This is a genomic window from Agarivorans aestuarii, assembly GCF_019670125.1.
Lineage (GTDB): Bacteria > Pseudomonadota > Gammaproteobacteria > Enterobacterales > Celerinatantimonadaceae > Agarivorans > Agarivorans aestuarii.
On sequence record NZ_AP023033.1, the window covers coordinates 1,896,914 to 1,954,584 of the forward strand.

Here is a 57,671-nt window from a genome sequence, read left to right on the forward strand (position 1 = left end):
CAGTTTCTTGAGAGTAGAAAAACTCATGCTCATCAACTTCTTTAGCTTGAGTGTGGTGGCGAATAAACACCACCTCGATTTTTTCGTAACTGCGGGTCAAAAATAGATAGAGCAGTAAGTAGAAACGCTTGGCAATGTCTTTGGTTGCTTGGTCCATAGAGCCAGAGACATCCATTAAACAAAACATTACTGCTTGGCTACTCGGCACCGGGTGTTTGGCAAAGTTATTAAACTTAAGATCGAAGGTATCGATAAAGGGAATGTTTGAAAGCTTGCGTTTAAGTTCTACGATCTCTGCTTTTATTGCTTCAATCTCACTGTGCGGAACGTGAGCGTCAGACTGTTTTTGTTCTAATTGCAGCTCTAAAGCTCTTAACCGTTTGCGCTTATCGCCACCCATGGCCATGCGTCTAGCCAGAGAATTTTGCAAAGAACGAACAATGTTGATATTGGCGGGTACGCCGTCGTTGGTAAAGCCGGCTCGTGCGGTGCGATATTCAACAATGCTATCAACATCGGTTTCTTGCAGGTTAGGAAGCTCTAAGTCATCAAACAAGATGTCGAGATATTCGTCTTTGGAAATATTAAACTGAAACTCTTCGGTGCCTTCTCCTTGGTCGCTGGCCTCGCCATCTCCAGGGCCGCCGGCTCCTTCACCTTGTGGTGGGCGTTCAATCTTATCGCCGGTACCAAATTGATCGTTGCCGGGTAGGGTGCGCTGACGTTGCCCTCCATCTCCTTGATGAAAAAAGGGCTCGGTAATGTCTTTATGAGGAATGCTTATGCTTTCGCTGTTCTCCAAATCTTGGATACTGCGTTGATTAACGGCATCGTTTACTGCACGTTTAATTTGGCTTTTATAACGGCGAATAAAGCGCTGGCGGTTAACCGCGCTTTTATTCTTACCATTTAAACGTCGATCGATAAAATGAGCCATAGGCGCCCTCCATCAAATCTAAGACGATTTACGAACGCGTAAATACCATTCAGATAACAAACGCACTTGTTTGCGGGTGTATCCTTTCTCCATCATCCGAGCAACAAAGTCATCGTGTTTTTGTTGGTCGTCGGCAGAGGTTTTAGTATTGAAGGAAATAACTGGCAGTAAGTCTTCGGTATTTGAGAACATTTTCTTCTCAATCACTGTGCGAAGTTTTTCGTAGCTGGTCCAGTTAGGGTTTTTACCGTCATTGCCAGCACGAGCACGTAAGACAAAGTTAACGATTTCATTACGAAAGTCTTTAGGATTACTAATGCCAGCTGGCTTCTCTATTTTCTCAAGCTCGGCGTTTAGCGCTGCTCGGTCAAATAGCTGGCCAGTATCTGGGTCACGATATTCTTGGTCTTGAATCCAGAAATCGGCGTAAATCACGTAACGATCAAAGATATTTTGGCCGTATTCAGAGTAAGACTCCAAGTAGGCGGTTTGAATTTCTTTGCCAATAAAGTCGACGTATTTAGGAATTAAGTAGCCTTTTAAGTGTTCTAAGTAGCGGTCCGCCACTTCTTGGCTATATTGTTCACGCTCTATTTGTTGTTCAAGAACATAGAACAGATGAACCGCGTTAGCTGCGACTTCGGTGGTATCAAAGTTAAATACTCGAGACAAGATCTTAAAGGCGAAGCGGGTGGACAAACCTTCCATGCCTTCGTTAACCCCGGCAAAGTCTCTATATTCTTGATAAGACTTGGCTTTTGGATCGGTGTCTTTTAGAGTTTCGCCATCGTAAACTCGCATTTTTGAATAGATGCTTGAGTTCTCTGGGTCTTTAAGCCTCGATAAAACTGAAAACTGCGACAATAACTCTAAGGTGCTTGGCGCACATTTAGCAGTGTTTAATTCACTATTATCTAGCAGTTTTTGATAAATTTTTATCTCTTCGCTTACTCGTAAGCAATAAGGCACTTTTACAATATAAACGCGGTCTAAAAAGGCCTCGTTGTTTTTGTTATTTTTAAAGCTTTGCCACTCGGATTCATTTGAGTGAGCCAAAATAATGCCTTCGAAGGGAATTGCCGAGAGCCCTTCGGTACCGTTGAAGTTGCCTTCTTGGGTTGCGGTGAGTAGAGGATGTAGTACTTTAATTGGCGCTTTGAACATCTCTACAAATTCCATCAAACCCTGATTAGCTCTACACAAGGCTCCTGAGTAGCTGTAGGCATCGGGGTCGTTTTGAGCAAAATGCTCTAACTGGCGAATATCAACTTTACCCACCAATGAAGAAATATCTTGGTTGTTTTCATCACCTGGTTCAGTTTTAGCGATGGCAATTTGATTGATGATGGAGGGATAGCATTTAACCACCTTGAACTTACTAATATCTCCGCAGTATTCATTTAAACGTTTGGCTGCCCAAGGCGACATAATGTTTTTTAAATGGCGCTTACTAATGCCGTATTCTTTCTCAAGAATGTTGCCATCTTCGTTGGCGTCAAATAAGCAGAATGGATGGTCGTTTACTGGAGAGCCTTTCAAGCGATAAATAGGTACTTGTTGCATGAGGGCTTTGAGTTTTTCCGCTAAAGAGGACTTACCGCCGCCAACTGGTCCCAACAAGTAAAGTATTTGCTTTCGCTCTTCAAGGCCTTGCGAGGAGTGTTTTAGATAGGAGACGATTTGTTCAATGCTATCTTCCATCCCATAAAATTCTTTAAATGCAGGGTAGCGAGCAATAACGCGGTTAGAGAAAAGCCGGCTTAGGCGTGAGTCTTTAGAAGTATCGACCATTTCTGGTTCGCCAATGGCGAGTAAAAGCCGTTCTGCAGCACTGGCGTAAGTACTTGGTTGTTCTTTACAAAGTGTTAAAAACTGATCGAGAGATAACTCTTCTTCTTGAGCCTGCTCGTAACGCTGTTGATAGTGGTCAAAAATACTCATGGCCTAGGCCTCCTAAATACAAGCTATCTCTATAAAAGATAGAATTTGGAAACAAAAGATTTCATGAAGCGCTAAAATAAGTTTATACCATGGCAAAAATAAATTTATAAAAAATAAGCATTTTTTTAAAAATCCTTAGTCATTAATTGTTGCCATCCTGTCCCTTATAGAAAACCCGCGCAAGGCTCTTTGAGTATAACAAACAGGCATAATTTGCTTCGCTTTATGTAAGTAAAGTACGTTTGCATAAACAAAAGAGATCGAAAAATGCATCGTTTCTTCAGCGTGTTAGGCCGCTCACATAAAGTTAATGAATTGTAAAATTTATGGTTGACCTAAAAATTCAACATGCTAATTTAGTTCAGTAGCTTGAACCTTCTAGCTTTGGTCGGCGAGCACTACATCGAGGGGAGTAGTGTTGAAGGTTTCCAAAAAGCACGTTTCCATTGGCTCTTGCTTTGCAAGAGCTCTTTTTTTGCCTTTTTCTCCGTAGTTAGCCATCTTTATGCGCGTTTAGACTAAAGGATGATAACAATCATCCATTAGTATTATTCATTAAATTCAATTACTTAATAAGAAAGTTTTTGCTTTTAAGCACGCTAGTGCTATTGAGTGTCTCATCTATACCAAAGTATAAGTTTCAAGCGACTAAATGCGCCCTAAGTTAGTTCGTAACAAATTGTTAACTTTTGGTCTGCTTTGTTGGTGTCACTTTCGATTTCAGCATCTTAGCTCCAGTAGGGTAAATATTGCTTGGTATGGACATTCAAACTTGGACCTCCTTATTCGTCGCGCTTAGTTTTACGTTGTATATGGTGATAGCCATTTGGGCTAAAGCCAACAATACCCAAGATTTCTACGTTGCTAATGCCAGCATTCATCCGCTTACTAATGGTATGGCCACCGCAGCGACCTGGATGTCGGCAGCTTCTTTTATCTCTTTGGCGGGGGTTATCTCATTTCTCGGCTACGATGGCGCCGTTTACTTAATGGGCTGGACGGGCGGATACGTGCTGCTCGCGGTGTGTTTAGTGCCCTACTTACATCGTTTCGGACAATATTCGGTTGCCGACTTTTTTGGTCAGCGCTATTACTCAAAGCGGGCTAGAGTGCTAGCGGTAATATGTACGGTGTTCATTTCATTTATTTATGTTGCTGGGCAAATGCGCGGCGTAGGTGTGGTGTTTGCGCGTTTTTTAGAGGTGAACGTTAATCTGGGTATTTTGCTCGGCATGGCAATTGTGTTCTTTTATGCGGTGTGGGGGGGAATGAAAGGAATTACCTATACTCAGGTAGCTCAATATTGCGTACTGGTTTTTGCCTTTTTAGTCCCGGCTGTTTTTACATCGATAGCCTTAACTGGGCAGGTTTTTCCACAGTTTGGTTTAGGTAGTAATGTTACAGGAACTTCAAATCTTTACTTATTGGATAAGCTTGATGGCTTATCTGAAGAGCTAGGTTTTGCAAGGTTTACCAACGGTACTCGAAATCTCAGTGACCAGGTGTTTATCACTGCTGCGTTAATGATGGGAACCGCTGGATTACCGCATATAATCGTGCGGTTTTTTACCGTAGCTAAAGTTGGTGAAGCTAGGGTATCTGCCGGTTATGCGCTAGCCTTTATTGCTTTGTTATACACCGCTGCGCCAGCGGTGGGAGCTTTTGCAAAAGTAAATCTTATTGAGTCTATCAACGGTTTGGATTTAAAAGGAATTGCGCAAGAACAGCAGCCCAGTTGGTTAGCTCATTGGCAACAAGCTGGGCTAGTGGAATGGAGCGATGAAAATGGTGATGGTCGCTTATTTTACTCGGGTGATCAGCGCAATGAAGTCACCATTAACCAAGATATAGTGGTGTTGGCCTCACCTGAGTTAGCGCAGTTGCCTAATTGGGTGGTGGCCTTGGTTGCTGCGGGAGGCTTAGCAGCGGCACTGTCTACCGCTGCCGGCTTGTTGCTGGTGATAGCCAGCTCGATATCTCATGATTTGGTCAAGCAAACTTGGCAAAAAAAACTTAGCGACAAACAGGAGCTGAAGCTGGCACGCTGCTGCGCAATTGTAGCAATTTGTGCGGCTGGCTATTTAGGCATTAACCCTCCAGCCTTAGTTGCGGAAGTGGTTGCGATTGCTTTTGGTTTGGCGGCTAGCTCGCTGTTCCCGGCTATTGTTCTGGGTATATTTGTTAAGTCTATTGGGCGTACAGCGGTAATAAGCGGCATGCTAAGCGGAATGAGCATCACTTTAGCTTACGTCGCTTTCTTTAAATTTGTATCTCCAGCTCTCAACCATACGGAGCACTGGCTTTGGGGGATTTCGCCAGAGGGAATTGGTGCTCTGGGAATGCTAGCAAATTTTGCGATTGTGTTTATCGTTCAGCGCTTTACGCAGCCAGCACCAGCTTCTGTGCAAGACTTAGTACTTGCATTGCGTAAGCCTTAAGCTAAACCTTAGCTGTGCATTGTTTTCCCTGTCCACTATCTACTACAGCCTTGTTGTTACTTTTCTCGCTAATTACATCGCACTTTGCTAGCGGCTTACCTAGGCTATACAAGAGTGTGAAAGGGTGATTGCTTTTTTTTAACTTACGGTTAACAATCGTTTGCTGTTAAAACTAAGTTTCTGAATTTGTTATTTAAATTACATGGACGTAATACGATGAAATTGATTTTTGTGCATGGCTGGAGTGTGACCAATACCTCCACTTACGGCGAGCTTCCGCAATCGTTAGTGGCTAAAGCTAGTAGCGCGGGTTTGCAGATTGATTTAGAGCATATCTATTTAGGCAAATACATTAGTTTTCACGATGAAGTCTCGATGGATGATATATCGCGCGCCATGCAGCAAGCTTTGCAAGATTTACCCGGCAACGAAAGCAGTATTCAAGAGTTCTCTTGTATTACCCATTCAACTGGTGGGCCGGTGGTGCGTTCATGGGTTGATAAATACTATGGCGCTGCGGGTTTAGGGTCTTTGCCTCTAAAGCATTTAGTGATGCTTGCACCAGCAAATCATGGCTCAAGCTTAGCGGTATTAGGTAAGCAGCGAGTGGGCCGAATTAAGTCTTGGTTTGCCGGTGTTGAGCCAGGGCAAAGAGTATTAGATTGGTTGAGTTTAGGCAGCCAAGGGCAGTGGCAACTAAACGAAAACGGCATGGCATATGATTATGTTGGCAACAGCTTTTATCCCTTTGTACTAAGTGGTCAAGGTATTGATACTAAGTTTTATGACTTTTTAAATGGCTATTTAGTGGAGTCTGGCTCTGACGGTGTGGTGCGGATAGCGGGCGCTAATATGAATTATCGTTATTTCGCGCTTGACCAGTCTGAAGAGCTGCTAAACGGTTTTCAAGGTAAGGCTTATCGATTAAAACCTAGTGAATTAGAGCCCGTAAGACGACCAGCCGAAGTGCCTATCGGGATATTAAGTGAGTTTAGTCACTCAGGTCCTAAGATGGGCATTATGGCTAATAAAGCCAGCTCTGCTAATCATCATATCGTTGTTGACCAAGTGCTTGCATGTTTGCAAGTAAACAGTGCCAGTGATTACCAGCAACGCAGCGCTGAGCTAACGCAGTTAAGCCAAGCCGAACAAGCCAAAGTGCCGCTCGGTAAAAAGCGAAGCATTGGTAAATATTGCATGTTGGTTGTGCGGGTTAGAGACCAAACTGGCGAGCACATTCACAATGAAAACTACGATGTTTTGCTACTAGCAGGTAAAGGTTATAAACCGCATCAGTTACCGGAAGGCTTTTTTGTAGATAAACAAATGAATAAAGCAACACATAGCTTGGTGTATTACATTGATGCCGACAAAATGTCGCAAATTAAAGATAATTGTTTTGGGCTTCAAATCATGGCTAGGCCAAACAAAGGATTCTCTTTTTACACTAATACTCAGTTTCGCTCAGAAGGTTTAGCCATCGATCAAGTGTGCGCCGCTAACCAAACCACCTATATCGATATCACTATCCATCGCGATGTAGATAAAAACGTATTTAGATTTGCGTCTGCGAAGGCGCCCCGAGAAAGCTTTAAGAACATTAAACCCTCTGGTGATACCATTTCTTAATAGTATATAGGAGAAACTGAGTTGTTTAAGCTTATGGCAATAGCGTTAGGGCTGTTTTACAGCATCTTAGCTAATGCAGGTTGTGCTAGAGATGAGTTTGAGTGTCGAGTTTACCAAGGCGATGAGGTAAAGCTCATGCCTTGTGAGATAAAAATTTGTGCCAGCGCTAACGATTCAACCATCTATTGGGAACTGCAAGATGGCACCAAGATTTATGACCATGCGGAACAAGGCTTTAATGAAGTCACCATTAATAAGGAAGCTGCGCAGCAGCTTCCTGACATCTTAAAAGACCCAGTAACTTGTTACAGTGCATTGGGTAAGGCGATGGTTATATGTGCTGACGACGTATCGTTATAGGCACTACAGCATATAGCGAAGTCGTAAGCCAAAAATGGTATCTCCAGCAGTGTTTATGCCTTTGGTGGCTGCTTTGGTAAAGTAGTATTGAATATCAGGCGCAATGCTTAAACGATTAGTCAGTTTTATATCGTAGTAAATCTCGATGGACTTTTCGTTTCCGTGTTGTTTACGGATCCTATCAACGGGTTCTACCTCGGCATATCCAATGCCTAATACATCTTGGTTATCTAATAAATCATTTACCACTAGGCCAGCTACAGCAACTGCTTTAGTTTTTGCCGCGTAACGTTGATAAGAGCGATTATAGCGAGCAAAGATGCCGAGATTTCCAAAGTCCTGGCTTACACTCACCGATAAAGTTTGACCCGCCTTATTTGCCTCTAGGTCATTTACTGAGGTATGTGCATTACTTGTATCGTCGATGTCTGCAAGGCTAATTTTGTATTCACCTTCACCAAAATTAAAACTTGGTGTTAGGCCTAGCTCGAGGTGGCGTACAAATTTTCCATCACTAAAGCTACGTATGTCGATATCTTTGCCATTAGGTTTCGCATCGTTAAACCCCGCCTGCACATAAGCCCATTGGTTTTGTACTGACAGTGTTGCTCCTAGTGCACGTTGACCACTAGTCCAACTTAAACCTTGGTGTGAAAATGGCGAGGCCATAAAGGTGCTACGATCATCACTTAGATATTTGTTGGTTGCCCATAGTCGGGTGGTGTAAAGGTGTCCTAGGCGATAGGTGAGTCCATTATTAAGTAAGCTATGTTCCCACCATAAGCCGTTAATTGCGGTGATGTTTTGGTCTGGTCCTGTCATTCCACCATTTGGTTGACTTGGTCCTAATCCGACATCGTCGGCAAATTTTCGGGTATAACTATTGTTAAGCATGTTTACCATCACGCCGGCAAACACTAGCTTGCCGTAACCATGTTGGTTTTCCCAAAATCGCTTGGTGATAATGAGGTCGGTTTCGTTATCTAGGTAGTTATTACCGTGACCGTCGGTTTGGGCTATGGGCGCAATCTGGATTTGATAATCTAAGCCATGATTTACCGACAAGTAACGTTTCATACTTTGATAATTACTTAGCTCATCGACGCCACTCAGCATGGGTTTGTGGTTATAGGGGGAAACCTGTTTGGATAAGTCAGTAAATAGTTGCGCCTGCAAGCTGTTACTTAGCCCAGTTGCCAACAATGATAAACAAACCAAAATGTGTGCGCTTTGCATGATGATGTCTCAGTAAATATTGAGTGACATATTCTCTTATGCAAGCATCGATTTGTTGAGTAAATTACGGTTTACTCATTTTAAAACAATTGCTTAAGTGCTTATTGCTGCTTGTGTGTTACCTAAAGTTACCCCTCTGTGATTTTACTCTCTAGTTAACGCTCCGGTGTGTAACTGCTTAGCTGTTTGGCGTTGATTTACTGTTGCTGTAGTTTTTAATACAGGAGCAAAGTTATGTGGGTGTGTTTATGCGAACAGATTAACGATGAAGCATTGGCAAACAGTTATGCGCAAGGCTTAAAAACGGTTAAACAGCTGAAACAAGCCAAGCAGTTGGGTAGCACCTGTGGTAAGTGCATTCGATTAGCAAAACAAAAGCTTGCTCAATTAGATAGCTCTATCATTCAAGTAAGCTTGCTAACTTAGGAATACGGAGTAGCGAAGCGACTAAACTTTAGTCATTATGAGTGTTGTACATGTATTAAATGATAAAAATTCATTTAATACATAGAGCTAGAGCGGCTACACTGATATTTGTAAATTTTGCTTACTAACTCGGAGCTCTACTATGTTTAAGGCACTCGTTCTCGATCAAGTTGAGAAACAAACCACTTCTAGCATTCGCCAACTTAATGATACCGACTTGCCCGAGAGTGACGTAATTGTAAAAGTTGATTATTCCTCACTTAACTATAAAGACGGCCTAGCCATTACCGGTAAAGGTAAAATTGTTCGCAATTTCCCCATGGTACCCGGAATTGATTTAACCGGTACCGTTGAGCAATCTCACGACCCTCGTTACGCTGCTGGTGACAAAGTGGTGTTAACCGGTTGGGGAGTTGGTGAAGGGCACTGGGGCGGAATGGCAGAAAAAGCCAGTTTAAAAGCGGATTGGTTAGTTCCTCTGCCCGAGGGCTTAAGTGGTAAGCAAGCTATGATGGTAGGTACTGCTGGTTTTACCGCTATGTTATGTGTACAAGCCTTGATTGATGCTGGTATTACGCCAGAATCGGGTGAAATCCTGGTTACAGGTGCCAGTGGTGGCGTTGGCTCGGTAGCCGTTACCTTACTTGCCAAGTTGGGATATAAAGTGGCTGCTGTTAGCGGTCGAATAGAACAAAATGGTGCTTTATTAGAAGAACTAGGCGCTAGTAGAGTTATCGACCGTAGCGTGTTTGAAGAGCCAGCGCGCGCCTTAGAAAAACAAGTTTGGGCCGGTGCAGTTGATACTGTGGGTAGCAAGGTATTGGCTAAAGTACTGGCTCAAATGGATTATAATGGCGCCGTTGCCGCCTGTGGCTTAGCTGGCGGCTTTGATTTACCAACCACGGTTATGCCGTTTATTTTGCGTAATGTTAGCTTGTTAGGCATAGATTCAGTGAGTTGCCCAAGTGCTAAACGGATTAATGCGTGGCAGCATTTAGCTGAGTTGCTACCAGATAGTTACTACCAGCAAGCGTGCACCGAAGTGGAATTAGAGCAAGTTGCAGAATACGCTGAAGCTATAACGAATGGCCAAGTCACTGGGCGGGTGGTTATCAAGCTTTAAAAACTTAAAAACTTAAAAACTTAAAAACTTAAAAACTTACGTCTAAGCCGATCTATAGGGTCGGCTTTTTTATTGATCTGCTTTTGATTGCTTAGCACTTATTCTACTAATCCCATGTCTTGCACACGTTTACTTATTAAGCGGCTACATTCTTGTTTAATTACATTGCGCAGCCAAACTTGCGGAGCAGAGTGCTCGCAGCGTGGGTGCCATAACAGTGAGTAGTCAAAAGGCTTAAATTCAAAAGGCAGCGGTTTAACTACTAGTTGATTCTTTTCTGCGACTAAATAGGCTAGGTCAGCGGGAACCGTAATAATCACCGGCACTTGTTCACTAATTGCTAGGGCCGCTTCTAGGTGATAAGCACGAAGTAATAGCTGAGGTTTATCTTGACCAGATAATGCTTCATCCAGCAAGCTTTTCACTCCATCACTAATGGCTATCATCGCATGGGGATAAGCCAAATACTCTTTCAGAGTGAGTTCTTTATCTGCCAATGGGTGATGCTTAGCAAGTAAACAAAATACACTCACTAAACCCAAGCTTTCTTTAGCTAGAGGTGCCACTGACTGGGTCGGCCGACAAATCGCCATATCGCAGCCATCTGCTGATAACTGTTGGGCGAGTTGTTCATGCTGCAGAGGAGCAAACTCAAGGGAGATGTTAGGCGCTTCTTGATAGATCCTTGCTAGGGCAAAGGGCAAAATGGTTTGCATTGCATAGTCGGTAGTTGCGATGGTGAAATGCTGGGTGCATTCTGCTGGGTTAAACCCATTGGGGCTGAGTACCTGACGCAGGTTTTCTAAGGGGCCTTGTAAGGCTTGATTCAATTCTAAGGCTCGCTCAGTAGGCACCAAACCTTGGCCTTGGCGAATAAACAAAGGGTCATTGAGTAAGTCACGTAGGCGGGTTAATACTCTACTCATCGCCGATTGACTAAGACTCAAGCGGATAGCTGCTTTACTTACGCTACCTTCCTCGATGAGCACTTTTAAAGCTATGAGTAAGTTTAGGTCACGACGATAGATTTCTTCTAAGTCCATAATACTAAATACTGTCTAAACAATTGCTTAAGTATGCGTTATTTGCACAGGAGTCGGTATAAATCTTTGCCTTGAAGAAAGCCTTATAAGAATTAATAACGAAGATGATTCGGTGCTGGAAGGGGAGTTTAGCGCTTGGTTAAGTATTCTAACCGACAAACTGCGTCGGTTAGAACGTTAGTCTTATTCATGTTTTTTATCTTAATGGTGACTTTTTAGTATGGCTGCTACGTCCATTATTACTAAGTAAGAGGCGACTAATGCCAGGAATATTCCTACAAAAATCATAATGTTGTCCTTATTCTCGCGTTTAATTATTAAAACCAACAGCTCCGACAACAAGGCAATGAAGGTTTTAATGATGTATATCTTTCTTATTATTTTTTGCAGCGTATTTAGCTTAGAACAGCTAATCCCCCGTCTTGCTATTAAAGCTACAAGCTCAAATAGTCATACAATTAAAGCCTATTTTTTGAACATCTGTCTGTGAGATTGATCTTGTTTTGCTTAAGCAATGGCGTATTTCAACCAAATTAGTGAAGCTAAACGCCCAAAGAAACAAAATTTGTTAGCGTTAAACCAGTAATAGCAATATAGCTACTGCCGACAAAACTAAGCAGGCATAAGGCATATTTGTATTACCAATCCTTGGGTGATTTGTAACTAAACCGGTATTTTCTCTCTGCTAGCGATACAAAATCAGACGCAGTTAGCGTACTTTTAAGTCAGCTGGTTTGAGATTTAACCCAGCTATCACTGCTGCGATTAAGGGATTTAGTTATCGACGTTGCGCTGTTCAAGGTCGCAATCTATTAAGTAATTAAACAGTTATTTTATCTTGTAGCCTGCCTGTAACATCGTTCCTCGCAATATCAATAATTTCATCGCTTACTCTGCTTTTATCTAGATTTTACAAGTTGTGAAGACAAAAAGATTAATCGCAAATAGTGCGAAGTCGGTCACTTTACAATCACAATCTTTTGCCACATTATAGTTTTGTATTACTAATACAATATGATCATTTTTACCGTAGTTAGGAGGTTTAAATGGGAACTTATCGCCGGCTAATCATTTAAGAGAGCGAATAGTCTGGAAAGGAAAAGTCATCTGGATGTATTTCGTTAAATAGGTTTCGGACTGTTTAACTACGGGTGACCTTAGCAATATTAGTATTTTAACTATTACAATAATATTATTTATACCTACAAGGAGGTTTAAATGAAACCGTCTAAGCTGCTGCTAATCCCTATGAGCACAACTTTTATGTTTGGTTGTTTTGAGGCGCCAGAAGTATACGTTCCGCCACCAGAGCCTACTTATGCTATCGAAAACACCGATTGGAATATCTCTAGCGAAACCTCGAATATCACAACGTCGTCGACTGAATACGCACAAATCTATAAGTTTGTAGATGATGTGTTAACTATCTATAGCTACGATGAAACTAACGACCTTTATACCTACACGACTCAATCTTACACTGTTTCAGAAACCACTATTGCCTATGGTGATGTAGACGGTACATATGTAGTTGATGATGCAGGTGCTCTTGCAATTACTTACACTTTAAATGGAGTGGACTATAACGACTCCGGAGCAGAAGTAACCGACGAAACTATTTTGGCGGCTATTGCTGATGCAGAAAAAGAACAAACGCCAGGTGTAGAAGTTCCAACTGCTGACTATGAGTGGGACTTTGCCGCTATCGACGCTGATGCTGCACAGGGCGATAAAGTATTGCAAATGAGTAAAGCCGACAACAACCCAAGAGCGGTTGTTGATGGCGCTGTGGATACGAATGGTGCTGTATCTATTTCTCAGTCTACTGAATCTGGTTCTTACGGTTATCACTACACTACCATGGATAGCACCACAGACCCTCTTGCCGCTATTGATGGTGTAATTTCAATGGAAATTACTTTTAAAGCTGATAGTGCCAGCTTTAATGCTGATCTTGGCCAAGATCTACAGTTGTTAGAAAACACTGATAGCAATACCGGTTGGAAAGTAGTTGTAAATAAAAGCACTTTGATACCTGAACTACGTATCTACAATGGCGATGGTTCTACCAGCATAAAAGCCACTTCGGTTGTAGAGGACGATACCTACATGCACCTTGTTGCTACTTACGATGGAACAACGGCCAGCATTTACATTAACGGGGAGCTCGAAGGTACTGCTGAAGTAACTGACTATATTGCAAATACTAAAGAAGGCGACAAAGTATACGTTGGTGGCGGTTCTAACAGCTCTCAGAAAAACTTAGCTGGCGCTATTGATAGTGCAGCATTTTGGCTAGAGACCCTTTCAGCTGAGGAAGTTGCAGAGCGTGCAAAAGACTTTGGCTTTGGGGATACCGATCCTGAGACGCCTACAGGCCCAACCGCTGATTTTGAGTGGGACTTTAGCAGCGTTGATGCAGCACCTTCAGAAGGTGCAAAAGTTTTACAAATGAGTAAAGCTGATGACAATGCAAGAGCTGTGGTTGATGGCGCAGTAGAAGCTGATGCAGCGGTGTCTATAACTCAAACCTCTGCTGATGGCTTGTTTGGTTATCACTACACGATAATGGATTCAACTACCGATCCTTTAGCCGCTATCGATGGCGTTATCTCAATGGAGTTGGTATACAAGTCAACTAGCGCCAGCTTCAATGCAGACCTTGGCCAAGATTTACAGCTACTTGAAAATACCGATAGTAATAAAGGTTGGAAGGTTGTTGTAAACAAGAGCACCTTGATCCCAGAGTTACGTATCTATAATGGTGACGGCTCAACATCAGTTAAAGCAACTTCAGTACTAGAAGATGATACCTATACTCACCTTATAGCCACATATGATGGTACTACAGCAAGCATATATGTAGATGGTGTACTTGAAGGTACTGCTGAAATCACAGATTACATTGCAAACACCAAAGAAGGTGACAAAGTGTACATCGGTGGTGGTTCTAACAGTTCGCAGAAAAACCTTGATGGCGCAATTGATAATGCAGCGTTCTGGTTATCAACGCTAACAGCTGAAGAAGTTGCGGCGCGAGCAGAAGCATATGGCTTTACTGCTAACTAGTTGTTGCTAATCAATAAACCCTCACTACTTAGTATGAGAGGGTTTATTAAAAGTTCTACTTCGGTGTTATACAACCACTCACTATTGCTCAATTAGATATAAATGGAAACATCGCCGACCAGCAAGCTAGTTGAGATGCAATAGTCGAGAATTTGTAAATCGCTAACAATAGCAGTTCTAAAATGCACCTTACTATGGTGCATTTTTCTTTTCCGTAAACGCTCTTCTAAAAGTAAATGTGTCGCCTTCGAAGGTTTACATGCTATCAAGACGTTCTAACACTTCGTAAAGCAATATAGCTACACCCTAAGTTAGCAATGTCGCCCACCTGCTTACTTGCCATATTATATTTTTCATTTGAATGGATTGTTGAATTAATGGACTGTAAAAAGTGATCCGTTAGACGTTTTGTTTCAACAGCAATGCTGATGATCACATTTTGAACGGTTTAGCCTACACAATGTATTAAAATGATATTGTAATACAAATTATTGTGTTCAATGTAGAGTTATAAACATGAAATCATACAGTCTAGCAATGTTACTTAGTGGTGGTTGTTTACTGAGTGCGAACGTTCTCGCGACTTCAGTAGACTTTCGCCATGAGTACAAAAGTGATACCAAGCAGCATGCTAGCCGAGTAAAGATGGCCCATACCTTTGAAAATAATTTCTCTATGGCTTTAGAGCTTAAATTTAAAGGAGAAGAGGGCAAATTCATGGAAGACTTACAATCAAACGGATCTGAAATCGACCTTGGCTACCGCTATAAAATTAACGATCAATGGGCGCTAATTCCTGGTATGCCTATAGAGTTTGGTCAATCCGGTGCTACCTACAAACCGCAGCTCCGATTAACCTACACCCCAGAAAAGGTAAAGGGATTGTCATTAAGTGGCCGTTACCGACTTGACGTAAAACCGGGAGAAGATATTAAGAAGTATCGCCATCGCTATACCGCCAACATTGGATATAAGTATCAGCAATGGACCTTTGGTCTAGAGGGTAACTATTACTATTCCGACAATTCTGAATATCACCTCTATAACAATGGCCGAACTAATTATGAAAACAACTTTACCATTCATTACAGCATGGGCAGTTGGACGCCGTGGTTAGAGTTTGGTGATGTTTCAATTTCCGATCAATCTAGCCAACGAGAGTTAAGAAGCCGCATAGGCCTACGCTATAACTTCTAAAGTGTGATCTGCGCATTTGTATTACAAATTATCAAGGTGTAATCTATTTGTATTACTAAAGAGGCCGTTGGCTCTCTAACATTACTTAACCTTTAATTGAGAGTGTAGATATGTCTAATAAAGTTGCATTAATTACCGGAGCAACCGGTGGAATTGGTTTTCAAGTGGCAAAACGCTTAGGTGAAGACGGCTATACCGTTGTTTTGAACGGTATCGAAGATGAAGCCGGCGCAGCACGCGTTGCTCAATTACAAGAATTAGGTATTGAAGCAGAATACTATAGCTTTGACGTTACTGATGAAGTAGCTGTTACCAGCAACGTGACTAGAATTGGTGAAAAGTTTGGCAAAATTGACGTGCTGGTAAACAACGCCGGTGGCTTAGGCGGTCGTAGCCCAATGGAAGAAATGACCACGGAGTTCTACCGTTTTGTAATGGCCCTAAATTTAGATAGTGCATTCTTTGTATCGCGTGCTGCAATTCCATTCTTGAAGAAAGGTGAAAATGCTTCAATCATTAATTTCACCTCAAATGCAGGTTGGAATGCCGGTGGTCCGGGCGCAGGCATTTATGGTGTTTCAAAGGGTGCTGTACATACTTTAACTCGCGCTTTAGCCAAAGAGCTAGCGCCAGCGGGTATTCGTGTTAACGCAGTATCTCCTGGTACTATTGATACGCCATTCCACGCTCAAATTAAAGAGACGAAGCCTGAAGTATTTGCTTCATGGAAAGATAGCATTCTACTGGGTCGCTTAGGTCAGCCAGAAGAAGTTGCTTCTACAATTTCTTTCTTGGTCAGCAAAGATGCTTCATTCATCACAGCTGAAACAGTACAAATTGGTGGTGGACAAGCTTTAGGTATCTAATAGTTGCCTTTAGCGCCTTAAAAATACAAAGCCACACTTAGTTTAAGTGTGGCTTTTTTAATGTCTCACGATGTTCTTTTAGTCTTTTTTAAGCCAAAGGGCTAAGACTTTAGTATTTAAGTGTTACAAATATAGCGATCAAGCCTGCATTTGACGGCTTTTTTTGTATCTGGTCTACTACAAATCGAGTAGTATTAGTCATACTAAATGTAGAATGAGTTGTGTTAGCAATGATAAATCTAGTGGATTGGTTATTGCTAACACAATATTTGATTAAGGTTATTTTATGTCTAACGAATTTATGCAAATAGAAGGTGCGTCTCGCAGTCTTCATTTGCAAGTAGCGAGAGAGATCGCCCGTGGCATCTTGTCGGGAAGTTTGCCCCAGGGCAGCATTATTCCCGGTGAGCTAGATCTGTGCGAACAGTTTGGTGTTAGCCGCACTGCATTACGTGAAGCAATTAAATTGCTTAACTCTAAAGGCTTATTAGAGTCTCGCCCTAAAATTGGCACGCGAGTGCGCGACCGCGAATATTGGAACTTTTTAGATTCTCAATTACTCGATTGGATGATGGGCTTAAGCAATACTGAAAAATCCTACCAAGAGTTTTTGGCCTTGCGCAGAGCAATTGAACCCGAAGCCGCAGCTTTAGCAGCGCGAAATGCAAGTGCAGAACAGCGCATGAGTTTATCGGCTGTTTTCCAAAAGATGTCAGATGTTGCTGCTGGTGTAGACGACGTTAACTCATGGACAGACGTAGACATGGAGTTTCACCGTTTAGTATTTCTATCGACAGGTAATAGCTTTTATATTCCTTTTGCTAATGTTCTACGCACTATGTTTATTGGCTTTATTGACCACTCATCAAAAGAAGGTGGTACCTGTATAGATGAGCATAAAGCAATTTATGATGCCATTATGGCTGGTAATGCAGACAAAGCTCGTGAAGCCAACTTAGCGTTATTAAATAACAGCAATCACCGTTTACCTTCGGACACCGCTGCTTAATACACCTTACTGTTTCATTTAAAATGCCGACAATATGATTGTCGGCATTTTAGTTTGTGCTTTTTATGTAGCACTTAGCTTTTCTCCATCTCTAACTTGCTCTCTAATTCCTCTTTAAACGAAATTCATGAATTTTATTTCATGCTTTCAAGAACTTATTTGTCTATAAAAGGACAAACTATAGAGATAGCGCGTAGTGAAAGGGAGAACAATGCAACAACTTGCCGAGAATATTTGGATTGTAGAGGGGCCTAGTGTTCCTTTTTTAGGTTTACCTTATTCTACCCGCATGACCATTATTCGCCTCGATAATCGTAAGCTGTGGATCCACAGCCCAATAGCGTTAAACGATAAGTTGTTAGCAAAAATCGCTTTGCTAGGAGAGGTTAAGTATTTGGTTGCGCCAAATCACCTGCATCATCTGTTTATTGAGCCCTGGCAACGACAGTTCCCCAATGCTCGCTTGTATGGTACCGAGCAACTAATTATTAAGCGTAATGACTTGGATTTTGATGGCGCTTTAACCAACAACCCAAGTGAAGTTTGGCCTTGGCAAGAGCAGATTAAACAAGTGCTTTTTACCGGCTCTCCACTTATGCAGGAGTGCGTTTTTTACCACCCAATATCTGGTGTTTTAGTCGTAACAGATTTAGTTGAAAACTTTAACCTAAGTGGCTTTAATTGGTGGCAAAGAACGTTGGCTAAGCTAACTGGAATAGTGGCTCCAAACGGAAAAATGCCTTTGGATTGGCGACTGAGTTTTATGTTTGGCAAGGCAACTGCACGCCAGCATTTAAAGCTGATTCTCAGTTGGCAAGCAACTACCTTGGTGATGTCGCATGGTGACATTATCCAAGAAGATGCCACCAACTTTTTGCGGCAGTCTTTTGGTTGGTTAATCAAAGCTGAATAGCTGACAAGAATAATAGGCTAGTTGTTGATGGCAAAGCCTATGCCTAAACTTTGATTATGTTTGTTGTAATCAATTAAGGATTCACCATAACCATTGAAATATTTTAGGTAAAGCGCCAACTCTTGGGAGATGCCGTAAGACCAGCGTAGATCTAAAGCGCCTTTATTGTCTTTCTTAAAGTTATTTCGTCCCAAAAAGCTTAAGCGATGACGTTCATTTACCTGCCAACTAGCCGTTAACTCTCCATAGCCATAGTAATCTTCCATGTTGGGGTTATCGTCTTCCGATTCATCTTCTTTGATGCGATACCATGGTTTTAGCGCTACGCTAACGGGATCTGCATCAAAGCCAAACTCACCATATATGCGATTCCACGAACGCGAGCGGATTTGTGTTTGGCCGTTAGATTCATGCACTAAACCAAAACGCATCCATTCCGGCGACCAAGCTGAACGCTGTTCGGCACTGCTATTCCACTGATAGAAAAATTCAGGCTCATAATTGGTTTCTCGGATAGAGTCACCGGAGCGTTCGTAAGGTTGCCAGAAAGTTTGCTGGGTGTAAGCAAAGCTCAAATTATCGCTGTCGGTAAATAAGGTGAAGGGAAGTGTGAGACGAAAACTAAACTGAAATTCTACTTCCATTTTTTCCGGTTGTTGACCGGGAACGCCTCCGGCTAAATCGGGAATGGCAGGCGAGGGGTTGTATTTGAACGGCAGAATATAGTTATCTCTAAACATACTCATGCCAGCAAAGGTCCATTGGCTGCTGGTTGACATCATTTCACGTCGGTCGCCGATTCGATTAAGCGCAACACCTAGGCCAAAAGACTGGTTGTGGATGTTGTAGTCAAGCATTGACTCACCATAGCCATTAAAATACTTGGCGTAGAGAGAAAATGCGGGGCTAATGCAATAAGAAAAGCGTAGATCTACAGCACCCTTATTGTCTGATTGCAGATTATTGCGACCCATTGCCGTGATGCGGTGGTTACATTGGTCATCACCAAATAGGTAGCCAAGGGTGAGTTCACCGTAGCCATAGTAATCGGTAAAATCACCGCCGTTATTCACTTCGGGTCCTACCGGGATCCAAGGTTTAAAGGTGATTAACCAGTCGTTGTAGGAGGTATCAAACTGGGCATAAATTCTCTCCCAGGAACGATCAAATTCACCGTAAGAGCCATTAGCTTGGTGGCTAAAACCAAGGCTTGCTGCGCGCAATAGCCAGCGGTTTTTGTCGATGCTAAATTGATCGGGGCGCCAAGTGTAAATGAGCTCTGGTTCGTAATTGGTATCACGAAAAGGGGATGAGAAGGGTTTATTGTATACCTGCCAAAAGCTTTGTTGGGTATAGGCAATGCTAAAGTAGTCTCGCTCACTTAACAGGCTTTCAGCTACGATGAGCTTGCCACTGATCTGAAATTCGGTTTCTAGGTTGTCGATACCTCTGCCATTTTCGGCTTCTTTGGTGGCCAATACCGAAGAGTAATCGCCTAAGCTTGGTGGATTAGGGTTGTATTTCCCTAGCAAAATATAGGTATCACGATAGGCAACTAATCTAGGACCACCGTCTTGCTCTGCCAAGCTAGTACTTGATAGCGATAGCAGCAAGATACTAAGTACTGTTTTCTTCATTCCGTCCCTGAAAATCTTTGTTAACTAGCAAGCTAGCGTTAGATCAATGATTTAACATTTTTATGTTAGCGGGGAAAAGAAAAAGAAGCGAGTAAACCAAACAGAAAATACTTAAGCTTTAAGCCTATTGATATTGAAAAAGGACGCAGAAGCGCCCTTAAATGTTAGTACTGGCTTGTTTAAGAAACGCTATAAGCGATAACAAAACCGAGCACTACGATTACTAAAGTAAAGGCGAATTGAATCGCTGTGGATAACAGGGCGAGTACAAAGCCTGCTACGGCGGTGGTTCTAAATACTAAAGAGAACAAAATGCTGGTTATTACTATTGCAACTAAGGTTGGGAAAAAACCTTCGCCAATGGCCAATTCGGTAAAAACACTGGCGGCTATGGCTGCAATTACAGCAACAAAGCAAACGTCTATTCCTGAACGCTCAATTTTGAGTACCTGAGTACCCAGTTTAATTGGCGCTAGCATTATTAATGTAAGTAGAGAAAGCGTTAATACTATCGTCATTCCTTTAACCTCTATACGTTGATAACAGTCCTTGTTAATCGGTAACCTACTGCAAATATCTTACTAATTAGGTATGGCAAAAGAGTAAGCCAAGCGATGTTTCTACACCATTCCCCATTTGGGTTAAATTACTTGTTTGTTAATTAATCAAAGCCTGCAAGCTTGACTAGCCAGGGGATAACGACAGATGAAGATTTTGTTACAGCTGAGTTGGTTAATTATGTTTTGAGCTTTTAGTGAAGCAACAAAAAAGCCCCGCATAGCGAGGCTTTGTAGGAAGCGAAGAAATTAAGCTATGTGAACAGCGCCACTCCAGCGTAGGATTTCTCCATTAACTTCTAATTGATGCTGAGTTTCTGGTTTCACGTTTGCCTGGTTAGAAATACACACGGTAATTTGTTTTCCAGACACCAAATGAATTGCTACAGCTGACGCCACTTTGTTGTGAGCCAATACTTCAACTGACACCACTTGGCCGCGTGCTTCGGTACTTGCTTCAATGGCTTCATTAAAGTAGCCATGAGTTTCGAACACGTTGGCAAACAAGTGATCTTTAGCTTGCTGGCGTAGCAATAATACTGGTTCGCTACGTAAGTTGAAATCTGGATCGTTAGCACCGGTGCGCGCCATAATCACTTGGCTATTCGCTACCGCAGAACTCACCATCGAGTAATAGCTATTACCTTGTAACCAAGTGATTAAGCTTGAGCCATCAACTTCAGCAGTTGCTTGGTGCCACAGGTGCTGGTAACCATGGCTTTCACCAAGTGGTTTAAGGCGAGCGTTGCATTCGTAGTTAAAATCGCTGCGAATAAACTGGCCAGAATAGTGTATTGCGTAGTCATAGTTATGCTCTTGCTCACTCACTAGGCGGAATAAATCCAGGACTAATGGCTTAGCAAAACCTTCCACTTCAAACATGATTACACTGCGCTGTTGGTCTACGCCAGGGTAGTAGTTACGCACAAACGCACTCATTGCTTGTAGCTTGTTGTCACCACTTACAAAGAAGTGTTGTTCGCCCCATTTTTCTTCAGCAGTGGCAGTATTACCTTGGTTTTGGCTTTGGTAATCCACTACTACTGTGTTGTGAGCAATGGTTTGCTTAGCGTAGCTTTTGTTTTCTGGAATATAGCGACCACCAAACTTAGGCTCTATATTTACCCAGCGACCGAAGCCGTAATCATGCAAAACTTCTTGGCCACGGTTGAATAGGTTGAAGTGCAAGCCATCAAAGTGGCCGTGGTCTAATGCTGAATGTAGCTTGTGGTCACTACCATGTTGGCCAAACCATAACAGCGCCATGCTGTCATCTTGCTGAGCATCTCGGTGTCGTAATATAGCTACGCCACCGCGGTCGCCTTCGGCGCCATCTGTTAAAACTAAGCTGCCCCAGTTAAAGCCACCAATGCTTGCTGCGTTTTCGCTAGCATCCGATAAGCTGGCTCCAGAGCCATGTACCCAAACTTTGGCTTGGTGTTTAGCCATGGCCACTAAGTTGGCGTCACGTAGGTAACGGCTAAAGCACATGCTAGTGGCAATTAAGATACCTTCGTCTTTAATGTCCATGGATTTAGATGAATCATTAAGCGCTGGTAATACACCATTTGGAAAGGCAGTGGCCATTACTGCGTAAGTAGTGGTTTTAATCACCTGGTCTTTGAGTTGGTAAATACCAATCTCTGGTTGGCGACGCTCAATGGCTTCGGCAAACAAGAAAATTGGACGCAAGGAAAAGCGATGATAGTAAGGGCCTTCCATGTAGTAACCGTCTGGTGAGAATAGCTGAGTGAGCTGGGCAATAAAGCCGCCGCTCACGCTATCACCTTTAAGGCCATACAGGGCTTTGTCTACACTGGCTTGGTCTTGAATTGCGTAACCACAAATACCAACACCTGCTACCGCCCACAAACCGTGGTTATGCACAATGTCAAAGTCGTGGGCATATACATCAACAAACAGCTCAATCATTAATTTGAATAAATCGTTTTCGATTAGTTGCTGCTCGTCTTCTGCCAGTTTATGACGAATACAAGAATAAGCACACGAGGCATACAGCATCCACATGTTTTCATTCAATGTTTGGTGGAATAAGCGCCCCGGTGGGTTGGTGTCTCGGCTAGTGTTTAGCTCTAAAGTAGGGTACACCTTGGCGTATTCAACCAGCATGCTACGTGCGTAATCTAGGTAGCGTTGGTCTTCAGTAATTAAGTATAAGCGGCCGGCTAAGTCCAAGTGGATATAGTTTTGCTTGTGGCGATTATGCTCGTAACCGCCGGCTTCACCGTGGCCGGGGATCTCAATGCCCAAAGGCATGTAAGCTTCAAGCGCTGCCACTTCGGCTGCGATAGACTGACCCATTAGAGAATCAGTATTTAAGTGCTTGGCCAGTTCTTTTGCTTCTTCAAAGCTTATCAATAATGGTTGGTAAGTCATGATTAACCTCGGTTCTTTTCTAAAGCCAGAGATCCCTGCCAGCAATAAGTTTGTTGATTGAATTCTATACTGTGCTGGGTGTCAGCACTTACATTGCGTTGGTTACTAATCATTACAGTGAAGTTGATGCCGTCACCGATTATTTGCACTACGCTGCCGACGTCGTTACTTACTAGTACGCTTAGTTGGCTTACTTTGCCACGTGCGTTAGTACTGGCTTCGATGGCTTCATTAAAGTAACCATGGGTTTCTAATACGTTAGCAAACACCGTTGATTTTGCTTGGCGACGCAAGATAAAGCTGGTTTCACTACGCAAGTTAAACTCTGGGTCATTGGCACCAACGCGGGTGAAGAATAGCTCGTCGCTTGTTTCACTGGCACTAATCCAAGAATAGTAACTATTGCCTTGCAGCCAACTTACTAAGTTGTTCTCAGAGGCTTTGCCTTGTGCTTCGTTCCACAAATGTTGGTAACCAAAGTTGTTACCCATTGGCGCGAGCTCATTGTGCATTTGATAGTCACTGGTGCACCGCACAATTTGCCCTTGGTATTGCAGGGCGTAGTCATAACTATGTTCGGTGTCACTGCTTAAACGGAATACATCCAATAATAGTGGTGCGTCTAATGTGTCATCATTAATCAATACCAAACTACGTTGTTGGTCTACACCCGGGTAGAAATCATCGGCAAAGGCACTTACCGCTTGTAGGTCTGCATTTTGGTCTGCAAAGAAGTGGGGGATACCGTGTTTGCTATCAGCCAGTTCTACATCAAAGTTGTTTTGACAAGATTGGTCTACCGCAACCGCATTATGAGCAACGGTTTGACGTGCGTAAGATTTGTTTTCATCTAAATAGCGACCACCAAACTTAGGTTCTATATTTACCCAGCGGCCAAAACCGTACTCTTTTAGTACCTCTTGTCCACGGTTGAAGAAGCTAATGCCTAAGGTGTCGAAGTGACCATGGCCCATGCCGTGTTGGCCATAGTTCATCACCAGTTGGCTAACGTCACCATCTTTGCTTTGCATGCGAACAAAGCCTTGAGCGCCTCGGTCACCCTTAGGGCCTTCATTTAACTCAACGCTAGGCCAGTGAGGAAGGGCAGTGTTAGTTGATTCTTGATAGGCTTTTGATAGCGCGCTACCACAGCCATGTAACCAAACTTGCTGCTGGATTTTGGCCATGCCAAGCAGTTTATCGTCGTGGCCGTAGTGTTTGTAAGCCAAGCTTACTGCTACTACTACGCCTTGATCTTTGATGTCCATGCTTAATGACGCATCGTTTAACGCAGGGAATACGCCGTTCGGGTAGGCGGTCGCTAACAAGGCTTTAATGGTTTTGCCAATCACTTGGTCTTTGTAGTTAAAGATGTCCAACTCTGGGCGGTGGCGATGTAATACTTCAGCAAACAAACACAAAGGGCGAATCGCATAGCGATGGTAGTAGGGGCCTTCCATGTAGTAGCCTGAAGGAGCGAACAACTGGCTAATTTGGGCTAAGAAGCCACCAGTTACGTCATCGCCTTTTATCCCATGTACCGACATGTCTACATATTGTGGTTTGCCTATGGCAAGGCCGCAAATACCTACGGCCGCTACCGCCCACAAACCATGGTTGTGGATCCGGTCAAAGTCGAAGCCATATTTATCGGTAAACATATCTAGCATAGGTTGGAATAACTGACCTTCGATATGCTTCACTTGTTCTTCGCTTAACCAGTGCTTAATGCAGCTATAGCCTAAGCTGGCATATAATAGCCAAACATGCTCGTTGAGGATTTGGTGGAACAAGCGACCTGGTGGATTAGTATTTCGCTGGATATGGAAACCAAAGCCCAAGTACTTATCAGCATACTCACTTAATATATCTGCAGTGTATTGCGCGTATTGCTCATCGTCAGTGATTAAGAACAGGCGGCCAGCTTGGTTAATGTATTGATAGTTCTGCTTGTGACGGTTGTGCTCATATCCACCCGCTTCACCATGACCTGGCACTTCAATCGGATTAGCCATATAAGCCTGAGTGTCGCTAATCATCTTGTCTAAACTTAAGCCCATCAAGCTATCATTGTTAAGCTGCTGGCTAATTTCAGTAATTTCCTGCTGATTTAGTAACACTGCATTTAATTTCGCAAGCATTTGAAACCTCATACATATCAATTTATTGCTATAAAGTAATACAAATAAGTGTTGAATTCAGCTTGATCAAGTAAAACAGTGAACTTACTCACATTATATATTTTTCCTTTTAATGGTTAGCAGACCAAGCTGAGTAGTGGCCTAGGTCTAGCAATTCCCCGCATTTCCTGCCTGAATAATAATCAAAACAAACTAAGCAAAAAATAATTGGATCTTCATCACACATAAAGTGTTTTTGTATTACAATATAATTTAATTGTTTTACACTGAACGGGATTTAAATTTCACACACTTAACTTTTGACCTTCAGAGGCGGCTATGAGTATTGATATCGTTGTTGTACTAGCCTACTTCGTATTTTTAATTGCGATAGGTTGGATGTTTCGTACTTTTACATCTTCCACCAGTGACTACTTTAGAGGCGGCGGTAAAATGCTGTGGTGGATGGTAGGTGCGACAGCATTTATGACTCAATTTTCAGCATGGACCTTTACTGGAGCAGCAGGGAAAGCATTTAGCGACGGTTTTGCCATCGTTATCTTGTTCTTAGCCAACGCGTTTGGCTACTTTATGAATTACATTTATTTCGCTCCGAAGTTTCGACAACTTCGCGTAGTTACCGCAATCGAAGCGATTAAAAAACGTTTCGGCCGTACCTCTGAGCAATTTTTTACTTGGCTAGGCATGCCCGACAGTTTGATTTCTGCCGGTGTATGGTTAAACGGTTTGGCAATTTTTGTTGCCGCTGTTTTCAACATTCCTATGGAAACCACCATTATTTTCACCGGTGTAGTATTGGTGATAATGGCCGTAACCGGTGGTTCTTGGGCGGTTGTTGCGTCTGATTTCATGCAAATGCTAGTGATTATGGCGGTAACCATTACCTGTGCCATTGCCGCTTACTTCCATGGCGGAGGCTTAACTAACATTATTGGTAACTTCCATGGCGACTTTGTGATGGGCAGTAACCTTAACTATGTAAGCATTTTCTTATTGTGGATTGTATTCATCTTTGTGAAGCAATTCGGGGTAATGAACAACAGCATTAACGCATACCGTTACCTTTGCGCAAAAGACAGTGACAATGCACGAAAAGCGGCTGGTTTAGCCTGTGTATTGATGATTGTTGGTCCGCTTATTTGGTTCTTACCACCTTGGTATGTAAATGCCTTTATGCCTGATTTTGCGGAAGCTTATAGCACCGTAGGTGGCAGCGATGCAGCCTACTTAGCCTTTGTTCAAAACGTAATGCCAGCAGGTATGGTGGGTTTGTTAATGTCGGCAATGTTTGCCGCTACGATGAGTTCTATGGACTCTGGCCTTAACCGCAACGCCGGTATCTTTATTCGCAACTTCTACTCGCCAATTGTTCGTAAAGAAGCAGCCAGCGAAAAAGAGCTTATTGTTGCCAGTAAAGCAGCCACGATATTTATGGGCTTAGTTATTATCTCGATTGGCCTATTTATTAACTCGCTACGCCATTTAAGTCTTTTCGACATTGTACTAAATATTGGCGCCTTAATTGGCTTCCCAATGTTAATTCCAGTGCTATTGGGTATGTGGATCCGCAATACGCCAGATTGGGCCGGTTGGGGAACACTCGTCGTGGGAGGTGTGGTGTCTTACGTATTTGGTATCGCCTTAACTTCCAACGACATTCAAAACTGGTTTGGCTTAGAGCAAGCGCTAACTGGTCGTGAATGGGCTGACTTGAAAGTAGGACTTAGCCTAGCTGCACACGTGATATTTACCGGTGGCTTCTTTATTGGCTCAACCTTGTTCTTTAAAGGGCGTACGCCAGAGCGTGAAGCTGAAGTAGCTGAGCTGTTCCGCGATTGGAATACTCCAGTACATGCAAACACTGAAGAGCAACACAACCTAGATACTAAACAGCGTTCAATGTTGGGTAACCTAATTAGTGTTGCTGGTTTCGGCATCATCACCATGGCATTGATTCCAAATGACATTTCCGGTCGAGCACTGTTTGTTCTGTGCGGAACCATAGTATTGGTAGCCGGGATCTTGTTGGTACAAGCAGCCAGAAAACCCAATAAAAGCTTACAAACAGAAGCGATAACGGAATAAACGCGAGAGGCTTAAGCCAAGGCGAGCTCGTCTCGCCTTGGTAAAAGAAGGATTTACCTTAAGCACAACTGAAAACTAACCATAACGAGAAACATTATGACAGCATTTTTTAATTCAGCAGAAACTCCTTGGGATGACCTTGGCGATGGCGTTACCCGTAAAATTGTCGGTCACACAGACCAGTTAATGGTTGTTCACGTACGATTTGAAAAGGGTGCTATTGGCGCTCCACACGCCCACGAATTTCACGACCAAATTGGTTACGTGGCAGAGGGTAGCTTTGAAGCTGAGATCAACGGCGAAAAAAGAATAGTTAAGAAAGGCGATGCTTATATCGCCCCGCGTACTTTCATGCATGGTGCGGTTGCGCTTGAAGAAGGTAGCGTATTAGTAGATTGTTTCTCACCACCGCGTGAGGACTTCTTGTCTTAAGAGGAAACATTCATGACTGAGTTAAAAGTCGCCTTTGTTGGCGAATGCATGGTAGAACTGCAACAACAAGAAAATGGTCTTCGTCAGAGCTTTGGTGGCGACACGCTAAATACAGCGGTTTATTTTTCGCGTATTAGCCAAAATGCCAAAGCGAGCTATGTTACCGCACTTGGCCGCGATGCCTTAAGCGAGCAAATGATCGCAACATGGCATGCCGACAATATTGATACCCACTTGGTACAGCGTTTAGAAGACAAGTTACCTGGTATTTATATGGTGCAGGTAGATGAGACTGGTGAGCGTAGCTTTCTGTATTGGCGTAACGATTCCGCTGCTAAATTCTGGTTAGAGCGTGCTAGTGACGCTTTAATTGAAGAGCTGACTAATTACGATGTAATTTACTTGTCGGGAATTAGCATTGCAGTGTTGCCAGAAGCCTCTCAAGAGAAGCTTTTCCAAGTTTTAGCTCAGTGTAAAAACAACGGGGCGCAAGTTGTATTTGATAACAACTTCCGCCCAGCTTTGTGGCAGAGTAAACAGCAAGCGATAGATGCTTACGCAAAAGTATTAGCCTGCACCCATACAGCTATGCTTACCTTCGATGATGAGCAAGAGATTTATGATGACGCTCATATAGAGCAGTGCATCGAGCGTACATTGGCATTAGGCGTTAGTGAACTGGTGATTAAACGCGGTAGTAAAGATTGCTTAATCGTTACTGAAGATGGCGCGATTAGCGTACCGGCGACTAAGGTTGCCAATGTCGTTGATACCAATGCCGCGGGTGATTCGTTTGCAGCCGGCTACTTGGTAGCCCGTTTACATGGCTCGAATACCGAACAAGCCGCACTAACCGGCCATAAAATGGCAGGAACGGTAATTCAGCATAAAGGTGCAGTAATTGACGCCGCACATATGCCAAAGATTCAGCTATCATTTACCGCAGATGCGGTATAAGAACTAGGAACAAAACATGAACTTAAATGAACAACTTCAAGCGCTTAAAGTAATTCCTGTTATCGCTATCGATAACGCTGATGATGCAGTGCCATTGGCCAAGGTATTGGTAGATAACGGTTTGCCTTGTGCTGAAATCACTTTTAGAACACCTGCTGCGGCTCAAGCTATTGCAAATATGCGTGAAGCCTACCCAGATATGCTAATTGGTGCTGGTACTGTGCTAAACAGCGCTCAAGTAGACCAAGCTATTGATGCCGGTGTAGATTTTGTAGTGAGCCCTGGTTTTAACCCAACTACAGTGCGCTACTGTCAGCAACGCAACATGCCAATTATTCCTGGTGTAAACAACCCTTCATTGGTTGAGCAAGCGATGGAAATGGGCTTAGATACTTTGAAGTTCTTCCCTGCAGAGCCTTCTGGCGGTGTAGGCATGTTAAAAGCGTTAACAGCCGTTTACCCAGTTAAATTTATGCCAACGGGTGGTGTATCGGTTAAGAACATTAACGATTACCTAAGCATTAATGCGGTATTAGCTTGTGGCGGTACCTGGATGGTTCCAGCGAATCTAATCAAAGAGCAAAACTGGGATGCAATCGCTGAGCTAGTTAAAGCTATCGATTTAGGCTAGTTTTTTTAGCTATGTTTATTAAGCCTCGCTAGCCAACTAGCGGGGCTTTTTTGTGCTGTATCAACATTCACTTTGCTTAGGGTGATAGAGTTAAGTTATCTATCAGCTAAAGCTTACTTGCCCATGGAATACATACAGCTCGGCCCTAACAACATCGATAGTGAACACATTTGTTGCGGCTTTTCTGATAAGAAATGCGCCAACAGTTACCATGCCAAAAAACGTTGGATGAGTGAGCAATTCGAGCAGGGTTTAGTATTTCAACGCTTAAACGAAAGAGCCAAAGTATTTATTGAATACCAAGCAGCAGAGCAGGCGTGGTTGCCCATCGTTGCGCCGCAGTATTTAGCACTGGGCTGTTTTTGGGTATCGGGTAAGTACAAAAAACAAGGCCATGGAAAAGCCTTGTTAGCCAAAGCTATTGCAGCCGCTAAAAGTAGCAATAAGCTAGGGGTAGTGGCGGTCGTTGGCAGCAAAAATTACCACTTTATGAGCGATACTAAGTGGTTGCTTAGGCAAGGCTTTGTGGTGGTTGATGAAGCGCCTAATGGCTTCCAACTATTGGCTTATCAATTAGGTACTGCATCAGACGAGCAAACTCCGCGCTTCGCATCTTCGGTGCATAATGCAGAACTCAATGCTGTTCATCAAGGCTGCCTTGTTTACTATTCAAATCGCTGTCCATTTGCCGAGTATCATGTCTTAGAGTCTCTGCAGCAAAGTTGTGCCAAGCGGCACATCCCGCTAACTATTATTAAATTAGATAGTGTTGAAAAAGCACAAAATTGCCCTTGTCCACAAACTATCTTTAGCCTTTATTATCATGGGCACTTTGTTACCACCGATATAAGTGCATGCATGGACAGTCGCTTTGACAAATTTATTGCGCCCAAGGTGCAGATTTAAGGAGAGTAATGGCTAAAGTCATTTTTCTGTGTGGTTTTATTGGTTCCGGTAAAACCACCTACGCAAAAAAGTTAGCGGCTGAGCTACCGGCATTTCGCTTTACTATGGATGAATGGATGATTCCTCTATTTGGCGAGCACATGGAACGTGACGTGTTTGATGCTCGAAAAGCGGCTCTTTATAGCTTGTTTCAACAATCGGCTTTGTCCTTACTAAAATTGGGTACCTCGGTGATTTTTGACTGTGGTTTATGGCAACAAGCAGAGCGAACAGAAATGGCCAAGTGGGCCCAAGCCGAAGGCTTTGAGTTTGAGACTCATTATCTAGATGTAAGCTTTGAGTTGTGTTGTGAGCGTGCCTATTCACGCAATATGCAGCGCGGTGAGCACGCTTACGAAATGACACCCGCAATGATGGAGATGTTTTGGCAACAGTTTGAGCTTCCTAGCAAAGAAGAAGCGCTTATTTGGGTTTCCAGTTAGCTCTTGCTTGGTTATCAATGAATGAATCTAAAACCTGAGCGATTTGATGACCAAGGTTCTTCATTGAAGTATGACGATAGCTGCTACAGCTAAGATCACTGTTCTAAGTCATCTCACTGATTTCTCGTTTATGTTAAACTTCCCCGCTTGAATTTAGTGTTTACGCTCTGAACACTAATCACACCGCAAGTTTGTTATTTTTAACACTATTTACAAGGGTTAAAAATCTAATCATTACCACTCAATGGGGGTCGGTCTTCGTATTCGTTTACCTGAATAAGTAAACCTTTTCTATATGCATTTTAAATCTCAAAAATACAGTATAAATTCAACTGATTATGAAGTTGGTCAAGACAACATAAGCAAGTGGGGTATGGATATACATAACTCCGTTTTTATTGCTTCAGCTGGCTTATCTATTCTATTTATTGTTGCTCTTCTCATCCTTTCGCCCGCAGAAGCAAAGGCCGCTATTGATACCGTTAAAGCTGCTGCTTTATCCAAATTCGATTTTGTTTTCATGTGGAGCGCAAACATCATATTGATTTTTGCAATCGGTATCGCTTTTTCCCCATTAGGGAAAATTCGATTAGGTGGTGATAAAGCCACAACTGATTATTCCACCGTCTCTTGGATTGCCATGTTGTTTGCCGCAGGTATGGGCATTGGGCTTATCTTTTGGGGGGTAGCCGAGCCAACGGCGTTTTATACAAACTGGTTTGGCACTCCCTTAGGTGTAGAGCCTTATACAGCGGAAGGGCGTGAATTAGCGCTTGGCGCATCCCTTTTCCATTGGGGATTTCATGCTTGGGCGATATACGGAATGACAGCCCTGTGTCTTGCGTATTTTGTGTATAACAAAGGCCTGCCGCTTTCAATTCGCTCCATTTTCTATCCGCTGCTTGGTGATAAGGTATGGGGAAGGATCGGTGACCTTATTGATGTGATGGCTGTATTGGTTGTTTTATTTGGCCTTGCCACTTCACTTGGCCTCGGCGGTTCTCAAGCGGCAAGTGGAATCAGCCATGTATTTGGTATCGATAACAGCCTTTTCCTTCAAATAGCTATTATTTTGACCATCATGGGGCTAGCCATTATCTCCATAGTGAGAGGCATGGACGGAGGCGTTAAACTGTTGAGCAACATCAACATGATCATTGCCTTTGTATTCCTTGGTTTTCTTGCCCTGCTTAACTTCACCACTGTATTAGACTCATTGCTGACAGGCCTAGTGGGGTATGTGAAGAACATTATTCCGTTAAGCGGGAACTCTGGTCGAGATGATACCACCTGGCTACATGGCTGGACGGTATTTTACTGGGCTTGGTGGATAGCTTATGCGCCAATGTTTGGTATGTTCGTAGCGCGAATTTCAAAAGGGCGAACAGTGCGCGAGTTCCTAGTTTGTGTATTGTGTATTCCTACCGTAGTAACAGCGGCTTGGATGTCATTTTTTGGCGGTATAGCTATCCAACAAATCATAGATAAAGTTGGACTGCTTGGTGCTGACCAAGGTATTGCCGACGTTTCATTAAGTTTGTTCTATATGCTTGATGCTTATCCAATGGGTAATATCTTATCCATCATCGCCGTTTCACTGATCATCATTTTCTTTGTTACGACCCTTGATTCTGGTTCAATCGTCGTCGATAGCATGACCGCGGGTGGTAAGCTGGAATTACCTGTAATGCAGAAGGTTATTTGGGCCGTTATCTCTGCGCTTATCGCTATGATGATGCTGTGGATTGGCGGTACCGACTCAGTGCAGGCGCTGCAGTCAATAACCATCATCGCCGCGCTGCCTTTTGCAGTTATTTTGGTAATAGGCTGTATCAGTTTAGTGAAAGGTTTACTTTCTGAAGTTGAGAAACCTCTAGTAAGCCAAAGCAAAGGCGCTTAATACTTTAAAGGGTATATCTCGGCAAGTCCGAGATAAGCTCTTTTGTAAAACCGCTTACCGCTGTTCGTGTCAGCCAATATTTGGCTGGCACGACGGTGGGCAAAGATGGTTAGTGGACTTATAGATGCCCGGTCGAATCTATCCCCAAAAGTACAGGGGACGTCTAGCAATTAACCTCTATACTCACGTGCTTTAACTTAGCGATGTGTTGTAGCTTTTGTTTATACTCTATTAACGGAGATGGCGTTTCACAGCGCAGCGAAATAACAACTCCGAGAGATTTTTCCCCAAGATGCCAAACGTGCAAATCAGTTATCTCTGTATCCTCATTTTCTAAAGCTTTACGCACACTTTGCTCCGTGGGTAGGCACTGTTGATCAAGTAGGTGACTGCTAGTTAAGGTAATCAACCCCCACGCCCATTTACTAATGACTAATGCGCCCACTATTCCCATAACAGGATCAAGCCAATTTAGCCCTGCATACTTACCTGCAAGTAGTGCAAAAATTGCAAGTAACGAGGTTAAGGCGTCAGCTAAAACATGCATGTAAGCCGCACGCAAATTGTGGTCGTGATGAGAATGCTCATGTTCATGGCCATGGTGGTAATGCACATCCTTTAAGATCCAAGCGCTTGCTAAATTCACCGCAAGGCCGATTATCGCAACCAATATTGCTTGATTAAACGCAATTGCTTGAGGCTCAAAAAATCGAGCGATGGATTCAATCGCCATAACCAGCGCAACCACCGCAAGTGCTACTGCACTTGCAAAGCCGCCAAGCGAACTCACCTTTCCTGTCCCAAAGCTGAACTTAGAATTATTAGCATGCTTGCGTGCATAACGATAGGCGAAAATAGTGATAGTAAATGCTGCAACATGTGTTCCCATGTGCCAACCATCGGCGAGCAAGGCCATGGAACCAAACCAAGTTCCTGCGACTATTTCTATAACCATAGTGAGCGCGGTAAGAACTAATACTATTAAAGTACGTTGCTCCCCTTGGTTACTATGGTGAGAAAAATCGTGTTTATGCGGCCGGCTACTGATATCAAATACGGCATGATGATGGTGACTCATGATGTTACCTACTGTCCCTGTGAGTAAATACTGAGAAGAAATACTAACAGTTCTCACTTGCATTTATGCAGTCTCTAAGTTGTTCTAAATGTTTTAGATCAAAAAAGGCTTAATTTTAGCTAGAGCTTTCAGATAAAAAGTATTAAATACGCGCTTTGATTTACCAATTAACCATTTACAAAGAGAGTACGCTTGGCCGAGTTATCAGGTAGTTTTATTGCTTTTACATTAATTTTTTTAGCTGAGTTTGGCGATAAGAGTCAACTAGTCACAATGACCTTAGCTGCTCGATGTGGCGGACGCACTGTTGCCTTAGGGGCGATTAGCGCATTCGCCATTCTTAACCTACTAGCGGTTACTGTTGGAGCATCCATTGCAGCTATTATCCCCGAGTTTTGGATGAGTATTATTACTGCGTTGTTGTTTTCGGTATTTGGCATTCAATCCTTGCTTGCCAAGGATGAAGGAGAGGACCAAGGTAATGAAAAACTCAAATACTCCAGCGTATTTTGGTCTGCATTCAGTTTGATTTTTATCGCCGAATTAGGTGACAAAACTCAATTAGCGGTTGCCGGCTTGGCAACTACCCACACCGCTTGGTCAGTATGGCTTGGTGCTAGTTTAGCCTTGGTGGCAACAACATTGTTGGCCGTAGCGCTTGGTAAAATACTACTTAAAAGGGTTAGCAGCGTATGGCTGCACAAAATTGGCGGTGCTTTGTTTTTAATATTTGCTGTAATCACATGCTGGCAAGCATTTGCGCATTAATAGTAGTGTGGAACCGATTTAGATCATCAATACAATGCCCATTAACAAACATGCAACGATAATTGGCCAAACGCCACGCTTAAGCGAAGGTTTCATCGCAACATTTAACACCTTGTATCCGGTCAGCATTGCGTTTAGGTAACCTCGTTTTCTGAAGCTAAAGTAAGCGATGGTAACAACATGCAGCGCAATTAATCCAAATAGGTAGTTCACATTGCTAGCATGAATGGCTTTAAACCAATCGTAGCTACTCTCACTTACGAAGGCGTAAAGAGGTCCATCTGAAAGGATATCGTCAGAGTTAAACAGTCCTGAAATAAGCTGAATGGATAATAAAGCCCACAAAGCCAATACCATGTAAGAGCCAAGGTAGGAATGTCCAGAGTGCAGACTTACCTTACCCTTGAGTTCGTTTTCAATTTCATTATATGCACCTTTGGGATGGAGTCGCAGTGATTTGAACAATGCTGTACTGCTACCTATAAGTCCCCACACAATACGGGTCACTAGGAGTGTGAGTAGCGCTAATCCAAACAGCATGTGCAAATCAACTTCATCGAGTTTTATACTTAGCCATAAGCCTATTACTAGCAGCAATTGCAGCCAGTGATAGAAGCGAATAAATCCGTCCCAGACCAATACTATTTGTTTTGTTTTCATCGTCAAACTCTTGCATTAAGCCCAGCACCTAGCTGGACTTCTATATTAGTACGGCCATCTTATATGGACGGCCGAATATAGCTACTTATCGCAATCCATTCGGTACTCTTTATGGCTTAGTTTACTATGCTTCTTTATCTCAACTAGCGTACCTTTAACCAGCTTTTTATTGTCGACTTGTTGTAATCTCTCAAACAATAAAACCAGTTCATCCATGCCTTTCATATAGCTCATGTGAGCCATATGAGTTTGATGATCCATGCCCTCCATTTCACCATGATCCATATCGCCATGATCCATCTCGGCCATTTCTTGCATATGACCTTTGTGCTCAGCCATCTGATGCTCATTGTCTTGTAACTTTAGCGGAATGTGTTGTTTGGCTTCTTTAGCATTACTAAGTAGCTTTGCAGCATGCTGTTGCATGGTGGCTTGGTCATTTTCCTTAAAAGCATCCACATAGGCTTTGAGTTCAGATTTCATGTCTTTCATGACTGAGCCCAGCTCGGTGTCTTTACAGTGTTCACTATGCGCGTTTGCTGTAACGCTGATTAGCGCAAATGCAGATGCTGTTAGTATTGAGTTAAATTTGTTCATTTAATTTCTCCGTGATTGTTATTCGCTAATCAGTTTGCGTAAGGATACGCGCTTCCATAAATAATAAACTGAGGGCAGCACGAGCAGGGTTAATACCACTGCTGAAGCCATACCGCCGATCATTGGTGCAGCAATACGCTGCATCACTTCCGAGCCAGTTCCTTCGCCATACATAATCGGGATTAGACCAATAATCACCGTTGCAACGGTCATCATTACCGGTCGTACGCGCAGGCCCGCACCTTCCACAATGGCGGTACGTAATTGATATTTAGTGATAAGACGGTGCTTAGCTAAGGCCCCTTCAAGAGATTGATTAAGATAAATCAGCATGATTACGCCAATTTCTACCGCTACACCGGCAAGGGCAATGAAACCAACCCCTACTGCGATGGAAAAGTTGTAGCCCAATAAATACATCAACCATACGCCACCTATCATGGCTAAGGGCAGGGTGCCAAGGATCAGTAATACTTCGCCAACCCGCCTAAAGGCCATGTACAAGAGCAGCACAATGATAGCCAACGTGGCTGGCACCACGACTTTTAAGGTGGCTTCTGCCCGTTCCATATACTCATATTGTCCAGACCAACTGACCGAATAGCCCGCAGGTAACGACAAGCGCTCCTGAACATAGAGCTTGGCCTCTTGTACGTAGCTGCCAAGGTCACGGCCTTCAATATCGACGAAGATCCAACCATTAGGTCTAGCGTTTTCGGTCTTAATCATTGGCGGCCCGTCTTCAACATATACTGAAGCGACATCACCCAAGGTCAGCCTAAGCCCATTTGGGGTGATTACCGGCAAGCTTTTTAGTTGTTCAACGCTGTCTCGGTAACGTTGTGGATAGCGTATGTTAATTGGGTAACGCTCCAAGCCCTCTACCGTTTCAGATACATTCATCCCACCTATAGCTGTGGATACCACCGCTTGTACATCGGCAATATTCAAGCCATAGCGAGCAGTGGCTAGGCGGTCGATATCTACTTTGACATAGCGTCCCCCGGCAACACGCTCAGCGTAAGCGGAGGCGGTACCAGGAACATCACCAAGGATTTCTTCAATGTCCTTGCCGATGGCTTCGATAACACCGAGGTCTTCACCAGATATCTTAATGCCAATAGGCGTTTTAATGCCGGTTGCTAGCATGTCGATACGGGTTTTAATCGGCATGACCCAAGCATTGGTAAGCCCAGGGAAGTTAACTAAACTATCGAGTTCTTGGCGCAGCTTGTCGGTGGTAATGCCATCACGCCATTGTTCTTGAGGCTTGAGTGTTATGAAAGTTTCAATCATAGTTAGTGGTGCGGGGTCAGTCGCCGTTTCCGCACGGCCTACCTTGCCCCAAACCCGCTCAACTTCCGGCACAGTCTTAATCAACTTGTTAGTCTGTTGTAAAACTTCTCGCGCTTTACCGATACTTATCCCTGGGTACGTGGTAGGCATATACATTAAGTCACCCTCATCCAATGGCGGGATAAACTCGCTGCCTATCTTGTTGATTGGGTATAGGCCTACACCGACTAAGGCCACTGCGACTAGTAGTACTACCACCGGCGCTTTTAAGCTGAGATTAAGTAGCGGCTTATAAGCGGCTATGAGCAGTCGATTCAGCGGGTTTTTATGTTCAGCGATGACTTTACCGCGAATGAAGTAACCCATAAGAACCGGCACAAGGGTAATTGCCAATCCTGCTGCGGCAGCCATGGCGTAGGTTTTGGTATAGGCTAAAGGTGAGAACATCTTGCCCTCTTGGCCTTGCAAAGCAAATACCGGCACAAAGCTAAAGGTAATGATCAATAGTGAGAAAAATAAAGCTGGCCCCACTTCAGAGGCGGCTTTAGCTATTACCTCCCAGCGGTTGGCATCATTCAGCTCAGTTTTTTCCATGTGCTTGTGCACGTTCTCAATCATCACAATGGCACCATCTACCATGGCGCCAATCGCAATGGCGATACCACCAAGCGACATAATGTTAGCGTTAATGCCCTGCCAACTCATTACAATGAAGGCAATGATGATCCCCACGGGTAAGCTCACCAGTACCACTAGCGAACTACGAATGTGGAAAAGGAAAGCCGCACACACCACAACCACAACCACAAACTCTTCAATCAGTTTGTCTTTAAGGTTTTCAACGGCGCGTTCAATCAAGCCTGAACGATCATAAGTGGTGACAATTTCTACGCCATCAGGCAGTGACGCACTTAAGCTATCAAGCTTGTCTTTAACTGCTGCAATGACTTGCTGGGCATTTTCCCCATAGCGCATTACCACAACACCACCAACCACTTCACCTTCTCCATCCAGTTCAGAGAGACCACGGCGCATTTGCGGTCCTAGCTGAATATCAGCAACATCACCTAACAACAAGGGGGTGCCTTGTGGGTTGAGCTTTAAAGGCAACTGTTGCAAGTCTTCAACTGAACTGATGTAACCGCTACTGCGGACCATGTACTCCGCTTCCCCCATTTCAATCACACTGGCTCCGGTTTCCTGGTTACCCTGAGAAATGACCATTTTCAGCTGGGCTAGGCTTATCTGATAAGCTCTCAAGCGATCTGGGTCGATACTTATCTGGTACTGCTTGACCATGCCACCTACCGTCGCTACCTCACTAACACCGGCGACAGTCTGTAATTCGTACTTCAAAAACCAATCTTGAATGCTGCGCAGTTGACTGAGGTCATGCTGACCAGTTCGGTCCACCAAGGCATAACTAAATACCCAGCCAACTCCAGTAGCGTCTGGCCCTAACGCCGGCTTGGCGGCAGCGGGGAGATTAGGAGCTACCTGCGACAGGTACTCCAGTACTCGCGAGCGTGCCCAGTAAATATCGGTGCCATCTTCAAAGATGATGTATACATAGGAATCACCAAAGAAAGAATAGCCACGCACTGTCTGTGCCCCCGGTACTGACAACATTGCGGTAGTTAAGGGGTAAGTAACCTGATCTTCAACGACCTGCGGGGCCTGCCCCGGATAGGAGGTTTTAATGATGACCTGTACATCGGACAGATCAGGAATTGCATCAACCGGTGTGTTTTTAATGGCAAAACCACCATAGACCAAAATGGCTAAAGTCGACACCAATACTAAAAAGCGATTATGTATCGACCAGCGAATAATGCTCGGGATCATTACTGCTCTCCCTCTTCATCATCAAAGTCCAGCCAATCTAAGTCATCATCCACTAAAGTACTGGTATCAATCTCAGCACTCTGCTGTTGGCTATGATTCATCTGTGAATGGTCCAATTGTGAGTGGTCCATCTGTGTATGGTCCATGGTGCCGTCATCCATATTGCTATGGTTCATCTGTGAATGGTCCATTTGTGAGTGATCCATCTGTGTATGATCCATGGTGTCGTCACCCATATTGCTATGGTCCATTTGTGAATGGTCCATGGTGCCATCCTCCATGCTGCTATGGTTCATCTGTGAATGGTCCATTTGTGAGTGTTCCATCATGCTGTGGTCTTCACCCATATCCATTTGTTCTAAGGCATTAAGATTTAGCTCACCAGGTTGGAGTTCAGAAATGGGAAACTGCTTGCCCTGCTTACGAATGGTAAATGTTAGCTCTCGTCCCGGTACAAGCTGCTCGTTTACTTGAGCGGGTTCCAGTGGGAAGTCCATCACCATCCCAGGCCAATCCCATTCAGGTACTGGCTCATGGGCAATGGTTAATGCAGCTTCTTTCACTGCAATCACGACACCACTGGCAACCACAGAATCAGCTAGGCGATCTGGAGGACCAATGCGACTAAAATCAGCACTCAAACTAGACTCGGAATCCAGCATGAATTGAGCACTGGTAACGATGATGTCTCCATTTTTCAGGCCATCTAGTATCTCCACTTGTCCCTGACTTTCACGGCCGACTTCCACTCTTACGCTTTGATACTTGCCAGCTCCGCGCTTCATCACTACTCGATCAAAACGGCCACCTCGGATCACCGCTTCGCTTGGAATGGTTAAGACCTGTTGAGCCTTGGCAGATGACACTCTCACGCGAGCGTACATGTTCGGTTTTAGGCGCTCGTCAGAGTTAGTAAACTCCATTCTTACGCGCAGGGTTCGGGTTTGCGGCTCTAGGTTGGGGTAGATGTAATCAATCTCACCTTGCCAAGTTTGTCCGGGGTAACTGTCGACACGCATTTCCACTTGATCCCCAAGTGCTACTAAGCTTGCTTGAGACTCGAACAGTTCACCTATTAGCCAGATGCTATCCAATCCTCCAGCTTCAACCAAGGTTAGTGAAGGAGTGATGTAAGCCCCTTCTCTAACGCCAAGTTTAAAGATATAAGCAGAGCTTGGCGCATACAGTTCAACCAGCTGTTCACTGCGGCGTTGCTTGGTCACGCGGCTAACTTGTTGTGCCGACATGCCCAATACACTAAGGCGAGTCTTGGCTGAATTAATTAATCGCTTATTACCCATGTTCTGCGCATTCAACAGATCGTCCTGGGCCTTAACCAACTCAGGAGAGTAAATAGACAGTAGATATTGGCCAGCCTTAACTCGCTCGCCTTCTGTTTTCACAGCCAGTTTTTCAACCCACCCAGATACTCGGCTATTGAGCTGCCACTGAGAGTTCTCGTTTACTGTGAGCATGCCTACGGTTTCGATGCTCGTGGTAAAATCGTTAAGCTCAACTTTAGCGGTTCTCACGCCAAGATTGTTTTCAACAGCGGGATCTATAGTGACTAAACCGGGTTTATTGGCTGACTGGCTTGCCTCAAAAACCGGGACTAAATCCATCCCCATAGGTGATTTCCCGGGTTTATCACGACGATAATTCGGATCCATAGGAGCCACCCAGTAAAGGGGCTCTGCTTCATCAGATGCTGTAACTGAGGCTTGATTGCCTACAGGGTGTTGATGCTGCATCAGAGTATTTGCAAAGTAACCACCGATCAGACCTAGCGATAGAAATAGACTGCTTAATACAAATTTGTTCATTTGGTTCTACTCCTACTGAGCCTGAAAATATCGAACTTGGGCAAGGGATTGGTATTGCTGGGTTTGAAGTTGTTCAAACTCTAGTAGCAGTGCGGTTTCGTCCATAAAAGCATTGACCACCTGATCAAAACTCACGGTATTAGATTGATAACCCTGAATTGCAGCTTGGGTATTGGCTCGCGCTTGCGGTAGCAAGGTTTGTTGATAACGAGCTAAACGCTGTGTGAGGTTTTGGAACTGTGCGACCTGACCATTAAGAGCGCCGTTCATGCTCTTAAGCAGTAAATCTCGTTCGGCTTGTTTGATACCTTTGCCTCGTTCGGCTGATATCACTGCTTGGTCTTGGCGTTTATCGGTAAACAGTGGTACGTCCATAGAAAGAAAGCCTGAGACTAAGTCGGGACGAGTACTACCGTCCATATCAAGAGATCGACGATGGCCGTAACCTAGTTCTACTTTAAACGCTGGTTTGTAAGCTTCATGGGCAATTTCAACTTGTTTGTCTGCTTCCTCAATAGCGGCTTGCTTGGCCAACACCATAGGATGTTGGGTGAGCAAACTATAGTGTTCTGTGTTGCGAGCTGCTGCGTATGATTCGGCAGTACTCCACTGAGGTAAGGCAGGATCAAAAGGCTGATAGGCGCTAGCGCCTAACCAAGTGGCTAATTGCCCTCGATAGGCCTGTTCTTGTTGAGCGAATGCAGCGATTTTCTCGTCGAACTTACTGAGTTGAAGCTCTGCTTGAAATAGATCTTGGCTTTGCTTGTAGCCAAGTTCAAACTGGCCACGCACATGTTCAACATTACGTTCAAAAAGTTGTTTATTTTGATCTAACAATTGTTGTGCCGTGTGGGTAAATCGCACGTTTAACCACATTTGGCGGATTTGCTGGCTCAACTCCAAGCGACGCTCAGCTGCTTGATGTTCTGTTTGCTGCTCCAAAATTTGATAACGCTGACCTGTTAACTCGCGCGTATCGCCGCGGGTAAATTCTTGTGCGACACCAATACTAAGCTGAGTCATTGGGTCTTGGTCAAACTTAAAACTGTCAGTTGGCAAGTTGGCTAAGCCGAATTTCACCATGGGATCTTTTAACTGAGCGTTTTGAATCCCCATGGCCGCGAACTGCTCTTGACGTTGCAGATATAGCTGAGTCGATGGATCTACGCTTAATGCTAGTTCAACAGCGCGTTCAATCGTTAAAGTGGTGGCTGTCGCTGTGGTGCTTGCTGTTAAAGCAATAGCAAGCACAACCTCTTTGTAAGAGGATATGTACATGATTTTTCCTTACTATTTGATTAAAAAAAGATTTAAAAATCAAGCAGTAAGAGGAGGCCGAAAAGGTAAATCCTGTAGGGAAGGATGGAGATTAAAGGTGTAGAAACTAAGTGCTGCACCTTTTGGTAAGGGGGTAAAGTGCAGGCCTGAAGAAATGTAAGCAGGTGTCGCAGCGCACAAAGACAGCTGGCAATCTAACTTGCACAACTCACTAAGCTGAGCAGCAGCCTCATGGCTATCACTAACAGCATCATTGTGGCAATCCATACTGGTATGCATGACTCCCTGTTGAGCATTGTGTTTTTGCTTGTGCGAGGAATGCTCCGAAGCGTTGGCCACGCCGGATACCATTTGCAAACAAAACACAAAAATCAAAAACAATGCTTTCATAGGGTTAGGATAGTAAGGCAGAGTTAGTGATAATCGCAAGTGTTTTTGGAGAATTGAGTCAATAGAATTTTAACTGCCGTATTAAAGGCAAAGTCGATTCATTAGAATTCTACTAACATCTAATGATGCTTTTTCGAGTTAGCAGCGTTGCTAATCTATTACTTTATGGCTTAGGTCAAATATCGCTAAACCATTTAGTTGGGGCAAACCATAAATGAAGCGAAGTGCTCCATTTTATTCAACGAGCAAATGCTTCACTATCGGGCACAACATTTAACAAGGTCGATTAACAATGCTTAAGCAGGGTAGTGACGTTATAGTTCATAAATTAATGGCGTAGCTCCCTTACCAGTAGGTGCGGGAGTTACACACATTAGGGAATGATTACCCAATAACTTCAAACTTGGCTTTGTGCAAATCTCTATCTCTTGAGCTTGAACCCACCATCAGTTCAAACTCACCCGGTTCTACTAGGCGTTGAAGATCGCTAGTGACTAAGGTGTATTAGTTACAAACTATCAGTTCTACATTGGTGGTTTAGTTATCGCTTACTTTGTTGTAGTTTGGTTGTATCAATGTAACGAAGTGTGATTTTGTGACTATCAGTGAAAATGCGTTAACTAACAACAGCAGTTATCTTTTGCACTCTAGCATTAAGCACAGCGAGCTTGCACTTGATGCTAGCTCTCCCTTTCAAAACCCGGTGTTCTTGCAAGCCTTAGAGCAGCAAGCATGTGTGGGAGCGAATAGCGGCTGGCAACCACATCATATTGAGTTGCCCGATCACCAATTACTGTTTCCAAGCTATTTAAAGTCACATAGTTATGGTGAGTACGTGTTTGATTGGGCCTGGGCAGACGCTTATCAGCGTTACGGTTTAGACTACTACCCCAAGCTAGTTACCATGCAACCCTTTACGCCTATCGCTGGGCAAAAGCACTTTGGTAAGGCCCTTACTGATAGCGCTGTTGCTCAACTGGCTGATAGTGTTGTAAATATTTGCCAACAACAGAGCTTAAGTTCGTGGCACTGTAATTTTATTGAGCAAGCTTTTGCCGATCAATTGCAAGCCAATGGCATGATGACCCGTCACGGGGTGCAGTTTGAGTGGCGCAACCAAGGCTATGCTAGCTTTGAACACTATGTCTCAGGTTTTACCTCCCGCAAAAGAAAAACCACTAATAAAGAGCGTAGAGTAGCTAAAAGCAGCGTGGACGAGATTGTTTGGCGAACTGGTAGCGATATAGACTACCAAGCTTTAGAGGCATTTTATCTTTGCTATCAAACTACCTATATGAAGCGTGGACAAAAAGGCTATTTGTCTTTTAGTTTTTTTCAGCAGCTAGCTCAGAAAATGGGCGACAACATGCTGCTGGTGACAGCAGAAAAAGACCAGAAAATTGTGGCTAGTGCTTTGTTCTTTTTCGACCAAGATAACTTATATGGCCGCTATTGGGGCTGTTTGCAAGAGTTAGACATGCTGCATTTTGAGTTGTGTTTTTATCAAGGTATCGAGTTTGCTATAGCCAAGGGAATACAGCGGTTCAACCCTGGTACTCAAGGTGAGCACAAGCTGTATAGGGGTTTTGAACCAGTGACCACCTATTCCTCTCACTATGTTGCTCGTAGTGATTTTTCCGCCGCAATAAAGGCCTTTTGCATCGAAGAGCAGCTGCACATCGCACAATATGCTGAGCAGTGTAAAAAGCTGCTCCCCTATAAAACCCAGCCCTAAGACAAATGGAGTCAGTCATGGATGTAGATCTACAATGCCGATGTGGCAAGATAAAAGGGCAGATAAAGCAAGTAAGCCCTAGCGCTGTTAAGCAGCTAGTGTGTTATTGCGAAGATTGTCGCAAGTTTGCTCAACATTTGCAGAGCGAAGGAAGCTCGATAAATCAGTATGGTGGCTCAGAGCTATATGTAGCTGCACCAGCTAAGGTTGAAATAGTAGAGGGAAAACAACAGCTAGCCTGCTTGCGTTTAACGCCTAAAGGCATTTATCGCTGGTATAGCCAATGTTGCAATACACCTATCGCCAATACCGTAGGCATTAAACTGCCCTTAGTTACGGTTTATCAAGACTTTGTAGATGCAGAGCATACTAGTTCTTTACAGAGTAACAGTGAGCACTTAGGTGCAGTAAATGAGCATCAAGCTTTAAAGCCGCTTCCTGAGGCGCTATTGGGAGCATCCCCGCGTAAAACCAAATTTAAACTGATTGTTAAACTATTAGGCTGGAAACTTAAAGGAAAAGGAAAACCCAATCCTTTTTTTGAAGACTCGGGTAGGGCAAAGGTAAAACCCTCGATACTTAAAAGCTAGTCTCTATAGTTAACTAGCTTCTTCTAGAACTGACTAAATAAGCCCTCACTAGCGGTGAAGGCTGTTAGCAATTACCTGCTAGTTTTTTTCGGGTTTTTGTAATGCCCATTGCCCTTTTTAGACTTGGGTTTGTAGTTGAGAATTGAAACAGGCACTTCTTTGATTGGCTCAAAACCTTCTATCACTTTACGTTCTATTAAGTGGCCAATTCGGCTTTCAATCGCACATAGGTTTCTAAAGTCATCTTTAGAGACAAAAGAGATTGCTTCACCTTGAGCACCAGCTCGACCAGTTCTGCCAATTCGATGCACATAGTCGTCTGCTTGGTCTGGTAAGTCGTAATTGACCACTCGGCTTAGCTCTTCAATGTCGATACCACGAGAAGCGATACCGGTAGCCACTACAAACTTAATTTCTCCAGATTTAAAGTCTTCTAGAAGCTTGTTGCGCGAGGCTTGGCTACGGCCGCTATGCAATGCTTCGGCATTAATACCACGCTTTTCGAGCTGGCTTACAAGCTTGGCTGATCCATGTTTAGTTTGAATGAAAATCAGCGCTTGTTGCCAATCGCCGTCTTTAATCATTTGGCTTAACATGGCGGATTTCTTGTCTTTGTCCACCGTGACTAGCCACTGGTCAATTTTAGGTACACTGTCTTTGTTTTGAGCCAGTGAAATTTCAAGCGCTTCACCAATAGAGGTTTGTGCCAGTTGCTTTACTTGCTTCGACAGGGTAGCGGAGAAAAGTAAGCTTTGGCGCTGCTCGGGGAGTCGGTCAACAATTTTAGTGATGTCGTCAATAAAGCCCATATCTAACATGCGGTCGGCTTCGTCTAGCACCAAGGTATCTAGTTGGTCAAAATTCACTGCACGTTGATACATCATGTCTAGCAATCGACCGGGTGTGGCGACTAGGATATCTACGCCGTAAATTAGGGCCTGTTTTTGTGGCTCAGAGTCTACTCCGCCCACCATTGCCAGAGAGCTTATTTCAAGGTGCTTAGCGTAGTCTTGAATGCTTTGTTCAACTTGTTGGGCTAATTCGCGCGTAGGTGTTAGCACCAATGCTCGCACTCGTTTTCCGCGCAGTGGAGTTGTTTGTTGAGTAATGTTTTGCAAAATAGGCAATACAAAACTTGCAGTTTTACCTGTACCTGTTTGCGCTGCCGCAATCAGGTTTTTGCCATTTAACACCAACGGTATCGCTTTAGCCTGAATCGGCGTAGGCTGTTGGTAGTTTAATTCGTTTAAGGCTTGCACCAGTGGTGCGTGTAAACCAAGTTTGGAAAATGGCATGGGTATCTCTATGTCGAAGGAAGCAATGGCTAGGGTAGTGCGCTGCAACTAAATCATCAGCTGGCGCTATATTAGCACGTGTTAGGGCGTTAGCTGAATCATTGGATATGATGTTTTATTTGCGCATAGCTAATCGGAGTGCTTATGATTTCTTGTGATAACTATGATTACATCGAAATAGCCTGTATGTACCGCTACCTAGTGAGGGTATTGTTGGTAAGTGGTGAGCAAATTCAAGGTCTCGCGTTAGACACTAAGCGTAATCAACACAAGCAAGAATGTATCTTACTCGAGCAAGCTAATCAGCAAATTTTAGTGGTGTTAGATGACATAGAACAGTTAGAGGTCTTGGTAGATAACCCTCATTTTACTAAGGTGAGCTTTACTTAAGCCTTACAAAACAAAAGGCGAGCATGGCTCGCCTTTTATTTTACTTAAGAAGCGCTAGTGTTATTGGCGCTGATGTAAACGTACATTCAGCATGCGTAAGGTCGCTTGAATACCAGCAAATACCTGGTTGGAGTTAACTCCGCGGGTATGGAACTGTTTAGCATCATCTGCCCATTGAATTACACATTCGGTTAGAGCGTTCGCTTGACCACCGGGTGGAATCCGAACTTCGTAATCAATCAGTTCTGGCATGGTGAGCTTAGAATCACTTAAAGGATGGTCGAGTGCTTTCATAAAGGCATCAAAGCCACCGTTACCGTGTCCTGAGCTTTTATAAACTTTATCACCAATGCGTAGGCGAATGTTAGCGGAAGACTCTAAATCCAACCCACTGGTAATTGAGCAGTTGAGTAGCTCGATATGGGCGAAGTCATTGCTCTCCATGATATCGGCGATAATGAACGGCAAATCGTTAGGTGTGATAGTGGCTTTTTGGTCACCCAACTTAACGATTTTGTCGAGAAGCTTTTTCTGATTCTCGGGCGATATTTCAATCTCCATTGCTTCAAGGTTTTTAATGATTGAAGCTTTACCAGCCATTTTCCCTAAAGCGTAACTACGTTCACGACCAAAGCGCTCTGGGCTAAGTTCGGTAATGTATAAGCCGCCTTTGTGGTCACCATCGGCGTGAATACCTGCCGTTTGAGTAAATACGTCTGCACCAACAATCGGGGTATTAGCGGCAAGTCGTTTACCGGAAAAGCTTTCAACCAGTTTGGCAATATTGTGAATTTCTTTCTCATCAATATTGAGTTTAAAACCTAACTTGTCTTTTAGTACTACCGACACTTCAGCTAAAGAAGCATTACCGGCGCGCTCGCCTAAGCAATTCATGGTGCAGTGCAATGCCGCCACGCCAGCTTCTGCGGCTGCCATGCTATTGGCGGTGGCTAAGCCGTAATCGTTATGCGGGTGAAAATTAAATTTAATATTTGGGAAGCGTTCAATCATGTCAGTTAAGCTATCAAACACTTCTTTTGGTGCCATAACCCCTAAGGTATCGGGTAACATGAAGTGCTCTATGCCTAAATCTTTAAGCGCATCGACTAGCTGGTATACGTATTCTGGGCTGTCGGCATAGCCATTTGACCAGTCTTCTAGATAGACGTTTACACTTAAGCCTTGGGCCTGAGCATAACTCACCGTTTGTTTGATGTCGGCGATATGCTGCTCAATAGTTTTACCTAGCTGATTAGTACAGTGGTTTAAGCTGCCTTTGGTCAGTAGGTTAATAATTTGAGCGCCAGATTCAACAATCCAATCAACGCTTTTGTTGTGATCAACAAAACCAAGAATTTCGATTTGATGTAGGTGACCAGCGTCTTTAGCCCATTCGGTAAGCTGTTGTACCGCAGATTTTTCACCGTCTGAAACACGTGCAGAGGCTACTTCGATACGATCAACTTTTAAGGATTGGAGTAGGGCTTTACCTACACTGACTTTTTCTTGAGGGAAGTAAGACACACCTTGGGTTTGTTCGCCATCGCGAAGGGTAGTGTCCATGAGTTGTATTGAGCGGTTTTGCTCCATAAACCATGTCTCGCAGTAAAGAAATTCGCTAAAGAGTAGGCGCTACCTAAGTAGCGCCTAGCTGCAACTATGCGCTTGGCCACAACCAAGGTAGTTGTTGTTTGTGTTTGGCTTCAAACTCGTCGATCTTGTCTTCGAATTTTAAAGTCCAGCCAATGTCGTCAAGGCCTTTAGATAAAGTCTCTTTACGGAATGGGTCTACATCAAACGCGACTTCTTTACCGGCCGGAGTTTGTATTACTTGATTCTCTAAATCGATAGTAATTGAAATCCCAGGCGCTGCTTCTACTTCGTCCATTAATGCTTGTAATGTTTCAGCATCAACGATGATTGGCAAAATGCCATTTTTAAAGCAGTTGCTGAAGAAAATGTCAGCGTAGCTGGTTGAAATAATAGTATTAAAACCGTAATCAGCAATTGACCAAGGTGCATGCTCTCGTGAGCTACCACAACCAAAGTTATCACCAGCGATTAGGATTTTAGAACCTTTAAACTCAGGGCGGTTTAATTCAAACTCTGGGTTCTCAGAGCCATCTTCTAGGTAGCGCCAATCGTGAAAAAGGTGAACGCCGAAACCGGTACGTTCTACTTTTTTCAAAAACTGCTTGGCAATGATTTGGTCTGTATCTACGTTACTACGATTCATTACCGCAGCAACAGAGTTGTGTTTGTTATATGGTTGCATAATTAACTCCAAAAATTTCACTCACATTGATTAATCAACGTGTTTACATTATTTCCAAGTACGTAAATCGACGAACTTACCTTCAACGGCTGCGGCTGCTGCCATCGCTGGTGATACAAGGTGGGTACGACCCCCTTTACCTTGTCGTCCTTCGAAGTTTCGGTTTGAAGTTGATGCACAGCGCTGTTCAGGTTGAAGGTAATCACCGTTCATCGCTAGACACATTGAGCAACCCGGCTCACGCCATTCCCAACCCGCTTCAATAAGCACTTTATCAATGCCTTCTTTTTCGGCTTGTTCTTTAACAGGGTAAGAACCTGGTACGGCAATAGCTTGTACGCCTGGCGCTACTTTTTTACCTTTAGACACAGCGGCAATCGCGCGGAAGTCTTCGATACGACCGTTAGTACATGAACCTACAAATACCACATCTACAGGGAAGTCGGTCATTTTCTTACCGGCTTCTAGGCCCATGTAGTTTAGCGCGCTTTTAGCCGCTAAAGATTTAATTGAATCTTCGATTTGAGCAGGATCTGGAATTGGTTGATCCACAGGAAGTACTTGCTCTGGTGAGGTACCCCAAGTGACTTGTGGTGCAATTTCTGCTGCGTCTAATTCAACTACAGCATCGTACTCAGCACCTTCGTCGGTAGTTAGAGACTTCCAGTATGCAACCGCTTGATCCCAGTGTTCACCTTGAGGAGCAAACTCTTTGCCTTCTAGGAAATCAAAGGTTTTTTGGTCTGGTGCAATAAGACCAGCACGCGCACCGCCTTCAATCGCCATGTTACATACGGTCATGCGACCTTCCATGCTTAAGGCTTCAATTGCACTACCGGCAAATTCAATCACGTAACCAGTACCGCCAGCAGTACCAATTTTACCGATGATGGCTAGTACAATGTCTTTCGCGGTAGCAAATTCAGACAGCTCGCCATCTACTTTAACCAACATTGTTTTTGATTGTTGTTGTTGGATGGTCTGAGTTGCCATGATGTGTTCAACTTCAGAGGTACCAATACCGAAGGCTAGGGCACCAAAGGCACCGTGAGTAGCAGTGTGGCTATCACCACAACAAACCACCATACCTGGATGAACAAAACCGTGCTCTGGCACAACGATGTGAATTACACCGTTATTAGCATTGTTCATATCGTATAAGTTAATGCTGTTATCGGCACAGTTTTGCGCCATAACTTCAATTTGTTTTTTGCCAATAGGATCAGGCAAAGATGCGCGGTCGGCTGCTTTAGTTGGAACACAGTGGTCCATAGTGGCCAAAATGCTGTGTGGGTTGCGAACCGGGCGGTTAGCCATACGCAGACCTTCAAAGGCTTGCGGGCTTGTTACTTCGTGCATGAGGTGACGGTCAACAAAAAGGATAGATGCGCTACCTTTTGGTTCGTGGACTACATGCGCGTCCCAGATCTTTTCGTACATTGTTTTTTTCATGGCTTCCTTTACACCCTGTCTGTTGCTCTCACTCGCGCTATTCTTATTTATTTAGTCAAGCTTTAAGCGAATACTACTAACTTAAACTGTTTCTTTTATCTGTCTGCAAATTGTGATTTTTAAGCTAATTATTCTGCAAAAATAACCACAATAAAGACCCGACATCATAAAACAACATCACAGGTGCAGCAAGGGGCACGCGCCAATGAATGTTGATATAGCGGTGAACTTGCTGTTTTACCAAATGAAAGCGCTGTCAGTCATAAAATTCGCAAATAATCATGCTTTGTTAGTGAAAACTTAAGTAGCTTTTGTTTTCATCACTTCAAATGGTTGAACGAGGTGTTTGCACGCAGCTTGCGTTAGCTAAATGCCATGGAGGTTGAATGAAAGGTTTTAAACTAGGTTTATTGAGTGCGGCGCTAGTAATGGCGGGCGGTTCGGCAAACTTGTCGGCGGCGATGATCAAAACGCCACTTTATATGAATTATGCCGATAGCGGTGTCAATGTTGAGCAGCGCTTAAAATTTGCTGGAAAAAGCAAATATAAAATTACCGTTCCGCTAGAAAAAGGCACTTACAACATTCAGATCTCAGACGAAGGCCAACAATGTGGCTTACGTTTTGGCCCTGTCGACAAAAGCAAACTGCGCTTTTCAAAACCTCAAGACTTAAATAGCTGTGCTAAAGACAAATACTTCGAACTGAAAATTTTGTTCGCTGGCAACTACGAGCTAATCTTAGATAATTCAGATGCCGACAAGCCTACCGTGCAAGTATCACGCAAGGCGCAAGCATCTACCTTTAAACGTAAGCCACCATCTGTGGATTGTATTGCTTGGGATGGTCAACCAGTAACAGTTGATGTGAGCTCTACCTTCGCTAACGGCCAAACCGTTAAAGATTTTTATTCTGGTCAAACTCAAAAAGTGGCTAATGGCCAAGTGACCATGCAGCCAGATCCTGCCAGCGGCGGGGTATTGTTGCTTGAAGCGGCGGATGCAGAAGCTAGCGAGTTCTCTTGGGACAATGCTAGCGTTTATTTCATCATGACAGATCGCTTTAACAATGGTGATACTAGTAACGATTACCCACTAAATCGTAAAGCCGATGGCAAACAAGAAATTGGCACCTTCCAAGGTGGTGATTTTAGCGGCATTACTGCCAAGCTAGATTACATTAAAGACTTGGGCATGAACGCGATTTGGGTAACGCCTATTGTTGAACAAATCCATGGCTTTGTGGGCGGCGGTGATAAAGGCAGCTTCCCATTTTATGGTTATCACGGTTACTGGGCGTTGGACTTTACCAAGATTGATCCAAACTTAGGTAGTGAAGAAGACTTTGGCCGTTTTGTTGATGAAGCCCATAAACGTGGCATTCGCGTATTAGTAGACGTGGTAGTTAACCATGTTGGTTATCCAACCATGGATGACATGCAAACCTTTGGTATTAACGCTATGGCGCCTGGTGCGCCAGTGCCGAAGAAGTGGACCGATTGGCAACCAGACTTTGATAAAGGCCATAACTGGCATCGTTACAATAACTTTATTCGTTGGAGCTCTAGCGAATGGGTAGAGAATTGGTGGGGGCCAGATTGGGTTCGCAGCGGTATGGCTGGTTACACAGCGCCGGGTGGCGATGATATCACCATGAACCTAGCGGGTTTACCTGACTTATTAACCGAGAGTACTAAACACGTAGGTTTACCGCCGATCCTTAAAAACAAAAAAGATACTAAAGCGGTAGAGCGCGAAGGTTACACCGTTTTGGATTACTTGGTTGAATGGCACACCAACTGGGTCCGCGATTACGGTATCGATGGATTTAGAGCAGATACAGTAAAACACGTTGAAGCCGAAGTATGGGCCAAGCTAAAAGACTCTGCTACTGAAGCGCTAGCCGAGTGGAAAAAAGAAAACCCAGAGAAAGCCATTGATGACAAACCATTTTGGATGGTGGGCGAAGTATGGCATCACGGGGCATACCGTGACTTTTACTTCGACAATGGTATGGATAGTTTAATTAACTTTGAATACGCAGGCGATAGTGCGGCGCTTAAGGGCTCACAGTGTTTGGCGCAAAACGAAAAAATGTATGCGACCTACGCGAAAGATATAAACAGCGATCCTACATTCAACTTGCTTACTTACATTAGTTCGCACGATACCAAGTTGTTCTACTCAAATTATGAAGATATCCCACTGCAAGCAGGTGCGGGTACGGCATTGTTAATGATGCCTGGCGGAGTGCAATTGTATTACGGTGATGAAAGTGGACGCCCACGTGGGCCTCAGTCTGACGCTTTTGACTCTCCAACTCGTTCGTTTATGAACTGGGAGCAAATTGCTAAAGATAAAGACCGCCAAGCCTTAGTTAAACATTGGCAAACAGTAGGTCAGTTCCGAGACCGCCACGTTGCCATTGGCGCTGGTGAACACAACAAGATTAGTGATCAACCTTATGCCTTTAGCCGCAGCAAAGGCGACGATAAAGTCGTGGTGGTTTTTGCGGGCATTAAACAGTAAGAATAATAATAAACGGTAATAGTAAGGCGAGAGCGTAATTACACGGTCTCGCCTTTTTTTTAAGCTCGAATACGAGCTTGGCGCGCAGCTAAAGCAAATAACCCCAACACAATTAGCCAAATACTTAGTGGCTCAGAAACTTGGCTAGCCACTTGGCTGTCTCCATTAATCACAATATCTCTAAAGCCAAACGCTTCATTACCGCCATTTTGATTGGCGTTAAAATACAAGCTTAATACCGAGCCGCTGCCAACTAGGCTCTGACTAAGCTGTTTAAACTGATTGTCTAGCACTTGCTTGTTGATAGATAGCGGATCGTTTAGTTGATATTGGTTCCCGCTGGCCATGGTATAGCTTTGGTTGGCTTGTTCATCAACTGCGCTGCTAAAGAGTAGTTGTATGGGCGAGGCATCAATGGCATAGCTAAAGCTAAAGTAATCAGATGTTTCAAAATCGCCCATAGCCGCCATGGAAATGGATATGGAACTTAAGGCATAACCACTGATATCAAACAGCCAGCTGGCTTGTGCATCCCCGCTTGGATTGTCTGGGTTAAGGGTATCGCTTACACCAAAGAAGCTTGCTTGGTCAGTGTGTGAATCAACAATCCCCAGGCTATCGCTTGGATTGCTTTGGCTTGAATCAATAAGGCTATTAGGAATGCTTAAGCTGGTATTTACTTGATACTTGTTAAAGCCATCTTGCGCGCTGGTAAACTGTTGGCTGAGAGGGTTCTGATAATCGACTAAGTTAAGGCTACTGCTGTTTAGCATATCGTAGGCGATGATAGTTGCGTGAACCGGCATGGTGAGTAGTATCAAGCTTATAGAGAGTAGCTTTCTAGTGATTAGCATTAGGCATTCCTTTGTAAAATGAATACCTAGTAAATCAATAATTGCGCCAAAAATATAAAAGTTTTAAAATTCAATAGTTAAGAAAGCGATAGTGCTTAAAGGAAAAGATCATGTAAATATTAATGACACTTTTATTACCAAGTGTCATGCAGTGTCCTTATCTCTTTATTAACTTGTTTGTAAATAATTTGGCTTGCAGCTTGACTAAGCGTATTTCTATTTTGATATTAGCCACTTACAAATACCCAATTATTACTGTAAAAAATCCTGACCAGCAAGCTCTAGATTAAGTGCCGAAAAATTGAACCAAACCCGCTAAGCTTTCGTTCTAAATAGCAATGAATGGGGGACTTAAGATGAAGCGATTACTAACACCTGTTTTGTTATTCACCAGCAGCCTTGCCATGTCTTACCCAATGGATAGTGACTATTGGGCACATCGAAGTGTACTGTTTTTTGCTCCACAGCAAGATAGTGCGGTAGAGCAGTTCTTAGCTGATGAAATGCGTTACCGCTGCCAGATCCGTGAGCGAGATTTAGTGGTGATGGTTATGACGGCCAAACAGGCTCATGGACAGGCAGAGCAAGTAGGAAGCCACGGCGTTTCTTATCTTAGGGATAAATATCGGGTGGAAGAAAACAAACATATTGCGGTGTTAATTGGTAAAGATGGTCACGAGAAACATCGTTGGGGAGCAAAAACAGATTGGCAAGAAATATTCGCAATTATTGATGAAATGCCAATTCGTAAACAAGAAATGTTAAACAGTGCGAGCGTTTGCTCGGTATAAAAAAAGAACCAAGCAGAACACCTGCTTGGCTTTAAAGAAGGAAAGCTAAATATTTACGAAAGGCTTAAAACTTGTACTTAACACCAACACGAGTTTTAAGTTGGCGCTGGTCTGTTTTAGAGCTCACGCTTGAGTTCCAAAACTCCATATATGGACGCCAATTCTCTATCTGGTAACCGATGAATATACCGGCATCCCAGTTATCGTCGCCGTTGTTAAACTGTGGATCTTTGGCTTTGCCTGCAATTGCGTCCCACTCGTAAGTGTGGCTCTTCCAGTAGTTTGCCTCATAGTCTAACTTAAGGTTTGGCATGCTCTTAACTTTGTAACCACCAGTTAAGGTGATTTTAGATTTGTACCACGTTTCACCATTTTCTTTACCATCAGCATACTGACGGATTTCGTAACGGTAACGTAAAGCAGTTTTTAAACCAAAATCGGATTTATAACCCACTCTAAATTGTGGTTTGTAGGTTACGCGCTCATCACCAAAGGTAATTGGCATACCTGGATGGATGTACCACTTTTTGTTGATTTTGTGTTGGTAGCCCCAATCGAACTCTGAGTCACCACGTTGTAGGTTTTCGAGAAAACCGCCATATTCTCCGTCATCGTTCTTGCCACTAAAGAACTTCATCTCTACGCTGTAGTTCCATTTACCAGCGTCGCTTACTTTGGTTGAGTCACCGATTTTAATACGGTAGGCGTGAGCTTCAGATTCATGTTTGTATTCGCTACGTAGGTCAAGTTGACCTGCAGCTACAGGTGCTGCGATTAATAGCGCACCAATTGCAATTGAAAGGCTTTTCATTTTTGTCATGATAAATTCCATTTCCAAGTTAAGGCCCAGTAATGAGCCCAGTTTTTATATTTAGAGAGTTAGGGTTCTAATTATTGTTTTGGGTATAGCTGTTCTATATTTCTTTCGGCCAATATCTCAGCTAAGCTCTTTTTCACCGTGAGCTGTGAAAAATCACCAGACTTAGATAGCGCCAACAGGTTCTGGTCATTCATACCTAGGGCCGCTTCACCTTTAGTGCCGCCACCAAGCACAAGTTCAAACTCAGCGGCTATAACGCTAGAGCTAGTTGCTATACAAAGTGCAAGAGCTAAAGGTTTATAACTTGTCATCATTAGTCCTTATTGGGCGACATCATTACTGGTATTAATGTAATACAAATATGCTATTGGGATTTTGGATTTGTATCTGTGAACCTGATCAGATTATTAAATATTTTTGTATGATTAAAAGGAAAAGGTTAAAAACTGTGGGCTAGATAAGGTTTCCATTGGAGAAATGTGAACTTTTACCCAGTTAATGGTTTTTCTTAAGCAGGCTCTGTCGACGAATCTTTAACTTTAAAGTTATAGCTGGGGCTCGGTTAGCAGCGCAATGTAACTTTTCGTAATAGTGATAAGCTATTGATTAGATGTTTTATTGACTTAATAGAGCTGCAAAAGTAGCCCTAGGCATGTAAGTAAGTGACTGATTTTCGTAATACTTAGCACTACTCACGGCGGCACTATTATTGAATTATGTGAAAAATTGGCGTTTATTTGTGCAGGGGTAAACTCAAACTGCGTGAGTGGTGTTGACAGTCTATAAAGCAATATTAAGCTTGTTTTGTACTACATATAATAGGGTTGTTAAGCAAACAACCCTGTATATCAGCACTTAGTGTTGCTCTAAGGGTAACCAATCTACTGTTACGCCTGCTTGGCTAAACATGTCTTCACTGACTTTAATTTTGTCTCCCCAGCGTGACAAAAAGTCCTCAGATTGCTCGGGACAATGAACTGTGGCAATACCTGTTTGAATGATTTTGGCTGCGCAGTTAGGGCAGGGGAAGTGAGTCACCCAAATCTCACAGCCAGACAAATCGCGCTTAGCAAACAAAATAGCATTCTCTTCGGCATGTAAGGTTTTGAGTAGCTTCATTTCGCGGTTGTCGGTTTCGGCACTATCAGAAATGCCATGGGGATAGCCATTAAATCCTAAAGACACAATGCGATTGCTCTCGGTGATAACCGCACCCACCTGGGTTGATGGGTCCTTGCTCCAAGAACCCACCAGTTCAGCCATTTGAAAAAAGCGCTTAGCCCATTTAGAAACCATTTGTCTTACTCCTTAGTTAACGCGGCTATTGTGCGGTTGAAAGGCGCCCCTTGCAAGTATTGATAAGCTTTTGAAAGAATGGCGTAAACTAAATGAATGAGCTAATCACTAAATTGCTTAATCGCCTGAGGTTTGCCATACAACCAGCCTTGGTGCAAATAGACACCTTTTGATATGAGGTAATCGGCTTGTTGTTGGTTTTCTACCCCTTCTGCAACGATTTGCAGATCCAAATTGAGCGCTAAGTCGATAACCCCATCCAATACTTTGGCTTGTGGTGAGTCGGTGTTTATGGCGATAACAAAGCTGCGATCTATTTTTAGGGTATCTAGTGGCAATTGCTGTAAATACTGCAGGCCAGCGTAGCCGGTACCAAAATCGTCGATAGCCAGTTTAACACCCTGCTGCTTGAGCCTTTGTAGCGACAGTTGCACCTGTGGAGAGTCTATTTCTACCAATTCGGTTTCGGTGACTTCTAAACATAGATTAGGAAAGCCAGCATGTGCGCTTAGCACCTGATTAATGAAAGATGCGTCTTTTAGATGCTGACCGGTAATGTTGATGTTCACTTTTAACGAAGGCTGCCTAGCAAGCAAAGAGTGTAGATCGTTCTTTAAATTGCTAATAACTTGTTCGGTAAGCGCAACCTGTAATTTGTAGCGATCAATATCGGGTAAAAATGCGTCGGGGTAACGCAAACCATCCACTGGGTGCATCCAGCGCACCAAGGCTTCAACCGCGACTAACTGCTTATTGTGGGTATCATAAATCTCTTGATAGTAATTTATAAACTCATGATTTTTAAGTGCTAGCTTAAGCCGAGAACGTTGGCTTAAGCGTTGGCTACGATGCCGGTATACCAAAAACATGCTGCAGCATAGCAGTAGGGTATACATGCTTAACTGCACTAGGCTTAAACAATAGACACCTTTGTATAGTTCAGAAGTTGGGCGGCTGGCAACGAGGGCTAAGCCTGGCAGTGCAGGAAAAACTTCGCTAACAAAATATTTATTGCTGTCATCATCAAATTGCGCGAAACCGCTGGTTTTACTTTGTTGTAATGGGAACAAAGGGCTATTTAAGTTTAGCGGCAAGCTGTAACTACCACTTACAAAAAGGGGAGTGCCATTTTGGCTGTCGCTTAAAGCGACGATGTCACTAGATTGGCTGGTATCTTCGATAAATGAACGGAATACCTCTAGCGGTATTGCTGCGTTAACTTCGCTGCCATCGGGGCGGGTTTTGGCAACAACCATGGCTGGTTCTTTGGTGTACTCTAGAGCGAGAGGCCCAAAGTAGCGCAACACGTTAGAATTAATTGGCTTAAGTACGTCGGTGGGAGGATCTAGCTTCCCCCAGCTGGAGCACAGCAATTTGCCGTGTTGGCTTACCAAGCCCATTTCTGCAATGTAAGAGATCTTAAAGTGAACTTTGCGCAAGGCGATTAAAGTATCTTCTTGGCACTGTTCACTTACATGAGAGAGTTGCTCAAACTGCTGGTCAATGGCCTTTAGGTTATGACTAATGTTGTTGAAGGTTATTTGATAGTCGTGATTAAAAGCTTCTCGCCTTTGTTGTTTGCTGGTTTCAACAATCCA

Annotated in this window: 47 protein-coding genes (2 of these 47 running past the window's edge); 23 read left to right on the forward strand and 24 right to left on the reverse strand. The window is 43.6% G+C overall.

Features of this window, described 5'->3' with window-relative positions; translation table 11 throughout:
- Together K5609_RS08870 and K5609_RS08875 are read right to left on the reverse strand one after the other, a co-directional pair.
- Positions 1–937 carry the 5' portion of a YeaH/YhbH family protein gene (locus K5609_RS08870; RefSeq protein ID WP_221076844.1) on the reverse strand. The gene continues 335 nt to the left of window position 1, outside the view, so 937 of the gene's 1,272 nt are visible here — the first part of the coding sequence; it begins with the start codon at positions 935–937; its stop codon lies beyond the left edge, outside the window.
- Positions 938–955: 18 nt separating this feature from the next.
- On the reverse strand, positions 956–2,878 hold the full coding sequence (locus tag K5609_RS08875; protein ID WP_221076845.1) for a PrkA family serine protein kinase: 1,923 nt from the start codon (positions 2,876–2,878) through the stop codon (positions 956–958).
- Positions 2,879–3,636: 758 nt separating this feature from the next.
- Between K5609_RS08875 and K5609_RS08880 the strand changes: the two genes are divergently transcribed.
- The 3 genes from K5609_RS08880 (at position 3,637) to K5609_RS08890 (ending at position 7,305) form a co-directional block, all read left to right on the forward strand.
- Positions 3,637–5,316, forward strand: a complete 1,680-nt coding sequence (locus tag K5609_RS08880) for a sodium:solute symporter family protein (protein ID WP_221076846.1) — start codon at positions 3,637–3,639, stop codon at positions 5,314–5,316.
- A 216-nt stretch (positions 5,317–5,532) separates the two neighbouring features.
- Positions 5,533–6,945, forward strand: a complete 1,413-nt coding sequence (locus K5609_RS08885; RefSeq protein ID WP_221076847.1) for an esterase/lipase family protein — start codon at positions 5,533–5,535, stop codon at positions 6,943–6,945.
- A 21-nt stretch (positions 6,946–6,966) separates the two neighbouring features.
- Positions 6,967–7,305, forward strand: coding sequence for a hypothetical protein (locus tag K5609_RS08890; protein ID WP_221076848.1), 339 nt, complete (start codon positions 6,967–6,969; stop codon positions 7,303–7,305).
- 3 nt (positions 7,306–7,308) lie between these two features.
- On the opposite strand, the gene K5609_RS08895 is transcribed toward K5609_RS08890, so the two are convergent.
- Positions 7,309–8,541, reverse strand: coding sequence for a carbohydrate porin (locus K5609_RS08895; protein WP_221076849.1), 1,233 nt, complete (start codon positions 8,539–8,541; stop codon positions 7,309–7,311).
- A gap of 234 nt (positions 8,542–8,775) precedes the next feature.
- Here K5609_RS08895 and K5609_RS08900 point away from each other — a divergent pair, with 234 nt between their 5' ends.
- The gene (locus K5609_RS08900) at positions 8,776–8,967 is read left to right on the forward strand and encodes a (2Fe-2S)-binding protein (protein WP_221076850.1); all 192 of its coding nucleotides are present in this window, start codon (positions 8,776–8,778) and stop codon (positions 8,965–8,967) included.
- A gap of 142 nt (positions 8,968–9,109) precedes the next feature.
- Positions 9,110–10,090, forward strand: a complete 981-nt coding sequence (acuI, locus tag K5609_RS08905) for an acrylyl-CoA reductase (NADPH) (RefSeq protein WP_221076851.1) — start codon at positions 9,110–9,112, stop codon at positions 10,088–10,090.
- Positions 10,091–10,188: 98 nt separating this feature from the next.
- Here the strand turns inward: acuI and K5609_RS08910 are convergent, their stop codons facing one another.
- Positions 10,189–11,133 carry a LysR family transcriptional regulator gene (locus K5609_RS08910; protein ID WP_221076852.1) on the reverse strand — a complete coding sequence of 315 codons (945 nt, stop codon included), beginning with the start codon at positions 11,131–11,133 and terminating at the stop codon, positions 10,189–10,191.
- Positions 11,134–12,351: 1,218 nt separating this feature from the next.
- Here K5609_RS08910 and K5609_RS08915 point away from each other — a divergent pair.
- The 5 genes from K5609_RS08915 (at position 12,352) to K5609_RS08935 (ending at position 18,187) form a co-directional block, all read left to right on the forward strand.
- Complete coding sequence (locus K5609_RS08915; protein WP_221076853.1) at positions 12,352–14,202, forward strand: LamG domain-containing protein; 1,851 nt, start codon at positions 12,352–12,354, stop codon at positions 14,200–14,202.
- Positions 14,203–14,718: 516 nt separating this feature from the next.
- Positions 14,719–15,399 (forward strand): oligogalacturonate-specific porin KdgM family protein, encoded by a 681-nt coding sequence (locus tag K5609_RS08920; RefSeq protein ID WP_246611966.1) that lies wholly within the window; start codon positions 14,719–14,721, stop codon positions 15,397–15,399.
- A gap of 110 nt (positions 15,400–15,509) precedes the next feature.
- On the forward strand, positions 15,510–16,265 hold the full coding sequence (locus K5609_RS08925) for an SDR family NAD(P)-dependent oxidoreductase (RefSeq protein ID WP_221076854.1): 756 nt from the start codon (positions 15,510–15,512) through the stop codon (positions 16,263–16,265).
- Positions 16,266–16,551: 286 nt separating this feature from the next.
- Positions 16,552–17,274, forward strand: a complete 723-nt coding sequence (locus K5609_RS08930) for a FadR/GntR family transcriptional regulator (protein WP_221076855.1) — start codon at positions 16,552–16,554, stop codon at positions 17,272–17,274.
- Positions 17,275–17,485: 211 nt separating this feature from the next.
- Positions 17,486–18,187 (forward strand): DUF4336 domain-containing protein, encoded by a 702-nt coding sequence (locus tag K5609_RS08935; RefSeq protein WP_221076856.1) that lies wholly within the window; start codon positions 17,486–17,488, stop codon positions 18,185–18,187.
- Between the two features lie 17 nt (positions 18,188–18,204).
- Here K5609_RS08935 and K5609_RS08940 read toward each other — a convergent pair whose 3' ends face one another.
- The 4 genes from K5609_RS08940 to K5609_RS08955 all read right to left on the reverse strand — a co-directional run bounded on the left by K5609_RS08940 (position 18,205) and on the right by K5609_RS08955 (position 24,919).
- Positions 18,205–19,824, reverse strand: coding sequence for a phospholipase A (locus tag K5609_RS08940; protein ID WP_221076857.1), 1,620 nt, complete (start codon positions 19,822–19,824; stop codon positions 18,205–18,207).
- 179 nt (positions 19,825–20,003) lie between these two features.
- A complete protein-coding gene (locus tag K5609_RS08945; RefSeq protein WP_221076858.1) occupies positions 20,004–20,342 on the reverse strand; it encodes a hypothetical protein in 339 nt (112 codons plus the stop codon).
- A 288-nt stretch (positions 20,343–20,630) separates the two neighbouring features.
- The gene (locus tag K5609_RS08950; RefSeq protein WP_221076859.1) at positions 20,631–22,778 is read right to left on the reverse strand and encodes a heparinase II/III domain-containing protein; all 2,148 of its coding nucleotides are present in this window, start codon (positions 22,776–22,778) and stop codon (positions 20,631–20,633) included.
- Between the two features lie 2 nt (positions 22,779–22,780).
- Positions 22,781–24,919, reverse strand: coding sequence for a heparinase II/III domain-containing protein (locus K5609_RS08955; protein WP_221076860.1), 2,139 nt, complete (start codon positions 24,917–24,919; stop codon positions 22,781–22,783).
- Between the two features lie 318 nt (positions 24,920–25,237).
- Between K5609_RS08955 and K5609_RS08960 the strand changes: the two genes are divergently transcribed.
- The 7 genes from K5609_RS08960 to K5609_RS08990 all read left to right on the forward strand — a co-directional run bounded on the left by K5609_RS08960 (position 25,238) and on the right by K5609_RS08990 (position 32,312).
- Positions 25,238–27,004, forward strand: coding sequence for a sodium:solute symporter family transporter (locus K5609_RS08960; protein WP_221076861.1), 1,767 nt, complete (start codon positions 25,238–25,240; stop codon positions 27,002–27,004).
- A 96-nt stretch (positions 27,005–27,100) separates the two neighbouring features.
- On the forward strand, positions 27,101–27,436 hold the full coding sequence (locus tag K5609_RS08965; protein ID WP_016403993.1) for a cupin domain-containing protein: 336 nt from the start codon (positions 27,101–27,103) through the stop codon (positions 27,434–27,436).
- Between the two features lie 12 nt (positions 27,437–27,448).
- The gene (gene kdgK, locus K5609_RS08970; protein WP_221076862.1) at positions 27,449–28,393 is read left to right on the forward strand and encodes a 2-dehydro-3-deoxygluconokinase; all 945 of its coding nucleotides are present in this window, start codon (positions 27,449–27,451) and stop codon (positions 28,391–28,393) included.
- A 16-nt stretch (positions 28,394–28,409) separates the two neighbouring features.
- On the forward strand, positions 28,410–29,024 hold the full coding sequence (locus K5609_RS08975) for a bifunctional 4-hydroxy-2-oxoglutarate aldolase/2-dehydro-3-deoxy-phosphogluconate aldolase (RefSeq protein WP_163132800.1): 615 nt from the start codon (positions 28,410–28,412) through the stop codon (positions 29,022–29,024).
- Between the two features lie 123 nt (positions 29,025–29,147).
- Positions 29,148–29,930: a GNAT family N-acetyltransferase gene (locus K5609_RS08980; RefSeq protein WP_221076863.1), complete on the forward strand. Its 783-nt coding sequence runs from the start codon at positions 29,148–29,150 to the stop codon at positions 29,928–29,930.
- 8 nt (positions 29,931–29,938) lie between these two features.
- Complete coding sequence (locus tag K5609_RS08985) at positions 29,939–30,412, forward strand: P-loop nucleotide/nucleoside kinase family protein (RefSeq protein ID WP_221076864.1); 474 nt, start codon at positions 29,939–29,941, stop codon at positions 30,410–30,412.
- A 295-nt stretch (positions 30,413–30,707) separates the two neighbouring features.
- The gene (locus K5609_RS08990) at positions 30,708–32,312 is read left to right on the forward strand and encodes a BCCT family transporter (protein ID WP_221076865.1); all 1,605 of its coding nucleotides are present in this window, start codon (positions 30,708–30,710) and stop codon (positions 32,310–32,312) included.
- A gap of 163 nt (positions 32,313–32,475) precedes the next feature.
- On the opposite strand, the gene dmeF is transcribed toward K5609_RS08990, so the two are convergent.
- Positions 32,476–33,453, reverse strand: a complete 978-nt coding sequence (gene dmeF / locus K5609_RS08995; RefSeq protein ID WP_343212507.1) for a CDF family Co(II)/Ni(II) efflux transporter DmeF — start codon at positions 33,451–33,453, stop codon at positions 32,476–32,478.
- Between the two features lie 129 nt (positions 33,454–33,582).
- On the opposite strand from dmeF, the gene K5609_RS09000 reads away from it, so the two are divergent.
- Positions 33,583–34,158, forward strand: a complete 576-nt coding sequence (locus K5609_RS09000; RefSeq protein ID WP_221076866.1) for a TMEM165/GDT1 family protein — start codon at positions 33,583–33,585, stop codon at positions 34,156–34,158.
- Positions 34,159–34,176: 18 nt separating this feature from the next.
- On the opposite strand, the gene K5609_RS09005 is transcribed toward K5609_RS09000, so the two are convergent.
- The 6 genes from K5609_RS09005 to K5609_RS09030 all read right to left on the reverse strand — a co-directional run bounded on the left by K5609_RS09005 (position 34,177) and on the right by K5609_RS09030 (position 41,996).
- On the reverse strand, positions 34,177–34,818 hold the full coding sequence (locus K5609_RS09005) for a cytochrome b/b6 domain-containing protein (RefSeq protein ID WP_221076867.1): 642 nt from the start codon (positions 34,816–34,818) through the stop codon (positions 34,177–34,179).
- 81 nt (positions 34,819–34,899) lie between these two features.
- Positions 34,900–35,415 carry a BAR domain-containing protein gene (locus tag K5609_RS09010; protein WP_221076868.1) on the reverse strand — a complete coding sequence of 172 codons (516 nt, stop codon included), beginning with the start codon at positions 35,413–35,415 and terminating at the stop codon, positions 34,900–34,902.
- Positions 35,416–35,433: 18 nt separating this feature from the next.
- Entirely contained in the window at positions 35,434–38,556 is a 3,123-nt protein-coding gene (locus K5609_RS09015; protein ID WP_221076869.1) for an efflux RND transporter permease subunit, read from the reverse strand.
- A complete protein-coding gene (locus K5609_RS09020; RefSeq protein WP_221076870.1) occupies positions 38,556–40,379 on the reverse strand; it encodes an efflux RND transporter periplasmic adaptor subunit in 1,824 nt (607 codons plus the stop codon). Before K5609_RS09020 ends, K5609_RS09015 begins: the two co-directional genes overlap by 1 nt.
- Before the next feature lie 12 nt (positions 40,380–40,391).
- Complete coding sequence (locus K5609_RS09025; RefSeq protein ID WP_221076871.1) at positions 40,392–41,657, reverse strand: TolC family protein; 1,266 nt, start codon at positions 41,655–41,657, stop codon at positions 40,392–40,394.
- A 39-nt stretch (positions 41,658–41,696) separates the two neighbouring features.
- Positions 41,697–41,996: a hypothetical protein gene (locus K5609_RS09030; RefSeq protein WP_221076872.1), complete on the reverse strand. Its 300-nt coding sequence runs from the start codon at positions 41,994–41,996 to the stop codon at positions 41,697–41,699.
- A 646-nt stretch (positions 41,997–42,642) separates the two neighbouring features.
- Here K5609_RS09030 and K5609_RS09035 point away from each other — a divergent pair.
- Entirely contained in the window at positions 42,643–43,782 is a 1,140-nt protein-coding gene (locus tag K5609_RS09035) for a GNAT family N-acetyltransferase (RefSeq protein WP_221076873.1), read from the forward strand.
- Between the two features lie 17 nt (positions 43,783–43,799).
- Positions 43,800–44,372 carry a DUF6151 family protein gene (locus K5609_RS09040; RefSeq protein WP_221076874.1) on the forward strand — a complete coding sequence of 191 codons (573 nt, stop codon included), beginning with the start codon at positions 43,800–43,802 and terminating at the stop codon, positions 44,370–44,372.
- A 71-nt stretch (positions 44,373–44,443) separates the two neighbouring features.
- Here the strand turns inward: K5609_RS09040 and K5609_RS09045 are convergent, their stop codons facing one another.
- Positions 44,444–45,667 carry a DEAD/DEAH box helicase gene (locus tag K5609_RS09045; RefSeq protein ID WP_221076875.1) on the reverse strand — a complete coding sequence of 408 codons (1,224 nt, stop codon included), beginning with the start codon at positions 45,665–45,667 and terminating at the stop codon, positions 44,444–44,446.
- Between the two features lie 144 nt (positions 45,668–45,811).
- Between K5609_RS09045 and K5609_RS09050 the strand changes: the two genes are divergently transcribed.
- The gene (locus tag K5609_RS09050; RefSeq protein WP_221076876.1) at positions 45,812–46,057 is read left to right on the forward strand and encodes a Rho-binding antiterminator; all 246 of its coding nucleotides are present in this window, start codon (positions 45,812–45,814) and stop codon (positions 46,055–46,057) included.
- A gap of 60 nt (positions 46,058–46,117) precedes the next feature.
- On the opposite strand, the gene K5609_RS09055 is transcribed toward K5609_RS09050, so the two are convergent.
- From K5609_RS09055 to leuC, 3 genes are all read right to left on the reverse strand, one after another.
- Positions 46,118–47,620 (reverse strand): alpha-isopropylmalate synthase regulatory domain-containing protein, encoded by a 1,503-nt coding sequence (locus K5609_RS09055; RefSeq protein ID WP_246611968.1) that lies wholly within the window; start codon positions 47,618–47,620, stop codon positions 46,118–46,120.
- Positions 47,621–47,714: 94 nt separating this feature from the next.
- Entirely contained in the window at positions 47,715–48,332 is a 618-nt protein-coding gene (gene leuD / locus K5609_RS09060) for a 3-isopropylmalate dehydratase small subunit (protein ID WP_221076878.1), read from the reverse strand.
- A 48-nt stretch (positions 48,333–48,380) separates the two neighbouring features.
- Positions 48,381–49,784, reverse strand: a complete 1,404-nt coding sequence (leuC, locus tag K5609_RS09065; protein WP_221076879.1) for a 3-isopropylmalate dehydratase large subunit — start codon at positions 49,782–49,784, stop codon at positions 48,381–48,383.
- 386 nt (positions 49,785–50,170) lie between these two features.
- Between leuC and K5609_RS09070 the strand changes: the two genes are divergently transcribed.
- On the forward strand, positions 50,171–52,312 hold the full coding sequence (locus K5609_RS09070; protein ID WP_221076880.1) for an alpha-amylase: 2,142 nt from the start codon (positions 50,171–50,173) through the stop codon (positions 52,310–52,312).
- A 59-nt stretch (positions 52,313–52,371) separates the two neighbouring features.
- Here the strand turns inward: K5609_RS09070 and K5609_RS09075 are convergent, their stop codons facing one another.
- On the reverse strand, positions 52,372–53,166 hold the full coding sequence (locus tag K5609_RS09075) for a hypothetical protein (protein WP_221076881.1): 795 nt from the start codon (positions 53,164–53,166) through the stop codon (positions 52,372–52,374).
- Positions 53,167–53,522: 356 nt separating this feature from the next.
- On the opposite strand from K5609_RS09075, the gene K5609_RS09080 reads away from it, so the two are divergent.
- Complete coding sequence (locus K5609_RS09080) at positions 53,523–53,957, forward strand: DUF4174 domain-containing protein (RefSeq protein ID WP_221076882.1); 435 nt, start codon at positions 53,523–53,525, stop codon at positions 53,955–53,957.
- A gap of 64 nt (positions 53,958–54,021) precedes the next feature.
- On the opposite strand, the gene K5609_RS09085 is transcribed toward K5609_RS09080, so the two are convergent.
- From K5609_RS09085 to K5609_RS09100, 4 genes are all read right to left on the reverse strand, one after another.
- Positions 54,022–54,777: an oligogalacturonate-specific porin KdgM family protein gene (locus tag K5609_RS09085; protein ID WP_221076883.1), complete on the reverse strand. Its 756-nt coding sequence runs from the start codon at positions 54,775–54,777 to the stop codon at positions 54,022–54,024.
- A gap of 71 nt (positions 54,778–54,848) precedes the next feature.
- Positions 54,849–55,091 carry a hypothetical protein gene (locus K5609_RS09090; RefSeq protein WP_221076884.1) on the reverse strand — a complete coding sequence of 81 codons (243 nt, stop codon included), beginning with the start codon at positions 55,089–55,091 and terminating at the stop codon, positions 54,849–54,851.
- 541 nt (positions 55,092–55,632) lie between these two features.
- Positions 55,633–56,073 (reverse strand): dCMP deaminase family protein, encoded by a 441-nt coding sequence (locus K5609_RS09095; RefSeq protein WP_221076885.1) that lies wholly within the window; start codon positions 56,071–56,073, stop codon positions 55,633–55,635.
- Positions 56,074–56,174: 101 nt separating this feature from the next.
- Positions 56,175–57,671: the 3' portion of an EAL domain-containing protein gene (locus K5609_RS09100; protein WP_221076886.1), read on the reverse strand. It continues 168 nt past the right edge of the window; only the last 1,497 of its 1,665 coding nucleotides appear in the window; its start codon lies beyond the right edge, outside the window — the gene reads right to left on this strand; it ends in the stop codon at positions 56,175–56,177.

Excerpts from the sequence above, each read along its gene's own strand:
- K5609_RS09040 (WP_221076874.1), top strand. The coding sequence starts at position 43,800 with ATGGATGTAGATCTACAATGCCGATGTGGCAAGATAAAAGGGCAGATA.
- K5609_RS08940 (WP_221076857.1), bottom strand. The coding sequence starts at position 19,824 with ATGAAGAAAACAGTACTTAGTATCTTGCTGCTATCGCTATCAAGTACT.
- K5609_RS08915 (WP_221076853.1), top strand. The coding sequence starts at position 12,352 with ATGAAACCGTCTAAGCTGCTGCTAATCCCTATGAGCACAACTTTTATG.
- K5609_RS09045 (WP_221076875.1), bottom strand. The coding sequence starts at position 45,667 with ATGCCATTTTCCAAACTTGGTTTACACGCACCACTGGTGCAAGCCTTA.
- leuD (WP_221076878.1), bottom strand. The coding sequence starts at position 48,332 with ATGCAACCATATAACAAACACAACTCTGTTGCTGCGGTAATGAATCGT.
- leuC (WP_221076879.1), bottom strand. The coding sequence starts at position 49,784 with ATGAAAAAAACAATGTACGAAAAGATCTGGGACGCGCATGTAGTCCAC.
- K5609_RS08935 (WP_221076856.1), top strand. The coding sequence starts at position 17,486 with ATGCAACAACTTGCCGAGAATATTTGGATTGTAGAGGGGCCTAGTGTT.
- K5609_RS08880 (WP_221076846.1), top strand. The coding sequence starts at position 3,637 with ATGGACATTCAAACTTGGACCTCCTTATTCGTCGCGCTTAGTTTTACG.
- K5609_RS08975 (WP_163132800.1), top strand. The coding sequence starts at position 28,410 with ATGAACTTAAATGAACAACTTCAAGCGCTTAAAGTAATTCCTGTTATC.
- K5609_RS08965 (WP_016403993.1), top strand. The coding sequence starts at position 27,101 with ATGACAGCATTTTTTAATTCAGCAGAAACTCCTTGGGATGACCTTGGC.
- K5609_RS08895 (WP_221076849.1), bottom strand. The coding sequence starts at position 8,541 with ATGCAAAGCGCACACATTTTGGTTTGTTTATCATTGTTGGCAACTGGG.
- K5609_RS08920 (WP_246611966.1), top strand. The coding sequence starts at position 14,719 with ATGAAATCATACAGTCTAGCAATGTTACTTAGTGGTGGTTGTTTACTG.
- K5609_RS08930 (WP_221076855.1), top strand. The coding sequence starts at position 16,552 with ATGTCTAACGAATTTATGCAAATAGAAGGTGCGTCTCGCAGTCTTCAT.
- K5609_RS09015 (WP_221076869.1), bottom strand. The coding sequence starts at position 38,556 with ATGATCCCGAGCATTATTCGCTGGTCGATACATAATCGCTTTTTAGTA.
- K5609_RS09050 (WP_221076876.1), top strand. The coding sequence starts at position 45,812 with ATGATTTCTTGTGATAACTATGATTACATCGAAATAGCCTGTATGTAC.
- K5609_RS08985 (WP_221076864.1), top strand. The coding sequence starts at position 29,939 with ATGGCTAAAGTCATTTTTCTGTGTGGTTTTATTGGTTCCGGTAAAACC.
- K5609_RS09070 (WP_221076880.1), top strand. The coding sequence starts at position 50,171 with ATGAAAGGTTTTAAACTAGGTTTATTGAGTGCGGCGCTAGTAATGGCG.
- K5609_RS08960 (WP_221076861.1), top strand. The coding sequence starts at position 25,238 with ATGAGTATTGATATCGTTGTTGTACTAGCCTACTTCGTATTTTTAATT.
- K5609_RS09075 (WP_221076881.1), bottom strand. The coding sequence starts at position 53,166 with ATGCTAATCACTAGAAAGCTACTCTCTATAAGCTTGATACTACTCACC.
- K5609_RS08980 (WP_221076863.1), top strand. The coding sequence starts at position 29,148 with ATGGAATACATACAGCTCGGCCCTAACAACATCGATAGTGAACACATT.
- K5609_RS09095 (WP_221076885.1), bottom strand. The coding sequence starts at position 56,073 with ATGGTTTCTAAATGGGCTAAGCGCTTTTTTCAAATGGCTGAACTGGTG.
- K5609_RS09080 (WP_221076882.1), top strand. The coding sequence starts at position 53,523 with ATGAAGCGATTACTAACACCTGTTTTGTTATTCACCAGCAGCCTTGCC.
- K5609_RS08885 (WP_221076847.1), top strand. The coding sequence starts at position 5,533 with ATGAAATTGATTTTTGTGCATGGCTGGAGTGTGACCAATACCTCCACT.
- K5609_RS08925 (WP_221076854.1), top strand. The coding sequence starts at position 15,510 with ATGTCTAATAAAGTTGCATTAATTACCGGAGCAACCGGTGGAATTGGT.
- K5609_RS08955 (WP_221076860.1), bottom strand. The coding sequence starts at position 24,919 with ATGCTTGCGAAATTAAATGCAGTGTTACTAAATCAGCAGGAAATTACT.
- dmeF (WP_343212507.1), bottom strand. The coding sequence starts at position 33,453 with ATGCAAGTGAGAACTGTTAGTATTTCTTCTCAGTATTTACTCACAGGG.
- K5609_RS09055 (WP_246611968.1), bottom strand. The coding sequence starts at position 47,620 with ATGGACACTACCCTTCGCGATGGCGAACAAACCCAAGGTGTGTCTTAC.
- K5609_RS09025 (WP_221076871.1), bottom strand. The coding sequence starts at position 41,657 with ATGTACATATCCTCTTACAAAGAGGTTGTGCTTGCTATTGCTTTAACA.
- K5609_RS08945 (WP_221076858.1), bottom strand. The coding sequence starts at position 20,342 with ATGACGATAGTATTAACGCTTTCTCTACTTACATTAATAATGCTAGCG.
- K5609_RS08875 (WP_221076845.1), bottom strand. The coding sequence starts at position 2,878 with ATGAGTATTTTTGACCACTATCAACAGCGTTACGAGCAGGCTCAAGAA.
- acuI (WP_221076851.1), top strand. The coding sequence starts at position 9,110 with ATGTTTAAGGCACTCGTTCTCGATCAAGTTGAGAAACAAACCACTTCT.
- K5609_RS08900 (WP_221076850.1), top strand. The coding sequence starts at position 8,776 with ATGTGGGTGTGTTTATGCGAACAGATTAACGATGAAGCATTGGCAAAC.
- K5609_RS08910 (WP_221076852.1), bottom strand. The coding sequence starts at position 11,133 with ATGGACTTAGAAGAAATCTATCGTCGTGACCTAAACTTACTCATAGCT.
- K5609_RS09085 (WP_221076883.1), bottom strand. The coding sequence starts at position 54,777 with ATGACAAAAATGAAAAGCCTTTCAATTGCAATTGGTGCGCTATTAATC.
- K5609_RS09020 (WP_221076870.1), bottom strand. The coding sequence starts at position 40,379 with ATGAACAAATTTGTATTAAGCAGTCTATTTCTATCGCTAGGTCTGATC.
- K5609_RS09010 (WP_221076868.1), bottom strand. The coding sequence starts at position 35,415 with ATGAACAAATTTAACTCAATACTAACAGCATCTGCATTTGCGCTAATC.
- K5609_RS08950 (WP_221076859.1), bottom strand. The coding sequence starts at position 22,778 with ATGACTTACCAACCATTATTGATAAGCTTTGAAGAAGCAAAAGAACTG.
- K5609_RS08990 (WP_221076865.1), top strand. The coding sequence starts at position 30,708 with ATGCATTTTAAATCTCAAAAATACAGTATAAATTCAACTGATTATGAA.
- K5609_RS09090 (WP_221076884.1), bottom strand. The coding sequence starts at position 55,091 with ATGATGACAAGTTATAAACCTTTAGCTCTTGCACTTTGTATAGCAACT.
- kdgK (WP_221076862.1), top strand. The coding sequence starts at position 27,449 with ATGACTGAGTTAAAAGTCGCCTTTGTTGGCGAATGCATGGTAGAACTG.
- K5609_RS09005 (WP_221076867.1), bottom strand. The coding sequence starts at position 34,818 with ATGAAAACAAAACAAATAGTATTGGTCTGGGACGGATTTATTCGCTTC.